The organism is Pseudomonas sp. 1928-m (assembly GCF_029269135.1).
Lineage (GTDB): Bacteria > Pseudomonadota > Gammaproteobacteria > Pseudomonadales > Pseudomonadaceae > Aquipseudomonas.
Genome location: NZ_JARIXO010000004.1, coordinates 56,746 through 112,743, shown reverse-complemented (window position 1 = coordinate 112,743; position 55,998 = coordinate 56,746). Strand labels below are relative to the sequence as shown.

Here is a 55,998-nt window from a genome sequence, read left to right as displayed (position 1 = left end):
GGTTGTACCGGTTGAGGCTGAACACGCCTGGCACGCGGGCCAGCAAAGCATCCAGCGCCAGGTTCTGCTCACCTGGCGCTGCAGCGGTATCAATCACAGTCACGGCTGCCGGGGTACTTAACCAGCGCGTGGTGCTGCGTGGCGAGGTGATCAGCAGGGGTGCCAGCTCGACAGCCGTGTCATCAGCCTCGGCCGCCTGCAATGCGTGGATACCCGGCAACAAGCACAGTCCGGCGGCGACAACTCCAAGTGCCAGGCGCACGCCGCTCAATACTCTTTGTCAGCCTGGTCCTTGCGCCGATAGGGGAATACATCGATGACCTTGCCGGCGCGGATCGCCTCCTGCAGGCTTTTCCAGTAATCGGCGTCATACAGCTCGCCATGCAGCTCGTTGAACAGCTTGCGCTGCTTCATATCGGCAAACAGGAACGGTGGGAATTCCTCGGGAAAGACATCCAGTGGCGCCACCGAATACCAGGGTTCGGAAGACATTTCATCTTCCGGATAGCGCGCCTGGGGAATACGACGGAAATTCGCCTCGGTCAGAAAGCAGATTTCGTCGTAATCGTAGAACACCACGCGGCCGTGACGGGTTACGCCGAAGTTTTTCAGCAGCATATCGCCAGGGAAGATATTCGCCGCCGCCAGTTGTTTGATCGCCAAACCGTAGTCATCCAGCGCCTCACGCACCTGGGCTTCACTGGCGCTTTCGACATACAGGTTGAGTGGGGTCATGCGCCGCTCAGTCCAGCAGTGACGCACCAGCACCGTGTCGCCATTGACCTCGACAGTGGACGGCGCCACGTCCAGCAATTCAGCCAGGCATTCGGGGTCGAACTTGCTCAGCGGGAAACGGAAATCGGCAAATTCCTGGGTATCGGCCATGCGCCCTACCCGGTCGACGGTTTTCACCAAGCGGTACTTCTCGATCACGGTATTGCGGTCGACGTTTTTCGACGGCGAGAAGCGATCCTTGATGATCTTAAACACGGTGTTGAAGCCCGGCAGGGTAAACACGCTCATGACCATGCCGCGTACACCGGGGGCCATGACAAACTTGTCATCGGTGGTCGCCAGGTGGTTGATCAGCGAGCGGTAGAACTCCGATTTTCCGTGCTTGTAGAAACCGATCGAGGTGTACAGCTCGGCAATATGCTTGCCCGGCAGGATGCGTTTGAGAAAGCCGACAAACTCCGCTGGATAACCAACCCGCACCATGAAATAGGAGCGGGTGAAGGAGAAGATAATCGACACCTCCGCCTCGTCGGTGATCAGCGCATCAATCTGGATGCCCTGGCCTTCGCGGTGCAACAGCGGGATCACCAGCGGCCATTGTTCGTCACGGGTGTAGATGCGCCCGACCAAGTACGCGCCCTTGTTGCGATACAGGCGCGAGGCAAACAGCTCGATACGCAGGTCCGGGTCCTTGCACACCCAATCCGGCAGGTTGTCACGCAGTTGCTTGAGTAGGCGCGCCAGATCGCGTTCGAGGTTTTCATAGCCGACCTCGAAGCTGAAATCCTCGAAAATCTGCCGCAGGGCCTGTTCCACATTGCCCTTGGGTTCGTACAGACGGGTTTGCGGCGCCCGCTCATTGACCCGCAACGCCGGGCGCGTGGTGTGGATAAACATGCAGCCATCGTTGATCTGATCATGGCTGAACAGCCCGCAGAAGATCGAGTTGAACCAGGTTTCCGCCAGTTCATCGTCGTAGCGCAGGTCGATCAAAGCGATATAGGCCGATTTGACCAGTGGCCACTGCGCCACATCCAGCAGCACTTCTTCGGCATAGGCCTGCCGCAGGCGCGCACTGACCGAGCTGACACACTCTTCGTAGAGGGCGATACGCGCCGCTGAAGCCTGCTGGATTTCCTGCCACTGCGCCTGCTCGAAACGCACCCGCGCACCGTTGGTAATCTGTCGGAACTGCTCGCGGTAATCGTCGAAGCCTTCGAGGATAAGCGCGGCAATCGCGCTGGCCGGCCATTGCTGTGGCATAAACAAACCCCTGCAGATGAAATGCGGACAATCCGCCGAGCTTATCCAGTGACCGCACCAAGTAAAAGCCGGCAATGCTTGGATAGGCGTTTATCTGCCACGAAATATTGCCAAGCAACGGCTTTGAAAGCGTATTTCGAATTGCCTTGGCGTACGCGCCCGGCAACACTGCTCGCCTTTCTCACCGTCGTGGAGTTCGTTGTGCGTCTTGCCGACCTGATCCGTCTGCTGTTGCTTGCTGCCATCTGGGGCGCCAGCTTTCTGTTTATGCGCATCGTCGCGCCAGTGCTGGGCAGCATGCCGACGGCGTTCTTCCGCGCCAGCCTGGGCATGCTCGGCTTGTTGGCGATTCTGCTGCTGATGCGCGTGCGCTGGGATTTTCGCGGCAAGCTCAAGCACTGTTTGATACTCGGGGTGATCAACGCCGGTCTGCCCTCGGCCATGTATTGCCTGGCGGCACTGGTGTTGCCTGCGGGCTACTCGGCGATTCTGAATGCCACCACGCCGATGATGGGCGTGCTGATCGGGATGCTGTTCTTTGCCGAAGCCCTGACCCTGAGCAAAGCTGCAGGCGTGGCCATCGGCCTGTTCGGCGTGGCAGTGCTGACCCGCACCGGCCCGGTGGAATTCGATATGCCGCTGCTCTGGGGCGCCGCCGCCTGCCTGGTGGCCACCGCCTGCTACGGTTTTGCCGGCTTTCTCACACGGCGCTGGATCGGCCAGCAAGGCGGCCTGGATAACCGCCTGACCGCTTTCGCCAGCCTGTGCGGTGCCAGCCTGTTTTTGCTGCCACTGTTCGGCGGCGCCTTGATCATTCAACCACCCGCCAGCTGGGGCGGGCTCGACGTCTGGCTGTCCTTGGCCGGGCTAGGCTTTATCTGCACCGCATTCGCCTACGTGTTGTATTTCCGCCTGCTCAGCGACATCGGCCCGATCAAGGCCAGCACCACCACCTTCCTGATCCCGCCATTCGGCGTGCTATGGGGCGCCTTGCTGCTGGACGAGCCGCTATCCTGGGCCTACCTGTACGGCGGCGTACTGATCGCCATCGCGCTATGGCTGGTGGTGCGCCCAAGTAGCCCGACCAAGGCACCGACCTGAGCAGACACAAAACTCACGCCCATAAAAAAGCCGCCCTAAGGCGGCTTTTTTATCAAATCTCCAGGCCCGATCTCGTGAGCTAGAGCGAGACAAGGCGAAGATGGCTGAGGGCGCGGAGTTTACGTGTTGTAAATGAGCAGCCCGAAGCCATCTTCAACGCAGTATCGCCGACGCGCAGCAGATCGGAACGGTACTTACTGCTGCAACTCCTGCTCGGTAAACATATCGCTAAACAGCATGCTCGACAGGTAGCGCTCACCGGAGTCCGGCAGGATCACCACGATGGTTTTGCCTTGCATGCTCGGCTCGGCGGCGATACGCAGGGCGGCTGCCATGGCCGCGCCGCAGGAGATGCCGCAGAGAATGCCTTCTTCGCGCATCAGGCGCAGGGCCACCGCCTTGGCGTCGTCGTCTGTCACCAGCTCAACCCGATCGACCATGCTCAGGTCCAAGTTGCTCGGGACAAAACCGGCACCGATGCCCTGAATCTTGTGCGGGCTGGGTTTGACTTCATCACCGGCGATAGTCTGGGTGATCACCGGCGAACCGATCGGCTCGACCGCCACCGACAGAATCGCCTTGCCCTGGGTCTTTTTGATGTAACGAGAAATACCGGTGATGGTGCCGCCCGTGCCGACGCCAGCCACCAGCACGTCAATCGCGCCGTCGGTGTCGTTCCAGATTTCCGGCCCGGTGGTTTTTTCATGGATCGCCGGGTTGGCCGGGTTGTTGAATTGCTGCGGCATAAAGTAGGTGGCCGTGTCGGAGGCGGCGATTTCCGCGGCCTTCTCGATAGCGCCCTTCATGCCTTTGGCCGGCTCGGTCAGCACCAGTTCGGCGCCCAAGGCCTTGAGCACCTTGCGCCGTTCCAGGCTCATGGATGCGGGCATGGTCAGCAGCAGCTTGTAACCGCGAGCAGCCGCCACAAAAGCCAGACCGATACCGGTATTGCCCGAGGTTGGCTCGACAATGGTCATCCCCGGCTTGAGCACGCCGCGCTCTTCGGCATCCCAGACCATGCTGGCGCCAATCCGGCATTTCACCGAATAGGCCGGGTTGCGCCCTTCGATCTTGGCCAGGATGGTCACCCCGTCCGGGCCCAGGCGGTTGATCCGAACCAGCGGGGTATTGCCGATGGCTTGTGCGTTGTCTGCGAAGATGCGGCTCATGGCGAGGTCCTTGTGCGTGCGTTGCCGAATAGGCTATCAAGCCTAAGACCCATGGGCGTGGCAGTCCAGCACAGCGCATCATTAGCTGGAACCCAACTACAGGTAACGAGTCAGTTTATCTATGAAAAGACGCTACAGCATTCCCCAATGGATACTCCTCGGCCTGCTCGCCACCTTGCTGGTGCTGCATTTCACCCTGCCGATCCTGGTGCGCGACTACCTGAATGACAAGCTTGCGGAGATGGGCAGCTATAGCGGCCACATCACCGACGTGGACCTTGCATGGTGGCGCGGCGCATACCAGATCAATGGCCTTGAGATCGTGAAAACCGGTGGCCACGTACGGTTGCCGTTCGTCGAAGTGCCCGTTATCGACCTGGCGGTCAGCTGGAACGCGCTCTGGTACAAGCGCGCCATTGTCGCCGAAGTGATATTCGAACAACCGGTACTCAACTTCGTCGACGGCGGCGCCGACAGCCAAGCCTCCCAGACCGGTGAAGGCACTGACTGGCGCGAGCAACTGAAAAAGCTGCTGCCAATTACCCTGGATGAAGCGCGGGTGCTCGATGGGCGAGTCCACTTCCACAACTTCACATCCGACCCGCCGGTCGAACTGCAGGCCAGTAATGTCAATGCCAGCGTGTACAACCTGACTACGGTGGCGGACGAGCAAGGCAAACGCGTCGCTCACTTCGAGGGTAAAGCGCAATTGCTTGGGCATGCACCGCTGGAAGCCACGGCCTCGTTTGACCCACTGGAAGACTTTGAAAATTTTGTCCTCAAGCTGCGCGCCACCGGCATCGAACTGCCCCAGGTCAACTCGTTTTCCAGCGCCTACGGCAAGTTTGACTTCAAGGCCGGTACCGGTGATCTGGTGGTTGAGGCCCGAGCCGATGATGGTGAACTCAGCGGCTACATCAAGCCCCTGCTACGCAATGTGGAAGTCTTTGATTGGGAGCAGGACGTAACCCGTGATGACAAAGGGTTCTTCCGCTCGGTGTGGGAAGCGATTGTGGGCGGCAGCGAAAAACTGCTCAAGAATCAGCGCGTCGATCAATTTGCCACCCGTGTAGAGCTAAGCGGCAACGTCCACCAGCAGAACATCAGCGCTTTTCAGGCCTTTATCGCGATTCTGCGCAATGGCTTCATTCAAGCCTTCAGCACCCGCTTTGAATCCTCTCTTGAAGAGGGCGATAGCGCCCCTTCTGCGGAGTAACCGGCCATTCATTGATTGAATAAGGCTTCTGCGTTCACAGAGGCCAACGCTGCGCGTTATAGTCGCCGTTTACAAATATTGAACCCGCGGGTATCGCCTGCGTATTTTTCGTTCGAGGATTTACCGATGAAGTTCGAAGGCACCCAGTCCTATGTCGCCACCGACGACCTCAAGCTCGCGGTAAACGCCGCCATCACCCTGGAGCGTCCGTTGCTGGTCAAGGGCGAGCCTGGCACCGGTAAGACCATGCTGGCCGAACAACTGGCCGAATCCTTCGGCGCACGCCTGATCACCTGGCATATCAAATCCACCACCAAGGCCCACCAGGGCCTCTACGAATACGATGCGGTCAGCCGCCTGCGTGACTCGCAGCTGGATTCGGACAAAGTCCACGACGTGCGCAACTACATCAAGAAAGGCAAGCTGTGGGAAGCGTTCGAGTCGGAGGATCGGGTGATCCTGCTGATCGACGAGATCGACAAGGCCGACATCGAGTTCCCCAACGACCTGCTGCAAGAACTCGACAAGATGGAATTCTACGTTTACGAGACTGACGAGACCATCAAGGCGAAAAAACGCCCGATCATCATCATTACCTCGAACAACGAAAAGGAACTGCCGGACGCCTTCCTGCGCCGCTGCTTCTTCCACTACATCGCCTTCCCGGATCGCGCGACCCTGCAGAAGATCGTCGATGTGCACTACCCCAATATCAAGAAAGATCTGGTCGCCGAAGCGCTCGATGTGTTCTTCGACGTGCGCAAGGTGCCTGGCCTGAAGAAGAAGCCGTCCACCAGCGAACTGGTCGACTGGCTCAAACTGCTGATGGCCGACAATATCGGCGAAGCCGTGCTGCGCGAGCGCGACCCAACCAAGGCCATCCCGCCGCTGGCCGGGGCGCTGGTGAAGAACGAGCAGGATGTGCAGCTGCTTGAGCGTCTGGCCTTTATGAGCCGCCGCGCTTCGCGTTAAGAGCCGGAGCGGGAGCGGATCCATGCACAGCGGCAGTTGCCTTTGCGCTGCGGTGAAATACCGCATCGATGCGCCTATCGAATCGGCGACTCATTGCCATTGTTCGATGTGCCGCAAAGCCCATGGCGCTGCATTCGCCACTTACGCCAATGTGCGGCGCAAGGACTTTCACTTCACCCAAGGCGAAGAATCACTGGGCATCTACCAGTCTTCGCCAGGTGTGACGCGGACCTTTTGCAAGCACTGTGGCTCGACCCTGCAGTGGTACAGCGAGCAGCCCTACCCCAACTGGCTTTCAGTGGCGCTGGGCACGCTGGATACGCCGGTAGGTGAAATCGCGCAGAAGCATATTTTCCCTGAGGCCAAGGCCGACTGGTACGCCATCAACGATGGTCTGCCATTGGAGCGACGCTCTTAAGCGTCGCACTCAAACGAATTCACGAGGGCGCAGCCATGCTGCTCAACCTGTTCAACGAAATGCGCGCCGCCAAAGTACCGGTGTCGGTACGGGAGCTGCTCGACCTGATCAACGCGTTGAAACACAACGTGGTGTTCGCCGATATGGACGAGTTCTATTTCCTCTCGCGCACCATCCTGGTCAAGGACGAACGGCATTTCGACAAGTTTGACCGCGCCTTCGGCGCCTACTTCAAGGGCCTGGAAAACCTTAACCAGCATATCGAGGCATTGATCCCCGATGAGTGGCTGCGCAAGGAATTCGAGCGTTCGCTGACCGATGAAGAACGCGCCAAGATCGAATCCCTCGGTGGCCTGGACAAGCTGATCGAGGAGTTCAAGAAGCGCCTCGAAGAGCAGAAGGAACGCCACGAGGGCGGCAACAAGTGGATCGGCACCGGCGGCACCAGCCCGTTCGGCTCCGGCGGCTTCAATCCGGAAGGCATCCGCGTCGGTGACGCGGGCAAGCGCCAGGGCAAGGCGGTCAAGGTCTGGGACCAGCGCGAGTACAAGAACCTCGACGATCAGGTCGAGCTGGGCACGCGCAATATCAAGGTGGCCCTGCGTCGCCTGCGCAAGTTCGCTCGCCAGGGGGCCCAGGACGAACTCGACCTCAACGGCACCATCGACCACACCGCCAAGGACGGCGGCCTGCTGAATATCCAGATGCGTCCGGAGCGGCGTAACGCGGTCAAGCTGCTGATCCTCTTCGATATCGGCGGCTCGATGGACGCCCACGTCAAGGTCTGCGAAGAGCTGTTCAGCGCCTGCAAGACCGAGTTCAAGCATATGGAGTACTTCTACTTCCATAACTGTGTGTACGAATCGGTGTGGAAGAACAACCTGCGCCGCACCTCCGAGCGCTTCTCCACCCAGGACCTGCTGCACAAGTACGGCGCTGACTACAAGGTGGTGTTCGTCGGCGACGCGGCCATGGCACCCTACGAGATCACCCAGGCCGGCGGAAGCGTCGAGCACTGGAACGAGGAGCCGGGTTACGTCTGGATCAAGCGCTTTATGGAGAAGTACAAAAAGCTTATCTGGATCAACCCCTACCCCAAGGACACCTGGGGCTACACCGCTTCGACCAATATCATGCGCGAGCTGCTGGAAGAGCAGATGTACCCGCTGACCCTACAGGGGCTGGAAGACGGCATGAAGTTTCTCTCCAAGTAAAACCAACGGGCCCAGCAGGGCCCGTTTTGTTTGGCTATGTCCCAAGACCGTGTAGCAGGCCACTTTTGTAGGGTGGGTTAGCGCCGCTGGGACTGGTATGGGTATCTCCACGCAACCCGAGCGCCGCGTAACCCACCATTGCGGTTTGTCGGCAGACCGCCATGGTGGGTTACGGCGCATTGGGCGTTGATGTTGTTTGCCTGATCCYGATTTGCGCCTAACCCACCCTACGGATTACCGCGCCGTCATGCACCGTGTCGCCCTTCGTGGCGATTCAACACATAACGGGTACATAGCCTTTTGTTTAGCCTGCCGTGCTGCTAGCGGTCAGACAGTCGACCAGTTCTGCGGCAAACCCCGACAACAGCTCACGCTTGCGCACACAGACCTTCAAGTCCCGCTGCGCCCAGGGCTCTTCCAGCTCAACCACGGCGAGCGGCGCGCCAGCGGTTACCGCGCTGCGCGGCACCATGCCGATACCAACCCCGGCGCTGACCATGCGGCACACCGCCTCGAAGCTGCGCACCTGAATCCGCACTTCCAGGTGCCGCCCCAGCGCAGCGGCCGCATTCATCGTAAAGGTGTGAATCGCCGAGCCTGAATGCAGCATGACAAAGGGGTAATCCAGTACCTGAGCAAACAGGCTGCTGGCCTGCGTTGCCAGTGGATGATCAGTTGGTGTAATCAGCACCAACCGATCGGCCCGGTATGGGATCAACTCAACCTCCGCGTCCGCAATCGTCCCCGCCACCACGCCAACTTCCACCTCGCCGCGTGCCACCGCCATCAGCACCTGCGGGCTGGTGTGCTCTTCCAGGGAAATACTGACCTGTGGATGGCGCTGTAAGAAGCTCGAAAGGCTGTCGGGCAGAAAGGTGTGGGTGGCGTGGGTATTGGCCCACAGGCTGACATGGCCACGCACGCCTTTGGCGTATGGGGTAAGGTCGGCATGCATTTGTTCGAGTTGGGCAAACACCTGCCGTGCATGGCGCAGCAACGCCTCGCCAGCACGGGTCAGGCTGACGCCGCGCGGCTCACGCAGCAATAGCGGTGTGCCAATCGACGCTTCCAGCTGGCGCATACGGTGACTGGCCGATGAGGCTGCCAAATGCACGCGCTCGGCCCCTCGGGTGAGGTTTTTCGCTTCAGCAATCGCCACAAACAGACGCAGATCAATCAGGTCATAGTGCATAGCGTTAGTTAAATCCGAACGATCAATTATGGAAAAGCCAATTCCATCGCGATTCTATACCCAGCATCATTCGGCGCAGCACAACTCTTTAGGGATTCACTCAACATGCCATGGAAAACCTGGTCAGCCGAACGATTGGGCATCGCACTGGCGGTGCTCGCCGCCTTCGGTTTCTCGTTCAAGGCGATTTTCGTCAAGCTGGCCTACGCCGCCGCGCCAGTAGACGCGATCACATTGCTGGCACTGCGCATGAGCTTTGCCCTGCCTATCGCACTGTGGGTAACGCTGTGGTTATGCCGCGCTGCGCCGCCGCTGACCCGCAAAGACTGGGGCATGCTGATCGCCCTGGGCCTGCTGGGTTACTACGGCGCCAGCATCCTCGATTTTGTTGGCCTGCAGTACATCTCGGCGGCGCTGGAGCGCTTGATCCTGTTTATCTACCCGACCATGACTGTGCTGATCGGCGTGCTGTTTATGGGCAAGCGCCTGGAGAAACGCCAGGTTGCGGCGCTGTTGCTGACCTACGCCGGTATCGGTCTGGCGTTCGCCCACGACCTGCATGTTGCGGAGGATCTGCATACCGTGCTGATCGGCGCTGCCTTCGTTTTCGGCTCTGCGCTGTGCTACGCCCTGTACAGCTCCGGGGCCGAGGTGGCGATTCACCGGCTCGGCACCATTCGCTTTGCTGCCCTGGCAATAATCGTCTCCACCTTCGCCACACAGATTCACTTCCTCGCCGCTCAGCCGCTTACCGCACTGCAGCAGCCGATGGAGGTGTATGCCTACAGCGCGGCGATGGCGATTTTCTCCACGGTGCTGCCGATATTCTGGCAATCCGCCGCCCTGCGCCTGATCGGCTCGGCGCGCACCGTACTGATTGGCACACTGGGGCCGATCCTGACGATTGTTTTCGCCTGGATGTTGTTGTCGGAGCCGGTGTCGTTTGCCCAGTTGGCGGGCGCGGGGCTGGTTCTGGCGGGAGTGCTGCTGGTGTCGCGGCGTAAACGATTGCCAATTCTGCCGATTGTTAGCGAGGCAGCCAACGTTCAAGGCCGCAAGCAGGCTTAAGAAGCGAATCAGCACAAACACCAAGGGCTCTTGCGAGCCCTGGTGTGATTCAACTTAGCGCCAGTGCCGCTGCTGCACCTTCTGGTTGCGGCCGACGCCCAGCAGCATGCCGATCAGCAACCCCAGGCTCTCCAGCAGCCAAGCCAGCAGCATGGCGCAGGCAATGCCCCAGGCGATGGCCTCGGGAGCCAGCAGCACCTGATAGCGGTAGGCGCTCAGGGTTTCCTCCAGCAGTTCATGATCTGCCGCTGTCGCCATATGCCAGACCTGGCCATACCAGGGCCCTTGCATGGCTTTGGACTCGCGTTCAAGGAATGCCGAGCGTTCGACCAGGGTACCCAGGCTCTGCGCGTCGCTGCGCATCACTGGGTCGGCACTGGCCTGGTAATGGCCGACCAATGCGACCAGATCGCCCTTGAAAAAGCGCCGAGCCGTTTCGCGAAAGCCCTTGAGGCCCAACTCAGATTCGATGCGATGGGCTTCGACGCGCTTGCTGTAGTCGTCGATAAAACCCGGCACCTGCACCCCGACCAGTAACCCCAGGGCAAACAAGGCCAACCGCAGATAGTTTCTAAACATGTCCCCTCCCCCCATTCAGTCCGTTAGGCCTTGCGCCACACATTCACCACCGCGCCACAACCGCCACTCACCCGGCTGGTAAAGCGTCCAGCTCTCGTTATCGGTCAACGGCTCGGTGGCCAAAACGCTGACCACGTCATTGGGCGTGGTTTCCGCCTGGAAATCCACCTGCATATCGGCATCTTTCAGATGCGCCGGGCCAAACGGTGCGCGCCGAGTGATATGCGCCAGCTTGCTGCTGCAGAAGCTGAACAGCCAGTCGCCATCGCTGAGCAGGCAGTTGAATACACCGTGCTGGCGATAGCCGGCACAAGCACTGACCAGGGTGGGCAGCAATTCCTCCACCGCCACAGGCTCGGGAAAGGCCTGACGCAGGCGATTGAGCAAATCACAGAAGGCGGCTTCGCTGTCGGTGTCGCCAATCGGCCGGTAGTTATCCAATTGCGGGGCGAAATCGGCCAGTTGGCCGTTGTGCGCAAAGCACCAGTTGCGCCCCCACATCTCGCGTACAAACGGATGGGTATTGGCCAGACAGACGCGGCCGACATTGGCCTGGCGGATATGGCCGATCACCACTTCGCTCTTGATCGGATAGCGCTGCACCAGCTGCGCCACCTCTGACTCGCTGCTGGCGCGAGGGTCCTGAAACAGGCGCAGACCGTGCCCTTCATAAAAACCGATGCCCCAACCGTCGCGGTGCGGGCCAGTACGCCCGCCGCGCTGCATCAGGCCGGTAAAACTGAAGAGGATATCGGTCGGCACATTGGCGCTCATGCCCAGCAATTCACACATTGCGTAACGCCTCGCGCAGCTGCTGCGCTTCAATTGCCAGACGCGCCTCGATGCGTTTGCGCGCCAACGGCAGAAAACGTGTCAGAGCGCGCCACAGCAACGGCATCACATCGCCGCTGCGTCGTGGAATCAGGTGCAGATGCAGGTGTGGCACATGCTGATTCGAAGTCGGCCCGTCGTTGATCAAGAAATTGATGCCCTGTTCGCCATAACCGGCCGCGCGCAAGGCGGCGGCCATGCGTTGCGCCAGGGGCAGCAACTGTTCACAGGCCGCGGTGGAGAGGTCTTTGAGAAAGGGCGCGTGTTCGCGGCTGACAATCAGCACATGGGCCGGGCGCAGGGGGAAGATATCCAGCAGGACGATAAAGTGCTCATCCTCATAAATACGCTCGGCAGGCAATTGCTCAGCGGCAATTGCACAGAACACACACTCCATAACCCCTCCTGAGGGTCTGTTCCTGTTTCGTTCGTGGCCGCGCCGGAGCCAGTTTTAGCGCGAGGCAAGGCACGAGACGCGAAGTTTGGTGTTCCAAATGAGCGTCGAGAAACGCAGCATCGCGCTCAAACTGGCCCGGCCCTTCGGGTTGCGCGGAAAATCTCGCCATGCGGTGTTGTAGGACTTGGCAAGGGAACACCATTACCTGCGTCCTACGCCTAGCCTGGCGAGATTTTCCGCTGCAACGCGGCTCACGAACGGCACAGGAACAGACCCTAGTGAGGGGCCATGCTGAACGGCTGTGTGCTTTGGCGCAAGGGCAGCGACGTCGGGTGACGCCGCAGCGGCTTACAAACGTGGTTCTACTCGCAGGCGGCGATCGCCACGGGCATCGTAACGGGTGTCGCCGAAATCCTGCTCATCGCGCGCCATCATCTCGCGCAGGGTTGGCTCGTCATCGGCAATAGGGGCTGGCCCTTTGCGCGCCTGCCACCAACGTTCCACGGGCCAGCGCACGGCGACAAACAGCAGGTACAGGGTGAACATGATCAAGCCATACATGCTCAGATCCGCCACCGCGCGCCAGACGTTGTTGCCCACATCCAGCAACAGGTCCATGGCGGTGATCGCCACCGCAGGGGCGAACTGGTCCTTACCGGGGTCGACGATGGTTGGGCTGAACAGCAGCACCACAACCAACACACGCAGCGGCTCGCGCACATAGCGCCACATCCAGCCGGTCAGGCGAAACCACACCAACAGGCAGCCGAGGGCCGCCACCAGATAGGCGCTCCAGGCAAGCAGGTAGTCGTTTTCAATCATAAAACGCAAATTCTCTGGCATTGAAGACCAGGCGGCGCACGCGCATAAGCGCGCAGATTTCAGCAGCCGACGGGCGAAGTGGCGCTTATGATAACGGCTTTTGCCTGCTTCGGCGTCCCCGCTGTCGGCCGTCATCTACAGGAGTTGTTTCATGTCCCACGCCCCCATCGCCCGCGTCGACAACGCTGCCGACCCGTATCGCTGGCTGGAAAACCGCGACAGCGCTGAGGTGCTTGATTACCTCAAGGCGGAAAATGCCTACCTGGAACAGCAGCTCAGTGAGCAACTGCAGCTGCGCGAAACACTGTTTCAGGAGATCAAGGGGCGCATCCACGAAACCGACCTCAGCCTGCCGTCGCCCTGGGGCCCTTATCTGTATTACCAGCGCACCACCGCTGGCGACGAATACCCGCGGCATTACCGCTGCCGCAAACCTGCCGATGGCTCGCTGACGGTCGATGAGGCCAGCGAGCAGCTGCTACTCGACCCCAACGCCCTGGCCGATGGCGGCTTTATCTCGCTCGGCGCCTTCAGCATCAGCCCTGACCACCAGCGACTGGCCTACAGCCTGGATACCAGCGGCGAGGAAACCTATCAGCTGTTCGTCAAGGAACTGGCCGACGACAGCCTGATCGAGCTGCCGTTCGAGGAGTGCGATGGCAGCATGACCTGGGCCAATGACAGCCAGACGCTGTTCTTCGGCGAACTGGATGACACCCACCGGCCGCACAAGCTGTATCGCCACCGCCTCGGCAGCGATGCGGCCGAACTGGTATTCCACGAGCCGGATGGGCGCTTCTTCCTCAGTTGCTATCGCAGCAGCTCCGAGCGCCAGCTGATTCTGCAACTGGGCAGCAAAACCACCAGCGAAGCCTGGGTACTGGATGCCGCCACCCCGCACGCTGCTTTCAGCTGCGTGGCCCCACGCGAAGAAGGTCACGAATACGACGTCGACCACGGCACGCTGAATGGCGAGTGGAGCTGGCTGATCCGCAGCAACCAGCACGGCATCAACTTCACCCTGTTCGCTGCCAGCGAAGCAGCCCCGAGCCGCAGCCACTGGCAATTGCTGCGCGAGCATGACCCAGAAGTGATGCTGGAAGGCTTTAGCCTTAATCAGCAAGCGCTGGTGCTGAGCCTACGCGAAGGCGGCCTGCCGATTATCGAAGTGCAGCCGCAGGGGCAAGCGGCCTATCGCGTGCAGCTACCTGACGCCGCCTACAGCCTGTATGTGCAGGACAGCCTAGAATTCGACAGCCCCGCCATTCGCCTGCGTTATGAAGCGCTCAATCGCCCGGCGCAAGTGCGTCAGCTGGAGCTGGCCACGGGCGCGCAAGTGGTACTCAAGCAAACCCCGGTACTTGGCCCGTTCGATGCCGACAGCTATGTCAGCCAGCGCCTGTGGGCCACTGCCGCCGACGGCAGTCAGGTGCCGATCAGCCTGGTGGCCAAACGCGAAGTACTCGGCACCTCTGCGCCGCTCTATCTGTATGGCTACGGCGCTTATGGCGAAAGCCTCGACCCCTGGTTCTCCCATGCGCGCCTGTCCTTGCTTGATCGTGGTTTCGTGTTTGCCATCGCCCATGTACGTGGCGGCGGCGAGCTGGGCGAAGCCTGGTACCGTGCCGGCAAGCTGGAACACAAGCAGAACTCGTTCAGCGACTTTATCGCCTGCGCCGAACACCTGATCACCAGTGGCTACACCAGCGCGCAGCAGCTGGTTATCAGCGGTGGCAGCGCCGGCGGGTTGCTGATGGGCGCAGTGCTCAATCAGCGTCCTGAGCTGTTCGCCGCCGCCATCGCCGAGGTGCCGTTTGTCGATGTGCTCAACACCATGCAGAACCCCGACCTGCCGCTGACCGTTACCGAGTACGACGAATGGGGCGACCCAAACCAACCCGAGGTCTTCGAGCGAATCAAAGGCTACGCGCCTTATGAGAACGTCCAGGCGCAGGCCTACCCGGCGATTCTCGTGGTGGCTGGCTACAACGACAGCCGGGTGCAGTACTGGGAGGCCGCCAAATGGGTGGCCAAGCTGCGTGCGCAGAAAACCGATAACAATCTGTTGCTGCTGAAAACCGAACTGGACGCCGGCCACGGCGGCATGAGCGGCCGCTATCAGGCGCTCAAGGATGCCGCTCTGGAATACGCATTTATCCTCAAAGTGCTGGGCCTGGTTTGAGTCCAGCTTGCCGCTCTGCCAGCCGGAGTTATATGGCTTGGCAGAGCGGCGCAGGCTCAGAGTAATTCGCGCTAAACAGCGGACGTTTAGGGCGAAAAATTACTTGACCGTTCATGCAGATTTAATCTGTCTGACGTGCAAGTTCGGCTAGGCTGAATGACACGCTGGCGCACTGCCATCTCGCCCATTCAACTGCCTGCTCACCATGGACGGTCTGTGATGAAAAACTGGAAGATCAGAACCCACCTATTCCTTCTCTCCGGCTGCCTGCTGTTTGGCCTGCTGTGTGTCGGCGGTCTTGGTTTGTATGGGCTGCAGGCCACGGTCAAGGGATTGCAAACGGTGTACCTGGACCGCGTGGTGCCGCTACGCGACCTCAAGCTGATTGCCGACTTGTACGCCGTCAATATCGTCGATGCGACGCACAAGGCGCGCAGCGGCGAGCTGGATGAGAAAACCGCGCAACAGCTGATCGAACAAGCCCAGGTGCGGATCGAGGAAACCTGGCAGGCCTATCTGGCCACCGAACTGATCCGCGAGGAAAGCCAGCTGATCGAGCAGATCAACCCGCTGATGGAACAGGCCCGGCAACCACTGAATGAGCTGCAAAGCCTGCTCAATCGTGGCGATAAAGCCGGCATCGACGCCTTTGCCAGTCAGCGGCTTTACCCGTTGATTGACCCACTCTCGGAGAAATTTGCCGAACTGATCGACGTGCAACTGCTGGAAGCCAAGCGCCAATACCAGTTGGGCGAAGCCGCCTATGCCAGCAACCTCAACCTGAGCATCAGCGTGTTGCTGATTGCCCTGCTGATTGGTCTGGCGCAGGTGTTCTATTTTATTCGCCTGATGAGCCGGCAACTGGGCGCCGAACCTGGCGAGCTGGAAGAAATCAGCGCGCACATCGCCGAAGGCCGCCTGGGCGGCAAAACCTTGGGCAACCAAGTGATGACCGGCGTGATGAAATCCGTGCAGAGCATGCGCCGTGGCCTACAGGACATGATCGGCAATATCGGCGAAGCCTCTGAACAGATCGAATGCGCCACCCTGCAGCTGGCCGCCTCCTCCGAGCAGGTACTGACCAGCGCCAATGTGCAGAGCGACACCGCCTCGGCCATGGCCGCCACCGTCGAGCAACTGGCGGTAAGCATCAACCACATTGCCGAAAACGCCCAGCAAACCTACGACATGGCGAAGAAAGCCGGCGACATGACCGATGCCGGCATTTCGGTGATGGCCCGCGCCACCACAGAAATGCACAAGATCGCCGAGCTGGTAGCCGAAAGTTCGCAGGATGTGGAAACCCTGGCCGCGCAATCACGCAATATCAGCGCAATTGTCGACGTGATTCGCGGCATTGCCGAACAAACCAACCTGCTCGCCCTCAACGCCGCCATTGAGGCCGCACGGGCCGGTGAGCAAGGTCGCGGCTTTGCCGTGGTCGCCGATGAGGTGCGTAGCCTGGCTGGTCGCACCGCCCACTCGACCACGGAAATCATCGCCCTGGTCGATGCCATTCATAGCGGCATGCACAAGGCGAAAAACAGCATGGCCGCCGGCTGTGAACGGGTCAGCATTGGCACCCAGCTGGTGGATCAGGCAGGCAGCTCGATGACAGGGATTCGCCAGGCGCTGAATGAATCACTGCAAGCGGTCAGCGTGATCTCACTGTCGCTGCAGGAGCAACGCGCCGCCAGCGAACAGGTGGCCATGAGCGTGGAACGGGTGGCGCAAATCGTCGAAGAAAACTCGGCGGCTCAGGGCGGTATCGTGCAGGCCATCCAGTCTCTGCAAGCCATGTCCGGGCGCTTGCAAGGCGTGATGCGACGCTTCAGTTTTTAAATCGTAAATCCCCTCTCAGGCCACTCGGCAGCAGGTCGCGAGTGGCGCTGGCGAGCTAGGTGGCAGACGGCTAAGGTCAATCTATGCGACTGACCTCGCGCCACGTCTATCCAGGCTGCCGTCCATGCCCGCCCACTCCCAACTGATTGATGAAATACGCGACATGCTGCTCGACTGCGGCCTGTTCGACAGCCTCACGCCCAATGAGCTGCTCAGCGCCGCCGGCTACTTCAACATCAGCAAATGTGCCCCGGAGGCAAGCATCTGCCGTGAGGGCGACCCCGGCACCTTTATGTGCATCATCCACGCGGGGGCGGTATCGGTGCGCAAGATCAACTCCAGCGGGGAAACCATCGAACTGGCCAAACTGCGCAAGGGTCGCGCCTTTGGCGAGATGGCAGTGCTCGACGGCGAACGCCGCTCAGCCAGTTGCATTGCCGTGAGCGACTGCAGCCTGCTGATGCTGGCCAAGGATTCCCTGGACAAGATGCTCGGCGAAACGCCAAAAACCGCCGCCAAGGTGATTCGCGCCATCGCTATCGCCATGTCCCGGCGTTTGCGCATGGCTGATGGGCAGTTGGTCGAGCAACAGCTCTAGGCCCCGAAAACTCACTCGTCGGATTTTGGCAGCGGCTGGGTATTGCGTTCGCGCTGTTCTTTCAGCAACGGCAGTTCCTGATCGCGACGCGGTTGGCTGGACTCCGGCAACGGTGCCTGCTTGAGCAACGGCGGATTATTGCGGGTTGGCGCTGGCAGATGCTGCGGCGCAGCCGGTGCGTAGGGTTGCGGCGTTGCAGTACCCGGGGCACCCGCTGCAGGCGCCGTGGCGGGCATTTTGGGCGGTTGCTGAGCCAGCAGCGAAGTGCTGGCAAGCGCGGTTAAAACAAACAACAGAGTAGTCAGGCGCATGCGGTTATCTCCCATACAGTTACTCACTTGGGCCTCAACCACGGCGTTAAGTGCCGCACGGGCGGYTCTCACTGACCACCGGCAAGGCTAGACTGGCGGCATGACCACCGTACGAGATTCCAGATGAGCAGCGATAAATCCCCCTCCGCCACCGGCAAGCTTGACCGCATCCTCGCTGATGCCCAGCGCTCGCGTGAAGAAGGCTACCGCGACAAGGCGCTGAAGATGTACCCGCACGTCTGCGGCCGCTGCGCCCGCGAGTTTTCCGGCAAGCGCCTGAGCGAGCTGACCGTGCACCACCGCGACCACAACCACGACAACAACCCGCAGGACGGCTCCAACTGGGAGCTGCTGTGTCTGTACTGCCATGACAACGAACACTCGCGCTACACCGACCAGCAGTACTTCAGCGAAGGCTCGCTAAGCACACCGAAGACCGCCCAAGCGACCCACAACCCCTTCGCCGACCTGGCTGCAAGACTGAAAAAGAACTGACCCTGTAGCCCGGATGAAATCCGGGAACGGTCTGTACGGCGCGAAGCTGACCCGGATTGCATCCGGGCTACGGCATTGACCAACGGCGGTATCCGGCCTGGCCTCGGCAGTGCGCCGCTTTGGCCAACCTACGTGTTGGCGATGCTGTTGAGCCTTAAATCGCCAGCAAGCTGGCGCCTAGAAAAATCAGGCCGCAGCCATACAGGTATACTCGCGTCTTTTTTGTCGCCCGCCCCTTAGGTGCGGCTTCAAAAACCCCTTCGAAAATTCTGTGCGAGTGCCACCGTGGCCAATAAGAGATACGCCTGCATCGGCCTGTTCAACCCTAAATCCCCGGAAAACGTCGGCTCGGTGATGCGTGCAGCCGGCTGCTATAGCGCCGCCTCGGTGTTCTACAGCGGCAAGCGCTATGCCCGTGCCCGCGACTTTATTACCGACACCCAGCGCATCTATATGGATATTCCGCTGATCGGCGTGGAAGACCTGCAGCAAATTATCCCCATAGGCTGCACCCCCGTGGCCGTGGAGCTGGTCGAAGGCGCACGGCCACTGCCGCAATACACCCACCCTGACCGCGCCATCTATATCTTCGGGCCCGAAGACGGCTCGCTGAGCAAGGAAGTCCTCGACTGGTGTGAGGACGTGATCTACATCCCCACCCAGGGCTGTATGAACCTCGCCGCTACCGTCAATGTGGTGCTCTACGACCGCATGGCCAAAGGCATCAACACCAAGTCCGGGCCTGGCCTCAAGTAGGCCGCCACCCAGTTGTTACAACCCTGACTTGAGCCGGCTAAAGGCGCGGGTCAAGGCGCGATTGAACGCCTTGGCGTTGTCGTTCTTGGTGTACAGCTGCGCACGCACGGCAGCCCCTGGGTAGGTGCCAGGGTCAGCGAGAATCGTCGGATCAACCGTGGTATTGGCCGCTGGCACCGCGTTGGCGTAGTAAATGGTGTTGGTGATGGCACCGATCACCTCGGGCGTCATCAGATGATCCATCAGTGCCAATCCGGCCTCGGGGTGAGGCGCGTCCTTGGGGATCACCATCGCATCGAACCAGATCAGCGTACCTTCACGCGGGATGCTGTAGTGCAGGCTGTAGGGTTTGCCCGCCTGCTCAGCCTGGCCGGCGGCAATCGATACATTGCCGTTCCACGACATCGCCAGACAGGTATCGCCGTTGGCCAGGTCGGTGATATTGCGGTCGTTGTCGAAGTAGCGGATCGACGGCCGCACCTTGGCCAGATGCGCCTCGGCCAGCTTCAGGTCATCCAGACTCTGCTGGTTAATATCCAGACCCAGGTAACGGAACGCCGCCGCAAACACCTCATTGGGGTCATTGAGAAAGCTCACCCCGCAGTCGGCAAACTTCGCCACCACCTGTGGATCGAGCAGCATGGCCCAGCTGTCGGTCGCCGCATCGGCCATGCGTTTGCTGATGGCCTGCTGCTGATAACCAAACCCCGTAGTGCCCCAAACATACAGGCCGGCGTAACGGTTGCCCGGATCGAACGCGGCCATATGCCCGGTGAACTCGCTATCCAGCCCGGCGAAGTGCGGCAGCGCGGCCTTGTTTAGCGGCTGCAGCGCGCCACTCTGGATCGCCCGCTGTAGATGCTGACCAGCCGTCAGCACCAGGTCATAACCGCTGCGCCCAGTCAGCAGCTTGGTTTCCACGGTTTCCAGCGAGTCGAAGTGGTCGACCACCACCTTGATCCCGGTCTTCTGTTCAAAACTGCTCAGGGTGTCAGGTGCCAGGTACTCGCCCCAGATAAACAGATTGACCTGCTTCGGCGCCTCGGCCGCCAGCGCTTGAACGCTAGCTGCCAGGCCCAACGCCAACAGACTGGTATGCAGTTTCATCGAAGCCTCCTAGACGCGCTTGGGCGCGGCGTATTGCGGCATGGTGATGCAGGCGACGTTGCCGCCACCGAGGAGGATTTCCCGGGAATTTTCGATACCGATAATCCGGTGCTTGGGGAACAGCTCGGCCAGGGTGGCCTGGGCCACGCGGTCGTAGGGGTCGTTGAACAGCGGCACGACGATGGCCGAGTTGCCGGCGTAATAGTTGATATAGGAGGCGCAGATCTGCGTGCCAGCCTGACGGGTATGGGTGGATTCATCCTGATCCAGGCCTTCGGCTTCTTCGGCCGTCCACTCCAGCACGCGCGGCTGCGGCAGCTTGTGTACTTCCAGCGCGCGACCCTGGGCGTCGCGGGTACTGCGCAGGATGTCGTAGGCCTCCTGGTAGATTTCCCACTGTGGATCATTGCGATCATCGGTCCATTGCTGCACCACCACACCGGGGCGCACGAAGCAGGCCAGGTCGTCGATATGTCCATCGGTTTCATCGAACTTGCAGCCGCGCGGCAGCCAGATCACCTGCTCGGCGCCGAGGTAATCGCTGAGCCGGCGAGTCATCTCCTCCTTGCCCAGGTGGGCGTTGCGATTACGGTTAAGTAGGCACTGCTCGGTGGTCAGCAGAGTGCGCTGGCCATCGGTCTGGATGCCACCCATCTCAGCAATAAAGGGCGCGCGGTAGCGGTCGTAACCTTCGATTTCGAGGATCTTCTGCGCAATCTGGTCGTCCTTATCCCAGGGGTAGTACAGGCCGCCATCGAGACCGCCGTAGGCGTTGAACTCAAAGTCCACGCCGCGCACTTCACCACTCTCGTCATTAACCAGAAAGGCCGGGCCGCTGTCGCGAAACCAGGTGTCGTTGCAGGTCATTTCCACCACCCGCACATGGACCGGTAGCTGGCGACGGGCGTTGGCGTACTGGCTGGCCGAGGCGCATACGGTGACCGGCTCGCTGCTGGCAATTGCCGTAACGATATCCACCCAGACCTTCTGCGCCGGTTTGGCACCGTTGCGCCACACGTCGGTGCGCTCCGGCCAGCCGAGCCAGCAGCCGGCCTTGGGTTCGAATTCGCCGGGCAGACGGAAGCCATCGGCTTTAGGGAGGGAAGTCAGGGAACGCGCCATCGGATGCACCTTATGCCTGTGGGGAAGATGGCCACACAGTACGCGGCGCCCCAGCCGAGGTTCCAACGACGATAATTACGGAATAGCTGAATTCAATTCATCATTCAGCCAGGTGATCACTCAGCCAATCTAAGAAGTCTGCCACCGCCGGCTTCTCCAGGCGGATGCGTTCACAGACCAACGCATACTGCCCGAGCGCCGCCACACTGGCGTTGAATGGGCGCACCAGGCGGCCGCTGGCCAGGTCCTCAGCGGCGGTAAGGTTGTCGCCCATGGCCACGCCCTGCCCTTGCGCCGCCGCTTCCAGCGCCAGGCCGGCATGGCCGAGATACAGATGACGCGCGGGCTGGATATCACCGGCATGGGTGGTTAGCCAGGCGGTCCAGGTTTTGCCGTCCTGATCATCATGCAGCAGGCCGTGGCGGGCCAAGTCACGCGGGTGTTTAAGGCCGCCCTGGTTGAACAGGCTGGGGCTGCACACCGGAAAGAACTGCAGAGTCGGCAGCGGCCGCACGAAGTAGGCGCTGGCATCCTCGGGGCCGGTGCCGTAGGTGATAGCCAAGTCGATATCCGGGCTCGGCAGGCAGGCTTCCAGCGGCTGTTCGTGCAGATGCAGGGTGATCTGCGGGTAGCGGTCGCTGAAGTCGGCCAGGCGGCTGACCAGCCACTTCTGCGCCAGTTCGGGGGTTACCGCGATACGCAGCACCACCTGCGAGCCGGGGTCACGCAGCTCGTCGCAGGCCTCGCCAATCAGCTCAAACGCCTGCTGCAAACGCTGCAGCAGGCGCCGCGCGGCAGGCGTCGGTACGACTTGGCGCCCTTCGCGGGCAAACAGCGGCGTGCCGAGCTGTTCTTCCAGCTGGCGGATCTGGTGACTGACCGCGCTGTCGGTGACGCACAGCTCGGCAGCCGCCCGCCCAAAGTGGGCGTGGCGAGCGGCGCACTCGAAGGTGCGCAAGGCAGTGAGAGACGGTAGGCGGCGCATGTGAGTTCCAGCCTTGGGCTAGCGCAACAGCTTGTTGTCCAGGGTCTTCGAGGCGCGGCCCATGACGTTTTCGCTGATCTCGATAAAGTCTTTGGTGCTGGCCTTCTCCAGGCGCATCAGGCCGCGAGTCACGTCATCCAGCGAACGCGGCTGGGTGGTGCCTTTGGTGGCCTGGCGGATTTCCCGATCCAATTCCTGCAGCAGCAACACCGCGCGGGCGGTGACCGGGCCACTGGAATTATCGGTGCGCAGGCTGTTCACCGGCTTACTCCAGCGGATCAACTGCTCACGGATTTTCTGATAACGCTCCTCGCTGAGCCCGCCGGCGCGGCGCATCAGCTCGATGGCGTAGTACTCGGCCAGACCTTCGGTGATCCAGTCGCTGCGATCACGGGCGCGGATTCGGCTGAACACATGCACCAGTTCGTGCACCAGGGAGCTGGTGCCGTTCTCACTGACCAGCGGGCGGTCCGTGTGCATGTAGTAGGAATTGGCCGCCGACAGGCCGCCGCGCCACATCGGGTCGCCGGCACCGACGATCAGCAGCTTGGCCGGATCGCGCGGAAACACTTCCTGAGCATGCGGCCAGACAAAGGTCAGCAGGGTCATCACGTCCATGCGCCGCATACCCTCRCCAACCGGAGCCGAAATCGTCACGTCGGTTTCGCCCAGCTTGGCGCGGCGGGTGCCGATCTTGCCCGCCACCATCCAGCCGGTCGGGCGGTCGAACTTGCGCTGCGGGTTGTCGATGCGGAATTTGTTCTTGCCGATCCGCGGCCAGCCGGTTTCAACACTCTTCCAGCCCTTTGGCAGGTCAAACTGCAGACGCGAGACCAGCTCGGTTTTGTCGGCCTGACGCAGCTTGACCGCCGGCACCAGGTCATCGCCGCGCAGCAGAGCCCAGTCCTTGGTGATCCGCGCATCAAAGCGTCCGGGGCTGCGCTCGTTGTTGATACGCACTCGGTAGCTCAGGGTCGATTTGCCCTTGCCAGGCTGCCAGGTGCCCAGTTCGGGGCTGTTCTGCGTCCACTGGCCGTCGGCCTTGAAGTCGCTATAAACGCCCTGCTCACCCAGATTGAAGGCCAGGCTGATCACCGGCGCGCCGTCTTCCAGGGTCAGGCTGACCTCAGCTTGCTCGGTTTCCGGCAGAAAGCGCACCTGGTAATCGAGATCGATCTTCTTCGCCCACAGCGGCGTACTCAAGCTCAGCAGCACAACGGACAGCAGCAAACGGCGCATCAACATGGCAAAGCTCCACAGTGCAAATCAGTGACTCAGGCGAGTTTAGGCCGGCATTTGTCGGCGAGGTTCAGCCGGCGCGGAAGATCATATGGTCTTCCCACTCATCCTCGGCCACGCTGTTCTCGCTAAGCATGCGCCCAGCCTGGGAAATCCGCTGTTTATGCACCTGTTCCGGGTCGCCGCACACCAGGTGGTGCCAGAGCAGCAGGTCCTTGCCCTCGCTGACCAGGCGATAGGCGCAGGTCGGTGGTAGCCACTGGAATTGGTCGGCCTGGGCCGGGGTCAGCTGGATGCAATCGGCAACGAATTTGCGCCGGTTGCTGTAGTCGGTGCAGCGGCAGGTCTGCAGGTCCAGCAGTTTGCAGGCGATGCGCGTGTAATACACGCTGCCATCGTCCTCATCTTCAAGCTTTTGCAGGCAGCACAGACCGCAGCCATCGCACAGCGATTCCCACTCGTCCTGATCCAGCTGTTCGAGGGTTTTGCGTTTCCAGAAGGGTTCGACTTTGGCGGCCATGGCGAGGGTACGGTGAGGGGCGAAAAGGCCGGCAGTCTAGCGGTTGGGGCAGTAACGGCCAAGGGCGGCGAGCCGAATGGTTAATTAATAACCACGAACAAAGTCCACCTGCCCGCGCAATTCATGACCGGCCTGCCAGCGCGCCAGGTTATCGACAAACAGCTGCACCAGCAGATGTGGATCAGTCGGCGCCGAGCTGTGCCCGGTGAGCAGCAGGCGCGGCGCGTCCCAGAATGGGTGGCAGGCGGGCAACGGTTCTTCACGGCAGACATCAATCACCGCGCCCGCCAGTTGCCCCTGTTGCAGCGCACTGACCAGCGCCTGATCGACCACCGCCACACCACGCCCGGCATTGATAAACAGCGCGCTGGGCTTACAGGCGGCAAACAGCGCGGCATCATAAATATCGCGGGTGGCCGGGGTATCCGGCAGCAGGTTGATCAGGTAATCAACCTCGCCCACCAGGCGCGGCAGTTCGTCGAGCCCCGCCACCTGACGGAACGGTGGCAGGCTGCGCGGACTGCTGGCGATGCCCAGTAGCTCGATGCCAAACGGTGCAAGAAACTGCGCCACGCCCAGGCCGATATCACCGGTGCCGACGATCAGCGCCTTGCGCCCGGCCAGGCTGCGCGACAGACGATTGTCCCAGCGCTGCTCAACCTGAGAGGCCAGTGCAGCAAAAAGTTGGCGCTCGTGGGCCAGCAGATGGCACAGCACATACTCGGCCATCACCTGGCCGAAGATGCCCACGGCACGGGTTAACGCGTAATCCGTTGGCAAATCCTTGGCGAGCAGCGGCGTAATGCCCGCCCAGGTCGATTGCAGCCACTGCGGCCTGCTGCCCTGACGCAGCAAAGGCGCGAGCAGATCCGGCTGGCCCAGCCAGAGCGGGCAGCTCGCGGCGTATTCGACCAACTCGGCCGGCCGCTCGCTGCCAAACAGATCAAGCTCAGGTGCCTGCTGGCGCAGTAACTCGGCATACCGCGCGTGTTCGGCTTCGGCAATCAACACACGCAGTGGGGCATTTACAGTGGCGGGCATGACGCTTACATCGGGTCGTTACGGCGCAACAACTCATCGGGCAGATGCTCGATGTATTCATCTTCCGGCGGCGGCATCTGCAGGTGGTAGCCCTGCTCGTCGAGGTTGGCCAGCACCTTGTGGATGTCTTCGCGGGCCAGCACGCGCTCGGGTGTCAGCACCATCTCGAAGGCCAGGGCCGGCGGGCCGAAAGCCAACAGCAGGTTTTCCGGCACGCGCTTGAGGCCATCGCTGCGCAGCACGTAGAGGTACATCTCGTTCTTGCGCGGGCTTTTGTAGATTGAGCAGATACGTTTCACGCGGACTCTCCGGTTGCAGCCAGGCAATCAAGCAGCGCCTGGCCCATCAATTCACGCCGCCAGCCGCGCAGCGACTCCGGCAGCTGGTAAGGCCCATTCGGGTAGCCAGTTTTCAGCAGGGCTTCGAGGGTTTTCTTGCGCAGCATCAGCTCCGGGGCGATGTTCAGCCGCTCACCTTCGCGCTGGCCAATGGCGCGCAGCTTTTTAAGCAGTGACGCTGCTTCCAGCGGCAAGGGCTCTGACAGGGCTTCAGGCCACTCTTCAGCCGGGGTGGCAGCCGCCTGCTTGATCAGTTGCAACAGAAACTCGCCGTCCTGGCGCACGGTCTTCGGGTGCATGTCCTCGATTCGCGCCAGGGCAACTAGGTTATCCGGCTGGGTGCGCGCCAATGGCCACAGCGAATGCTCACGGATAATCCGGTTACGCGGCTGGTTGCGTTTGCGCGCCTGCTCTTCACGCCAGCTGCACAGCGCTTTCAACACCGCCAGCTGTTGCCGGTTGAGTTTCCAGGCCAGCTTGGCTTCGCGGTAGGCCAGCTCGGGATCGACTTCGCGGCAGAGGTTGCTGACCAGCTCGGCGCCGTCTTCCAGCACCCAGGCGTATTTCTCGGCCGACAGTTGCGCCTTGAGCTGCGCATACACCTCGGCGAGGTGCAGCACGTCTTCGGCCGCATAGCTGACCTGAGTGGCCGATAACGGCCGCTGCAGCCAGTCGGAGCGGGTCTCGCCCTTGGGCAGTTCGATATTCAGCACCGCCTGCACCAGGCGCGAATAGCCCATGGAGAAACCGAGATTGAGGTAGCCGGCGGCCAGTTGGGTGTCGAACAGCGGCGTGGGCAGGCTGCCGGTCAGGCGCAGAAAGACTTCCAAATCCTCGCTGCAGGCATGCAGCACCTTGACCACGGCCGAGTCCTGCAGCAGCTCGGTAAAGGGCGCCCAGTCGCTGATCAGCAGCGGATCGATCAGATACGCCCGCTCGCCCTCGCTGACCTGCAGCAGCCCGGCAATCGGGTAAAAGGTGTCGACCCGCATAAACTCGGTATCCACCGCGACAAAGGCCAGCGTGCGCCAGATTGCACAATGCTGCGCCAAGCTGGCGTTATCACCAATCCACTGAATATCAATCGCCACGCGGCTCTCCCATCAAGAATGCCGCGCAGTATATATGCCCAGGCACTGTGCCGGGCATTTGCTGCCTTGGGCATCACAGATGCGAATGAACCCTGTAATCTGGCCGGCGCTTGCATCTGCTTACATTCATCACAGGGAATAAAAACAATGAAGAAACTGCTTGGCCTGCTTGTGGCCTTGATTGCTGCGGCGGCGATCTACCTCGCCGTCACGCCCAGCCCAATTGATCCACTGGCCTGGGAAGCCCCGACCATCCCGCCGATGACCGGCGTACTGGAACCCAACGACACCTTGATGAAGGCCGAACTGCTCGGCCGCGGCCAGGTGCATGGCCCGGAAGACACCGCCGTAGATGCCCAGGGTCAGGTGTACGCCGGCCTGCATGACGGCAAGATCGTGCGCATCAAGGCCGATGGCAGCGTGGAAACCTTCGCTGACACCCAAGGCCGCCCGCTGGGCATGGACTTTGACGCCGCCGGCAACCTGATCGTCGCCGACGCCTACAAGGGCTTGCTGAGCATCGACGCCCAGGGCCAGATCAAGGTACTGACCACCGAGGCAGAAGGCGTAGCCTTCAAGTTCACCGACGATCTGGATATCGCCCGCGACGGCACCATCTACTTCAGCGATGCCAGCCAGCGTTTCGAACAGCCCGACTATCTGCTCGACCTGCTCGAAGCCCGCCCCCATGGCCGCCTGCTCAGCTACAACCCGGCCAGCGGCGAAACCAAGGTGCTGCTCAAGAACCTGTACTTCGCCAATGGCGTGGCGCTGTCGACCAATGAAGACTTTGTGCTGGTCAACGAAACCTACCGCTACCGCATCACCCGTTACTGGCTGAGCGGCGACAAGGCCGGCACCCACGATATCTTTATCGACAACCTGCCGGGCCTGCCGGACAACCTGCAGGGCGATCGCAACGGCACCTTCTGGGTGGCCCTGCCGACCCCGCGCAAAGCCGACGCCGACATGCTGCACCGCTCACCCTGGGCAAAATCGCAGCTGGCCAAACTGCCACGCGCCTTCTGGCCCAAGGCCGTGCCTTACGGCTTTGCCATCGCCCTCAATGAACAAGGCGAAATCACCCAGAGCCTGCACGACACCAGCGGCACCCACCTGCGCATGATCACCTCGGTCAAACCGGTGGGCGATTATCTGTACTTTGGCAGCCTGGATAATGATCGGATCGGTAAGCTGAAAATCCGCTAAGAACCTGCCTCGGATCTGCTGCGCGTCGGCCAAACTGCGTTGAAAACGGCTTTGGAATGCTCATGTACAAAAGTACACTCCGCTTCCTCAGCCGTTTTCGCCTTGTTTTGCTCTAGCTCGCGAGATCCGAAACAGGCTCTAAGCCGCCCATACAAAAAAGCCCGCGCAACTGCTTAGCTGCGCGGGCTTTTTAATGTTCGGGATTTACCTATTTGATCTTTTCGGCGATCCAGATGGTGTGCCGGGTGCCCTTGTTGCCATGGGCATAGACCTGCACTTCCTCCACCTTGAAGCCGGCCTTGCGCACCTTGTCGCTGAATACCCGGTCGGCGCTGGCCGACCACACCGCCAGCACGCCTTTGTTACGCAATGCCTGGTAGCAGCGCTGCAGGCCCTGGGCGGAATACAGCCAGCTATTGCGCTTCTGGGTCAGGCCTTCGGGGCCGTTGTCGACATCCAGCATGATCGCGTCATAACGCTGATCGGCGCTCTTCAGGCAATTGGCGACATCGTCCTGAATTACCCGGGTACGCGGATCGAGGATCGGGTAACCGGCCTTGGCGCCCAACGGGCCGCGGCTCCATTCCACCACCCCAGGCACTAGCTCGGCCACTTCCACTTCAGCGGTCTTGCCCAGGTTCTGCAACGCAGCCGCCAGGGTAAAGCCCATGCCCAGGCCGCCGATCAGCACCCGCGAGTCCGGCCGCCCGGCGACCTTCTTGCAGGGAATCGCCGCCAGCGCATCCTCAGAGCCATGCATGCGCGTGTTCATCAGCTGACCGCCATCGCCGCCGGCAATCTTGATCACAAAATCCTCACCGTACTCGAACAGGCACAGCGCGCCCGAGCCATCGGGAATCGGGGCGGTATCGAGCAATACAAAACGCTTCATGGCGTACGGCAACCTGGGTCAGCTAAAACGGGGATGCAGCATGCCCATAAACCGGCAAAGATGCAGCGCCCAGCGGGCAGAAATCTTCCAGAACTAGGCTGCGACAGCTCAATAGCAGGGTTTATGATGCCGGCTGCCCCTTTGCCCACAGGATGACTGGCATGCCCCTCGCCCAACTGATCAGCGCCGCCCAGCTACAGCGCCGCCTTGATGAGCCCGACCTGCTGATTCTCGATTGCCGCTTCGCCCTGGATGATCCTGCCTACGGCCAGCGCAGCTACGCCGAAGGGCATATCCCCGGCGCGCAGTTTGCTGATCTAGAGCGCGACCTCTCAGGGCCGATCCATAAAGGCATCACCGGCCGTCATCCCCTGCCGGAGCCTGCACAACTGCTGCAGCGCCTGCGCGAATGGGGCCTGAACAATCACAGCGAAGTGATGCTGTACGACGACGGCCCCGGCGCCTTTGCCAGCCGCGCCTGGTGGCTGCTGGCCTGGCTGGGCAAACGTGAGGGCGTGTACCTGCTCGATGGCGGCCTCAAAGCCTGGCGCGAAGCCGGCGGCGCATTGACTCAGGACCTGCCCACGCCTACTCCCGGCACCTTCAGTGGCAACGCCGATGCCAGCCTGCTGGTCAGTGCCGCGCAGCTGCAACAGCGCCTCGGTGATAGCCAACTGACCCTGCTGGATGCCCGCGGCCTGCCGCGGTTCAGGGGTGAGGTAGAGCCTATCGACCCGGTCGCTGGGCATATCCCTGGGGCGCAGTGCGCGGCGTTTACGGACAACCTCGACAGCGACGGCCACTTCTTCAGCCCAGAGCAACTGCGCCAGCGCTTTGCTACACATCTCGGCGAGCGCCCGGCCAGCGAGCTGGTCGCCTACTGCGGCTCAGGCGTAACCGCCTGCCACAACCTGTTCGCCCTGTGCCTGGCCGGCTACCCGTTGGCGCCGCTGTATGCCGGTTCCTGGAGCGAATGGATCACTGACTCCACCCGCCCTGTGGCCACGGGGGACTGATTTCAGCGTGAGCAGGCTGGCCATGCAGATATTGCCCGCCAGCCTTGGTTAAGCACCAACTGGAATATAGGCAATAACCGAAAGCCGAAAACAATTTAAAAACAGCCCTTTACAGTAGAAAGGTCGCACTACACTTCAACATGAGCGGCTAACCCCGCTTCCGGTGGGGCCTTTATTAGAACAAACAGAAGCTGCCAGCGCCCCGGCCCCATCGGTCACCTTTCGCCGAGGGCTATATGGGAATTGCCGCCTGCGAGTTAAGCCAGTACGTCATCCGCCCTACCCTGCTCTACCTGGGCCGCCACTCCACCGCCGCCGAAGCCTTGTTGCTCGGAGCCGCTGCCAGCCAATCCGGGCTCGGCTCAGCTCTCGATGACAAACATGGCCACGGCCTCTACCGCATCGCTGCACTGCGCCACCAGCAGCTCTGGGATCAGCACCTGGCGCTGGACCCGGACCTCGCCAGCCAAGTACGCGGCCTCGCCAGCCAGCATGCCTTCCTCGCCGCGCCGCACCTGGAACTGACCGTCAACCTGCGCTACGCCACGGCGATTGCCTGGATGCTGATCGAAGCCGAACACCGCGAACTGCCGGCCGCCGATGATCTGCTGGGCATGGCGCAGGTCTGGCGCCGGGTATTCAAACCCCACGGCCGTACCAAAGACTTTATTGCCGCCTGGCAACGCTGCATCGGCAGCCTCAGCCAAGTGGCCTGAACCCCAGGATAACGGCCAGCATTGTCCGACAAGATCCAAGCAACTAGCAGAAAATAGCGTCACGTTAAAGGCATAAAACCGCTCTATCTCGGGAACTTCGCGGGCTTGGCAGGGGTCAGGAAAAGTTGTTAGTTTCCGCCCCCCGTTAAAACCTAGGAGTCCTCCGTGACTAGAAGAGTCGTCAAGACCTGCCTGTCCCTTGCCCTTGCCTCTGCCGCCAGCCATGGCTTTGCCAGTGGTTTTGCCATCAACGAACAAAGCATCAGCAGCATGGGCACCGCCTTCGCCGGCCGCTCCTCCTCTGCCGATGACGCCAGCACCGTATTCGGCAACCCGGCCGGTATGGCGCGCATCAAGCGTGAACAAGTCAGCGGCGGCATTGCCCTGATCCACGCGAAAACTAATATCGACAACGCCAGCGGCTCTGCCAACGGCAGCAATGACGGCGACATGGTGCCGTTTATCGGCGCGCCCATGGGCTATTACGTCAAACCGCTGGATGACAACTGGAGCTTCGGCCTGGGCCTGTACGTACCGTTCGGCCTGGTGACTGATTACGAGCGCAACTTCCAGGGCCGCTACCACGGCGACCGCAGTGAAGTGCGGGTGATTACCCTGCAGCCAACCCTGAGCTATCGCTTCAACGAACAACTGTCGATCGGCTTCGGCCCAACCATCAACCGCATCGACGGCGAGCTGACTTCGGCCATCGAAAACCCATTCGCCGGAGGTGACGGTAAAGTCGAAATCAAGGGCGATGACACCGCACTGGGCTACAACGTCGGCGTGCTGTTTGAAATCACCCCACAAACGCGTTTTGGCCTGACCTACCACTCCAAGGTGGATTACCGCCTGAAGGGTGACACCACAGTGTCTGGCCCAGGTGTCATTGCAACTTCGGCCGGCACCTACGATGCGTCACTGGAGCTGACCACCCCGGAATCGGTGGATTTCTCGGTCACCCACGAGTTGGATGCCGACTGGACCCTCTACGCCGGCAGCACCTGGACGCGCTGGAGCCGTCTGGAAGAAATCCGCGCAAACAACAAAGGCGTCGGTGGCTTGCTGGCGGGCAAGCTCAGCAGCATCAGTGAACCGCAGAACTGGCACGACACCTGGGCTCACGCCGTCGGCGCTGCCTACAAGCTGAACCCGCAGTGGACCCTGCGCGCCGGCCTGGCCGTGGACCAGTCGCCGACCAATAACGCCGACCGCTCGCCACGCATCCCCACCGGCGACCGCACCATCCTCAGCCTGGGCACAGCCTGGAGCCCGAATGATGATGTGACCATCGACCTGGCCTATTCCTACCTGATGGAAGACGACGCTCACATCGAGCGGAACGACTACCGCGCCACCTACAAAAACACCGCACACGGCCTGGGCGCACAAGTGACGTACCGCTTCTAATTCAACCAGCGGTTTGGGTTAAACTCGCGCGGCGCCCACAAAAATAATAACGCCGCCTGAGACAGCCCTTATGACTGCACTCTGCACTGCCCTGCCCGAACAGCTCAGCCTGTTACTGGTGGATGACCACCGGATCTTTCTCGACGGCCTCAGCCTGGCCCTAGCCCCGCTCTGCGCCGACCTGCAGATTCGCACCGCCGAATCCGCTGCCGCCGCCGAAGCCTGCCTGCAACACGCCAGCTTCGACCTGATTCTGCTCGACCTGCGCCTGCCTGATATGCCGGGCCTGGAGTTGCTGCAACGCTGGCAACAACAAGGCCGCATGACCCCAGTGGCGATCCTTAGCGCCAGCGATTCCAATCTGGACGCCCAAGCCGCGCTGGCCGCCGGCGCGCTGGGCTTTATCCCGAAAAGTGCCAATAGCGATGAACTGCGCCAGGCAGTAACCCGCGTACTGCTGGGTGAAACCCTGCCCGCACCGCAGACGGGCGAGAAACCACAGCTCACCCCCCGGCAGATGGAAATCCTCCAGCTGCTGGCCGAAGGCTTGCCAAACAAGTCCATCAGCCGTCAGCTGGGCGTCTCCGAGGACACGGTGAAAACCCATCTGAAATCACTGTTTCAGGAGTTTTCCGTACATACCCGTACGGCTTGCGTTAGTGCGGCGCGGCAGCGGGGCTGGCTCTGACCTCTGCCGGCAACAACACCGCCAGGGCCTGGCGCAAACGGGCTGGCAGCAGCGGTTTGCCGAGCAAGGTGACATGGGCACGGGTGCAGCGTTCTTGCAGGTCGGCACTGACGTCGGCGGTAATCAGCAAGGCCGGCAGCATGCGCCCGGCCTCTTCGCGCAAACGCTCGATAACGCGCAAGCCGTCCTCGGTGGCGGCCAGGCGATAGTCGCTGATCAGCACCTGCGGCTGCGCCTCGGGCAAACACTGCAAGGCCTCGGCTGGATCGGCGCAGGCCCAGATTTCACAACCCCAGCGCTGCAATAACCCGGACAGTGCCTCGCGCCCTGCGGCGTCGTCTTCCAGCAACAACACCCGTCCGCTCAATGCTGCGGCAACGGCTGCTGGTGCTTGCCACTCGCCGGCTTCAGCCTGCGGCAGTTGCAGGATAAAGCGCGCGCCCGCGCCTGGGCTCGAATCCAGCTGCAGCGGATGCCCCAGCAACTGCGCCAGTTGCTGAACGATGGCCAGACCTAGGCCCAAACCGCGCTCGGCATTGCGCCCAGGGTTATCCAGCTGACGGAACTCTTCGAAGACCTGACTCTGCTCTTCATCGCTCAAACCCTGACCGTCATCACCGACCTCCAGCTGCACCACGCCCTGCTCCATACGGGCATGCAGCCAGACATGCCGCGCCTGGGCATGGCGCAAGGCGTTGCTGAGCAGGTTGCGCAGCACGCGCTCGAGCAGCAGCGGATCACTGCGTACCCAAAGCTCCGCGCATTGCAGCTGCAGCTCGACACCTTGGGTGTCGGCCTCGGCGCGGCTTTCACCACTCAGGCGCGCCAGCAAGGGGCGCAAAGCAAACACTTGCGGCTTGGCCTGCACCCCACCAGGCAGGGTCAGACGGGTGTAGTCGAACAGCGACTGCAACAGCCGGCTGAGCTGCTCCACGGCAATCGCCAAGCGGCTGCTGATGCGGTGCACGCCGGGGTCCTGGTTCTGCTCCAGCAGGTGCTGGGCATACAGGCCCATGGCGTTGAGTGGTTGGCGCAGATCATGGCTGGCGGCGGCCAGCAGGCGCAGCTTGCGTGCATCGTCGGCTTCGGCGCGCTGCCGCGCCAGATCGAGTAAACGCAGGTTGAGCCAGGCGCCGCGTTGGCCGTGCTCCTGCAGATAGGCACCGACACTGCCAATCAGGTTGGCGCAGAACAGAAATAGGCCCTGATAACCCAGCGCCACGCTACCGCCGCTAAGCCACAGACCAAGCAGCAGAAACAGTCCACACACGCCCCAGGAAGCCAGGCTGACGGAGCGGAACGATACCCCCAGCAGCACGTAACCAAACAGCAGTACCAGAAACAGCCCGTCATAGGGCATGGCTACGCCCAAGCTCCAGCACAGATGAATGATCACCGCCACGGAAATACCGTTGAGGGCATAGGCCGCTACATAGACCAACAAGGCGCGGCGCGGCGGGCTATGGGGGCGGCGACAGTAGAAGAAAGACAGCAACGCACCGACTATGCCCAGCAGCCGCACTGGCAAGGTGGCAAGACTGGTATGGAGAGGCAGCAGCAACAGATCGAGGGCGGCGTAGACCAGTTGAAAGATCACCGCCGTGCTGATGATCAGCAGCAGGCGGCGGCGAATACGCTGCACCCGGTGCTCGACAAACTCGTCCTCCAGCACCTTGGTAAAACGCAGCCTGCTATAGCCTCGGCGCTGCTGGGTCAGCAGCAAGGCTTCCTGACGCTCCAGGCTCATGGTTTACAACTCAGGTGACGGGCTGTCCTGCTGTTTAGCGGCAATGGCGTCATAGGTTTCCACCCGGTGCTGATCTTCGGCGCTGAATAGACGCTGGCGCAAACGCTGCTGCTCCTGCTGCTGATCCGCAGCACTGAGGCCATTGCCCTGCAAGGCGGCAAGTTCCTGCTGGTAGGTGGCATAGCGTTGTTGCCAGGCGCGCTCGTTACGCTGCTCGCTGAGCAGACGTTCGACCGTGGGCGGATCATAGGTCAAGGCCAGCAGCTGGCGCACCTGCTCTTCGCTGGCGCCCTCCTGCCAGAGCTTGTCTGTCTGAACCTGCAACGCCTGCGCCTGGGCCTGACGCTCTTCACTGGCGCGCATGGCTTCGGGGAGCTGAGCACGCAAACGCTCCTGCGCCTGAGCCTTGGCGTGTTCACTGAGATCAGTACGGGCCATCAGCGCCAGATTATCCAGGGTGTAGCGGCCGTAGGCTTCCTCGGCGCCGAACAGGGCTTCTGCTGCTGCGCTGGAAAAATGCGCCCGGCGCAACTCTGCAAGCTGCTCGAAGGCCCGCTGCAGGGCAACCAACTGGCCATCCGGGGTGCTTTGCTGCGCTGTGCTCAAGGGTTGCTGCAGCAGCGCCAGGCTGGCGCGTTTGTAATCCATATAGTCGCCCAGCAGGCCAATAAACTGGCCCAGAGCGGGTTCCGGCAAACGTCCGCGCGCGTCAGCCAGCATCACCTCGACCACGGTTTCCAGCCCAGCCTGATCGGCGGCGCTGAGGAAATAATCCAGGTAATCACGCAGCGCCAGGTTCAGTTGCAGATTGCCGGCACTGTCCGCTTTCAATTCACCATCCACTTCGGTGCCCTGCAAACCTGGCAGGCTTGCAGGTGCTCTAGCAGTTGAGGTACCTGGTTTGGCGGTTGCCAGCAGAGGGCTGGGAGCAACGGACAGAGGCGCCGTAGCGGCAGCAGAAACAGCAGGCGCGACGGGTAACGCAGCGGCTGGCCACTGCCAGTAAAGCGTAAGGCCGGCAACGCAGCCGGCCAGTACCAGGAGAGGAACAGTTGAGCGCAACGACAGGGCCATATGACCTCCAGAATGCGGGCTGCATGGCGCAGCCCGCCGGGTGACGGTCAGACGCCTTTGCTTTTCAGGCGGTTGGCATGTTGGCGATACAGTGAAACCGGCTCGGTCCAGCCACGCACGCCGAACAGATGGTTGATCGCATCCACGTGGTTCATGTTGTAGTCATCACCGATCACCTGCCCCAGGTAAGTGGAGCAAACGCCGACCAGGCCATCGTTCTTCTCGCTACCAAAGGCCAGCCCAGTGATGGCGAGAAACGGATCGACCGCATCAAAGACGTTGGTGTAGGAGGTGTTGCCGGTCCAGGAGTAGTAACGGATGTTGTGCCCACGCACGTTGTGCACTTCAGTGGACTTGGCGCAGTAGCTGCTGCTGTTCACGCCCCACGGATGGCGACCATTCAATGCAGTGGTGCCGGCAGTGGTCAGGGTTTTCAGCGCGGCCAGGCCGTTTTGCGGGTTGCTGCTGCCAGACAACAGGTTGATCACCGCGCCTATGGCGTTGGCCAGACCATTGGCCCCGCCTTCGATGGCGCTGTTCGGCGGGATCACACCGCGCAGCACATCGGCAACTTTCGAGCCTTTGTTCACCCCATTGACCGAGGTTACCGAGGCCACCAGATCGGGACGCAACGAGGCGGCAACGCGCGAAGTTGGCGACCCCTGACTGTGGCCGATCAGATTGACTTTGCCGCCATTGGCACCGGCCCACGGCACAATCTGCTGCGCCAGGGCGGCGCCGCGCTGTTCACTGTCATTGAGTGCCGACACACTGGCCACATAGACCTTGGCGCCATCGCGCTCGAGGTTCCAGGGGATGGTGTGGAAATAGTTGATCAGGCCGCCGATGGTGTCGAAGCCGGTCACCCCGTGCACCAGCACGATCGGGTATTTGGTCTTGGTGTAGTTGGCCTGGGCCTCAACCGCGCCGACCAGGGCGCATACAGCTAGAGCAGAAGTAATAACGCGACGCATGGGTGCCTCCTTATTTTTCTTGTTGGCACGCCGGGAAACTGCGTCCGGCGTACTCACAACTCTAAGGAGGTGCTTGGAGCTGGGCTATCGCCCAGATGGGTGATGCCTCAATGCTGCGAGGCGATGGCCTGTGCAACGGCGGCCAGCAATGCCGGGTCATCCGGGGTGGTGCTACTGGGGAAGCTGGCGATCACCTTGCCCTGGGCATCGATCACATACTTGGAGAAATTCCAGCGCGGCGCCTGGCTTTGCGCGGCCAGTTCCTTGAACAGCGGCAGCGCATCGCTGCCGGTAACACGCTGGGTTTCGCTCATGGGGAAGGTCACGCCGTAATTGACGTAGCAGACCTTGGCGATTTCTTCGCTGTTGTCGGCTTCCTGACGGAAGTCATCGGAAGGCACACCGAGAATCTGCAGGCCCTGCTCCTTATAGCGCTGGTAGAGCGCTTCCAGGCCTTTGAACTGCGGAGTAAAGCCGCAGAAGCTGGCGGTATTGACCACCACCAGCGGCTTGCCGGCAAACTGTGCGCACAGATCGATGCGCTCCTCGCTGCGCAGCTTCTGCACCTCCCCCTGCAGCAACGCCGGGCATTCGGCAGCCTGCGTCGGCCCAACCCAGGCACTGAGCAGAGCGACAACCAGCAGGGAAAAACGCCACATACACATCACCTTGAGTAACTGGAACGACAGAGTAACAGCCTTAACATACACCCAAACCCAGCTGCAGAAAGGCCAGGCCACTTTGCAGCCAGCCCCACCAGGCCAGGCCCAGGGCCAACATGCCGCCCATCACCAGCGCGGTGTTCCAGCCATAGTCGGTATTCATGCATTCGCCTCCTGTTGTTGCAAACGGGCCACGGGCAGCTCGCGTACTGGCCAGTTCAGCGCGGCGGCCAGCAGGCTGAGCAGCACGGCAATCTGCCAGACCAGATCATAACTGCCGGTATGGTCATACAGATAGCCGCCCATCCAGCCGCCGAGAAAAGCCCCCAACTGGTGGAACAGAAAGACGATGCCACCGAGCATCGACAGATTGCGCACACCGAACAGGGTCGCCACCGTGCCGTTGGTCAGCGGCACCGTCGACAGCCACAACAGGCCCATGGCCACGCCAAAGGCATAGGCGCTCCACACCGTCAGTGGTGTCAGGATAAACGCCACAATCACCACCGCCCGCGCCAGGTACAGCGCGCTGAGCAGGCGCGGTTTGGACATCCGCCCACCCAGCCAGCCGGCGATATAGGTGCCAAAGATATTGAACAGACCCACCAGCGCCAGCACCGTAGTGCCGACCAGCGCCGGCAGATGCTGGTCGACCAGATAGGCTGGCAGATGCACGCCGATAAATACCACCTGAAAACCGCAGACGAAAAAGCCCAATGCCAACAGCCAGAAACCGGAATGGCTACAGGCCTCGCGCAAGGCTTCACCCAGGGTCTGCTCCTGACCGGTGAGCGGCAGCGGCGTGTCCTTGAGCATGGCCGCCAACGGTATGATCAGCGCCACCAGCAGGCCCAGGGCCATCAACGCCACCGACCAGCCGAGCCAGCTAAGCAGACCCAGGGTGCCGGGGAGCATGGCGAACTGGCCAAAGGAGCCGGCGGCGGCGGCGATGCCCATGGCCATGCTGCGTTTTTCCATCGGCACGGCGCGGCCCACTGCACCGAGAATCACCGAGAACGAGGTGCCGGACAAACCAATACCGATCAGCAGCCCGGCGCTCAGCGACAGGCTCAAGGGCGAATCAGCCAGGCCCATGCAGCCGAGGCCAATGGCATACAGCACGCCGCCGACAATCACCGTGCGTTTGGCGCCAAAACGATCAGCCAGGGCGCCGGTAAACGGCTGGGTCAGGCCCCAGATCAGGTTCTGCAAGGCAATGGCGAAGGCAAAGACCTCACGGCCCCAGCCAAACTCGGCGCTCATCGGTGGCAGGAACAGACCAAAACCATGGCGAATACCCAGCGACAGCGCCAGGACCAGCGATGCGCCCAGCATTAACCAGCCACTGGTGCGCCATAACGAAGTCATAGGTTGTCCTTTACGGGTAGCGACCCGCTTATCAAGAAATCGGCAATATGGCGCAGGTATATACCGCTACCCGCTCAAGTGACAGCTACAGCTGTTCGGCAATCCAGTGCTACAGATTGCACCTTGAGCTAGCCATGCTGGCAAGCCGACCATCGGCTAACAGGCCGCTGAGAACACCATCTACGTGGGCAAGTCTGCGTTGAGAACGGCCGGCTAATCGAACAGCAGCGGCGCGGCACTGGCGCGCTGGGCGAAGAACGCCAGCAACTGCTTGTGGTAGTGGCTGTACACCTCGGGCGGCAGCCAACGCTGGTAGATCGCCAGGGTGCTAGCGGGCGCAGCAGAAAGCTCACGAATGGCCTGGTCGAGACGCCCGGCCATGCGCGCGCCCCATGGCGTGCGTGAGCAGTAGATACCCACCGTCACCAGTTCGGCGTTTTCCCGCAACGGCACGCTGACCAGCGCATCACTGAGGCTGAAATGACGCATCACCTCGGTGTAGATCACCGGGTAATCGAAGACATAATCCAGACGGTGATGGCTGACCATCAGCAGCAGGTTTTCCCCACCCTGGCTGCCACCCAGCTCGGGGAGATGCCCTGCGGCGTGCGCCTGCAGCAGGCGTTCACGAATCGACGCGGGATAGACCCGACTCTTGGCCAGAGCGCCACGCAGATAGGGATTGCCGAACAGCCAGTCGAGGCTGACCTGGCCGTCTTCGATCAGCAGTTGATCGCGGGTTTGCCGGCGGACCAGCACATGGATCGGCGTGGTCGCCACATAGGGTACGAAGTAACCTTGCTGATCACGCTCGGGGCTCTGCAGCTGGCCGCTGCTGCACATTTCGCTCTGCTCGCCCATGCGCTGTTCGACGCGCGCCATGGGCAATACTTCGTAGCGCATCTGCAGCTCGGGCAGGCGTGCAGCCAACAGTTGCATGGCCTCGAACAGTACACCATCAACCACCTGACCCTCGCGCACATTGAAGACACCCGGGATCGGCACAACGCCCCACACCAGCTCCTCGGCCTGCAATACGTCAGCACAGGGCAAGGCCCCGAGCAATGCCGCCAACAGCGTCGAGTAAAACGACCTGCGCACCATATACATCCCTGCTACGTCTTGCTGTCCTTACACGCTAGCAGGCCAAGGCCACCAGCACCGCGCACTCGGCTATTTCCAGCAGAGCTCCGGCGGTATCACCGGTGGTGCCATCCAAACGTTTGAGCATCAAGCTGCGCAGCCAGATAAACACGCCACCGGCTACCAACAAGGCCAGCAGCGCCGGCCAGCCAAACAGCAACATGGCCAGGGCATTGGCGGCCAGCACCCAAGGCAATTGCCGGCGCGGCAGATGCTCGGCCAACGCCTGACCGAGGCCGCCAGCGCGCACATAAGCTGTGGTCAGAAACAGCAGCGGCAGCAGGCAGCGCGCCAGCCAGGGCACCAGCACCAGCAGCAACCCTGAGCCGCTTTCCAACAAGGCCACCAGCGCGGCAAACTTGAGCAATAGCAGCAGTACCAGCACCACCACCGCAATCGGCCCGCTGCGCGGGTCTTTCATAATGGCCAGGGTGCGCTGTTTATCGCCAAAGCCGCCAACCCAGGCATCGGCACTGTCGGCCAGGCCATCCAGATGCAGGCCGCCACTGATGCCCACCCACAGCGTCAACAGCAGTGCCGCCTGCAACAGCACCGCGCTATCGCCCAGCAGTTGCTGCGCCGCGAGCAGCAACACACCGATCAACAGCCCCACCAGCGGGTAGAACAACAGTGAGCGGCCGACCTGCTCAGGCGTCGGCATGCCGGCCAGGGTCACCGGCAAGCGGGTAAGAAATTGCAGGGCAATCCACCAGGGGATCATGCGCGTTCCCACAACTGCCCCTGTTCATCCAGGCACAGTTGATAGCGCTCTGCATGGCCGACCGGTACCTGCAGCAGATCATTGCGCGGCAAGCCACGCGCACGCGCCAGCAGCAGGCGGATCACCCCGCCGTGGGTAACCAGCAGCAAGCGTTCGCCGGCATGGCGTGCCTGCAAGCGCTGCAAGGCGCCCAATATCCGCGCCTCGAAGGCCAGCAGCGGCTCGCCTTCGGGCGGGGTAAAGCCATAGGGATCGCTCCAGAAACGGCCCAGATCGTCTGCGCTGGTCTGCATCAGTTCGGCAGTGCTGCGCCCTTCCCATGCGCCGAAATGCAGCTCTTGCAGATCCGGTTCCAGACTAAGTGGCACACCATGCTGCGTTGCCAACTCTTCGGCAAAGCGCGCACAGCGCTGCAAGGGCGAGCTGATCAACCGATCCCAGCGGCTGCCGTCAGCCACCGCCGCGCGCAGCTGCGCCCAGCCGGTTTCGGTCAGGGCATCGTCGAGGCTACCGCGCAGGCCGCCGCCCAGTTCAGTTTCACCGTGGCGTAGTAATTCCAGATAAACCGTCATGCAGGGCGCTCGGCCACCTCCGCTTCGGCAAAGGTGGCCATCTCGTTATGCAGGCTGCAGGCCAGTTGCAGCAGCGGTACAGCCAAGGCGGCACCACTGCCCTCACCCAGGCGCAAGCCCAGATCGAGCAGCGGCTCGGCTTGCAGCGCCTTGAGCACCCGCTGATGGCCAGGCTCGGCGCCAGTGTGGGCAAACAGCAGCCATTCACGGCAAGCCGGATTCAGCTGCACCGCCAGCAAGGCGGCAACGCTGCAGATATAGCCATCCACCAAGGCGGTAATGCCCTGCTGCGCGCAGGCCAGATAGGCACCGCTCAGCGCAGCAATCTCGAAGCCGCCGAGGCGCTGCAAGATGTCGATGGGTTCGCTGATCGCCGGGCGATGCAGCTCCAGCGCGATCTCAATCACCTCGGCTTTATGCGTCACGCCCGCGCGGTCCAGACCGGTGCCCGGGCCGACCAGATCCAACGCCGGACATTCCAGCAGCAGGCAGGCCATGGCCGTGGCCGCTGTGGTATTGCCGATGCCCATCTCGCCGCCGATAAACAGCTGGCTGCCGGCTTCGCGGGCGCGCTGCACGCTGGCCTGGCCGGCATCCAAAGCCATGAGTAACTGCGCGGCAGTCATCGCCGGGCCTTGGGCAAAGTTCGCCGTGCCCGCGCCGATATGCAGATGACGCACGCCGCGCAGCGGTTCCAGCGGCAACGCGGTGCCCAGGTCGATAACCTCAAGCGTTGCGCCCAGCTGCTTGGCCAATACGCTGATCGCCGCGCCGCCGCCGACGAAGTTGCGCAGCATCTGCCCGGTAACTGCCTGGGGGAATGCCGATACACCCTCGGCGACCACGCCGTGGTCGCCGGCAAAAATACTGATCCACAGTTGCTCGACCTGCGGCCGCTGGCTGCCCTGCATGGCCGCCAAGTCGATGGCCAACTGCTCTAGCTGACCGAGCGAGCCGGCCGGTTTGGTCAGCTGCTGCTGGCGCGCCTGGGCCTTGCTGCGTGCCGGTATATCCAGCGCCTGACAGCCCTGTTGCCACCATTGCTCACTCATAGCGCTTTCCCCTTGAGAACCATCGGCAAACCCGCCACGGTAAACACCACACGCTCGCAACGCTCAGCCAGGGCCTGATGCAGCCAGCCCGCCTCGTCAACATAACGGCGGGTCAGCTCGCCCAGCGGCACCACGCCCAGACCGGTTTCATTGCTGACCAGCAGAATCCGCCCCGGCAAGTCGCTCACACAATCCAGCAGCGCATCGCGCTCGGCGCTCAGGCGCGCCGGGTTATCCAGCATTAACAGATTGGTCAGCCACAGGGTCAGACAATCGACCAGCAGGCACTTATCCGCAGCGGCCTGCTCACGCAGCACTCGAGCCAAAGCCAAGGGTTCTTCCACCAGCCCCCACTGCGCCGGACGACGTTCGCGGTGATGTTGAATACGCGCATTCATCTCGCCATCCAGCGGCTGGCTGGTGGCGATATAAGTGACCGCCAGGCCGCACTCGGCCGCCAGTCGCTCGGCCAGACGGCTTTTACCGGAGCGGGCACCGCCAAGAATCAGTTCATGCATAGTTCACCTTTGTTCGAATTCAGTACCACGGACCGTGGGAGGGGCTTTAGCCGCGACACTTCTAGGCCAGCCAATCGCGGCTAAAGCGGATCGCCGCCCGGCCCCTCCCACAAAAGCCCCGCATACAAGCGCGTGCTTTGTAGCCCGGATGCAATCCGGGAGCGATCTTATGCCCGCCACCGCTGTCCCGGATTTCATCCGGGCTACAGGTTACAAAGCTCACGTAACTTCTTCGTATCCAGATGCGCCTCGACCAGATCGGCCAAGCGCTCAATATCACGCTCGCGCAGGGCGTGGTAATCCACTGCCTGCACCTCGCGCAGGCCAGCCCAGCGCAGCAGTGCGCTACAGGCTTCGCTGCTTTCAAACAAACCATGCAGATAGGTGCCGAGCACCTGGCCATCGGCACTCAGCGCTCCGTCGCTACGGCCATCATCCAGTTGCACCGCCGCCGCATCCAGGGCTACGCCACTGCTGACCCCGGCATGAATCTCGTAACCGCTGACCGGGGCATTTTCCAGGCACAGCTGGCCACGCACATTGCGCAGCTGTTTCTCCGACTCCAGCACGGTGCGGAAATCCAGCAGCCCCAGCCCTGGGCTGGAACCCGCCGCGCCTTCCAGGCCATAGGGGTCGTCGATCTGCGTGCCGAGCATCTGCAAACCGCCGCAGATACCCAGCAGCTTGCCGCCATAGCGCAGGTGCTTATCGATAGCCGCCGGCCAGCCCTGCTCACGCAGAAAGGCCAGATCGCTGCGTACGCTTTTCGAGCCGGGCAGGATAATCAGGTCGGCTGCAGGAATCGCCTGGCCAGGGCCGACAAAGGTCAGCTCGACCTGCGGGTGCAGGCGCAGCGGATCGAAATCGGTGTGGTTGCTGATGCGGGGCAACACCGGTACCACCACCTTGATCCGCTCGGCGACCTTGGCGCTCTGGCGAATATCGATGGCGTCCTCGGCTTCCAGGTGGAAATCCATCAGGTAGGGCAATACACCCAGCACCGGCTTGCCGGTGCGTTGCTCCAGCCAATCCAGCCCCGGTTGCAGCAGGGCGATATCGCCGCGAAAACGGTTGATCACAAAACCCTGCACCCGCGCCTGCTCGCTCTCGGAGAGCAACGCCAGGGTGCCGACCAGATGGGCAAACACGCCGCCCTTGTCGATATCGGCAATCAGGATTACCGGGCAATCCACCGCCTCGGCAAAGCCCATATTGGCGATATCGCCGGCGCGCAGGTTGATCTCCGCAGGCGACCCCGCACCCTCCACCATCACCACCGGATAAGCGGCGCTGAGGCGCTGGTGCGATTGCAGCACCGCCTGCATCGCCACCTTCTTGTAGTCGTGATAGGCCACGGCATCCATGCTACTCAGGGCGCGGCCATGGATGATCACCTGGGCGCCGGTATCGCTATTGGGCTTGAGCAGCACCGGGTTCATATCGGTGTGCGGCGCCAGTCCGGCGGCCTGGGCCTGCACGGCCTGGGCGCGGCCAATTTCACCGCCGTCAGCAGTGACTGCGCTGTTGAGCGCCATATTCTGCGGTTTAAACGGCACCACGCTCACACCCTGGCGAGTGAGCCAGCGGCACAGCGCGGTTACCAGGGTGCTCTTGCCGGCATCCGAGGTGGTGCCCTGCACCATCAGTGTGGTCATGGCAACTCTCCAGCGAAGACCACCAACGCTTGCTGCAAACGCTGCCAGCCGGCTTCATCCGGCGGCAGACCAAAACGCAGGCTCAGCGGCTGTTCAAACAGGCGAGTAAGAATCCCCTGCAGGGCGAGAAACTCATGCAGCAAGGCGGCCTGCGGTGTGCAACAGAACTGGAACAGCGCACAACCGCCTGTAGGACTGAGCCCATGCGCAGTCAGCAGCGCCGCCAGACGTTCGCCATCGGCCAGCAACCGCTCACGTTGCACCTGCTGGCCGGCCATATCCTGCAATAACGCCGTGGCCACCACCCGGCTCGGCCCACTGATGGCCCAAGGGCCAAGCAACTCGGCCAGTTGCGTCAGCAGCTGCGGCTGCGCCAGGACAAAGCCCAGGCGAATGCCCGCCAAGCCGAAAAACTTGCCAAACGAGCGCAGCACGATCAGCCCCGGCAGCTCGCTGAACGCCGCCAGGCTGAAGGCCGGCGTGCAGTCGATAAAGGCCTCGTCCACCACCAGCCAGCCGCCCCGTTCGGCCAAACGCCGATGCCACTCCAGCAAACGCGCAGGTTCGACGCGGCGCCCGGTGGGGTTGTTCGGATTGACCAGCAGCAAGACATCAATGCGCTCCAGCGCCCGCTCAATCGCTCCTTCGCTGAGTTCCAGAAGACGGTGCCCTTCACGCTGCCAGGCCGCCGCATGCTCGGCATAAGCCGGCGAAACGATACCCACCGTGACGTTGCGCAGTAGACGCGGCAGCGCCTGGATCGCGGCTTGCGAACCGGCTACCGGCAGCAAGTTGCTCACGCCGTAGTAATCGCGGGCGGCGATTTCCAGGCCGTCCTGCTGCTCGGGCAGGCGTGCCCAAGTACTCGCGGGGATCGCTGGCAGCGGCCAACCGTAAGGTGCGATGCCGGTGGACAAATCCAGCCAATCCGCCAAAGCAATGCCATAACGCAGCGAGGCCGCGCGCAAGCGACCGCCGTGCTCAAGCATAAGAAGGTTCAAGCATAAAAAGCCCCCCACAACAGCAGCAGCGCCAGCCACAGCAACACACCGCCGTTGACCAGATTGAGTGCCCGTTCGATATCGCGCGCCTTGGGTTGCGGCCCCGCGCCCAGTTCAGGGCGTATATGCAGCTCGCCRTGATATTCCGCCGCGCCGCCCAGGCTGACGCCCAGCGCCCCAGCGCCTGCCGCCATCACCGGGCCGGCATTGGGGCTGTCCCACAGCGGCGCCTGGGTACGCCAGCAACGCAGCGCCAGCATGGTTTTACCGAGCAGCGCATAGGTCAAGGCGACCAGCCGTGCAGGCAGATAATTGAGTGCATCGTCGATCTTCGCCGCGGCCCAGCCGAAGCGTTCAAAGCGCTCATTGCGATAGCCCCACATGGCGTCCAGAGTATTACTCAGGCGGTAAAGCACCACGCCCGGCGCACCGGCAATCACAAACCAGAACAATGCAGCAAACACTGCATCGCTGCCGTTTTCCAGCACCGACTCGCTGCCAGCGCGGGCCACACCCGTGGCGTCCAGCTGCGCGGTATTGCGGCTGACCATATAGCCAACCCGCTCGCGCGCCAGGCGCAAATCACCCAGGCGCAGCGCCTGGGCCACCGGCATGGCATGCTCGCCCAGGCTTTTCAGGCCAAGCGCGGCGTACAGCGCAAGAATTTCCACCGCCCAACCCAGCCCGCTGATCTGGCTCAACAGCCAGGCCAGCAGGGTCAGCGGCAATACCGCCAGGCACCAGGCGCTGACGCCATGGCTGCGCCAACCGCCGCCCGCCGGATTGAAGCGCTGCTCGATACGCTCGGCCATACGACCAAAGGCCACTAGCGGATGCCAGCACTTGGACTCGCCAAAAATCGCATCCAGGGCGACCCCGGCGCAGGTGCTGAGAACCAGGCTCATGGCGTGCCCCACTGGTTCTCAAACAGCAACTCACTGAGCGGTCGTGGCTCGGCCCAGCCTTGCTGCACCAGCATCGGCGCCTCATAGAATTCTGTCACCGGCCCCAGGCACAGCACCGCCAACGGTTTGCTGCCGGCCGGCATGCCGAGCAAATCCGCCAGGGCCTGGGGCTCGAACAGCGAAACCCAGCCCATACCCAAACCCTCGGCGCGGGCAGCCAGCCAGAGGTTCTGAATCGCGCAGGCCAGGGACGCCAGGTCCATTTCCGGCAAGGTGCGCCGGCCAAACACATGGGCCTCGCGGCCCTCCATCAGAGCCACCACCAGCAGCTCGGCGCAGTCGCGGATGCCCTCGACCTTGAGCTGCATAAACTCATCGCTGCGCTCGCCCAATGCTTCGGCGGTGCGCAGGCGCTCCTCCTCCACCAGGCCGTGAATCGCCTCACGCAGGGCCGGGCGGGTGATGCGAATAAACCGCCAAGGCTGCATCAGCCCGACGCTGGGGGCCTGATGCGCGGCTTCGAGCAATCGCGCAAGCAGCTCCGGTACCACTTCACCACCGCTGAAATGGCGCATATCGCGGCGCTCAGCGATGGCGCGATACACCGCCGCACGCTCCTCAAGGCTGAAGGCCTGCTCGCTCATGCCGGCGCTCCGGGCAGAAACAGCGCGGCAGCTGCAGCCGGATCGGACGGCAGATAGAAGTGGATATAGGAGGCGGTCATTCGGCCCTGGCGATAGACCGCCTCACTGGTGCGCTTGTAGTTCGGGCATTCGCCACGGGTCAGCGGTTGCAGTGCGCTGCTTAGCGCCGAGTAGTGGAAACTGTGGCCGCGCAGCAACCCTTCCGGCAGCTCAGCCTGTTGCAAGGCCATGGCGGTCATGCGCGGTTGCAAGCTCGCCTCGCCACTTAACAAACCGAGCATCTGCCCGCTGGCGCCCTGTTTGTCGGTCAGTTTGTCGAGTAGATAGAGCATGCCGCCGCACTCGGCATGAATCGGCTTGCCGGCTGCATGGTGCGCGCGAATCGACGCGGCCATGGGCTGGTTGGCCTCAAGCGTGGGCAGATGCAACTCTGGGTAGCCGCCGGGCAGATACAGGCTGTCGATATCGGGCAGTTGCTGATCGCTGAGCGGGGAAAAGAACGTCAATTCAGCGCCCAGCTCGCGCAGCAGATCGAGGTTGGCCTGATAGAGAAAGGCAAAGGCGCTGTCGCGCGCCACGCCAATCCGCACGCCATTAAGCAACCGCGCGGGCCTTGCCTGCTCAGGTGCGGCAAAGCTGACCGGCGGCGGTAGGCTGGTATCGGCACTGGCGGCCAAGGCATCAGCGGCGGCGTCCAGGCGCGCATCCAGGTCGACCAGCTCACCCGCCTGCACCAGACCCAGATGGCGACTCGGCAAACCGACTTCGGCGCTGCGCGGCAAGGCGCCGTACCAGCGGATCGAGGCCGGCAGCGCGTCGCGCAATATCTCGCCGTGCCGCGTGCTGCCAACCCGGTTGCCGAGCACCCCGGAGAACGGCAGATCAGGCTGAAAGGTCGCCAGACCATGGGCCATAGCACCGAAGGTCTGCGCCATGGCCGAGCCGTCGATCACCGCCAGCACTGGCACACCAAAGTGCCGCGCCAGGTCGGCCGCAGACGGCGTGCCATCGAACAAGCCCATCACCCCTTCGATCAGAATCAGATCAGCTTCACCTGCGGCTTCCCAGAGCAGCTTGCGGCTCTCCACGGCGCCGACCATCCACAGGTCGAGTTGATACACCGGCGCGCCGCTGGCGCGGGCGAGGATCATCGGGTCGAGAAAGTCCGGGCCACACTTGAACACCCGCACGCGCTTGCCCTGACGCGCATGCAAACGCGCCAAGGCGGCGGTCACCGTAGTCTTGCCTTGGCCGGAAGCCGGTGCGGCGATCAATAACGCCGGGCATGAACGAGCGCTGGTCAAAACTCGACCCCCTTCTGCGCCTTAACCCCGGCCTTGAACGCGTGCTTGATCAGGCTCATCTCGGTGACGGTATCCGCCGCCTCGATCATCCCCGGCAGCGCGCCGCGACCGGTTACCACCACATGCTGCAGCAACGGCCGCGCTTCGATGTCGGCGAGCACCGCGTCGAGTTCCAGATAGCCGTATTTCAGGGCGATATTCAGCTCGTCGAGCACCACCAGGCCGATGGCCGGGTCATTCAGCAGCTGCGCCGCCACCGCCCAGGCTTCGCGGGCCTTATCGATATCGCGCTGGCGATCCTGCGTCTCCCAGGTAAAGCCCTCGCCCATTACGTGGTAGCTGACTTCATCGGGAAAGCGGCGGAAGAAGGTTTCTTCGCCGGTGCTGGCCGCCCCCTTGATAAATTGCACCACGCCGACCTTGAGGCCGTGACCCAGGGCGCGGGCGACCATGCCAAAAGCGCTGCTGCTCTTGCCCTTGCCATTGCCGCTGTGCACCAGCAGCAGGCCGTACTCGTCCTGGGCCTGGGCAATCTTTTCATCGATCAGGGCTTTCTTGCGGGCCATGCGCGCCTTGTGCCGGGCGTCACGTTCAATCGATTCAGTCATCGCGCTGCTCCACCGCCACAGGGCGATCTGGCTGGAAAAAGCACGCGGGGATAGGGACAGCGCGGGCCTGCGCATAGGGCAAACCACACGCCAGCCATCGCCCTCCGCGATGCCGTGGACTGCAACAGGCCGGTCTCCGGGCTTGTGAGCGAACCTTGCGGTTCTATACCGCGCCTTCCCATGCTTGAGCACAGTGGCAATAGCGGCGTTTGACTCACTTACCGTTGCGGGGGCAGCGTCGGAATAGTTGGCGTAAATGCACAACGCACCGACTTCCCAGTTTCACCCCGCGCACGCACAGCGTCGGGGGCACCTGTTACAAGGCGCGAAGGGTAGAGAGTTGGTGCCGGAGCGTCAAACCGAGATGCAGTGAAAAGTCTTTAATAGTACCTAAGCGAGCTGACTGCCCTGTTGCACTCACACACTCAGCCCCCTTTGCTACGCAAGTAATTTGCATTCTCCGACCGCTCATGGGTTACCGCATAATCCAGCGCACTCCAACCGAGGGAGTCTAAATCCCGTAGACGTGCGCCAGCCTCAATCAACAGTGCCATAACGGCCAAATCTGCATGCTGGGCAGCATGCATCAACGGAGTGCGGAGGCCATGCTTTATGTCATATACACAAGGCTCACGCTCTATCTCCTCAATACTTTTATACGAGCGATTGGGATCAGCACCACGCTCAAGCAACAAGCTGACTACTTCAGGCTGAGCATTCTCGATGGCATAGAACAGAGCAGTTTTACCAAAGCCATTGGCATAATTAATCGACGCTCCTTTATCCAACAAATAGATCAACGCGTCACGATTACTCAGGGCAAAGAACAGTGCTGACTCGTCGCCACGATCAAGACTATCGAGACGCTCGGCTAGCATCTGAATAATCGCTAATGGCGCATTACGAGAAAGAGCCAGCTTCAACGCTTGATCAATATCCTCGGCGGCCGGTTCCTCATCCAATGCAGCAGCTACTTGCTCAGCTTCAAGTATTGGCGCATTAGCTGCAGTAGCCAGAGCCGACAATTGCTTAGGGCGAGTGCTAAATGAGCTGGAGCCAGGAAATGCCCCCGCAGCGCGCATGTAGACCAACCCCATGACTTTATTTGCCAACGACCTGGCTTTTGCCTGATCTAGCCCCATAGCACGATAGTGATGCTCAAGTAGCGGTTCGGTTTGCTTACGACTCTGGATAAACGCCTGGCGTAATCTATAACTCGAAGGGCTCTCGACAGCCCACGCTGCAAAATAAGAATCTTGTACTTGTGGGTCTGTCAGCCACAGATTGGCATCAAGAAACAGCCGTGGCGCAATGCCGGCCTTCAACAGACCAAAGTGGTAGTAACGCCACTGCGCATAAATGATCGTTCCGGTACACACACCAGGCTGCGGCTGACCTCGAATTTTCTCAGCTAATTGCAGGATATCTGCCATAAAAGGCAATGCCGCTAACCCTGCACCACAGGTGTAATCGACCTCAACAGGCGAGCCATGCCCTGAGCCCAAATCAATCGACTCAACAAAAACCAGCTCAGGAAATTTTTGCATTTCCGCGCAAGAAATCACGCCATCATCTAGCGGCCCCAAATGCTGTTGCTGTGCATAAAGCGGCGCAGTGCTGAACGACATGGTTATGAGCAGCCCACATACAACACCCATCCTTGAAAAACACTGCATGTACGCTCCTAAAATAAGCCCTCGATTTACACAGGAAGCATAAAGCCTGCCTCCAAAGAGAAAGCATTTAATGCCTGGGCATAAAGCCTGCGGGCTTGCTGGCCAGCCACTCGACAAAGGTACGCAGGCGTTCATCACTGAGCAGGCTGTCGCGGTTGTTGTAGGTCAGCGCCAGCTCCTTTTCGCTGAACAAGCGGTGGATCTGGTTGTGGCAGGCGCGGCAGACCCAGAGCGTGGCGCTGATGCGCTCGCTTTTGCCGAAGCGTTTCTGCACATAGACCTTGTTGTGCAGCGCCTTGGGGATCAGGTGATGGCGCGTCAGAGCAGCCGAGCGGGCGCAAAGTTCGCAGGCATCAGGTTGATCGGGCAGACGAATCGGTTCGGGCATACAGGCTCAGCGTTTACGGCACAGGCTCAGGCCGTCACCTAAAGGCAGTAGGGACAGGTCGATACGCGGATCATCCCGCAGCGCCAGGTTGAGCGCCTGAATCGCCCGGGTGTCGGCGCTTTCGGGGTGTTCCTCAAGCACACGCCCGCTCCACAGGGTGTTATCGAACAGGATCAGTCCACCCTGGCGCACCAGGCGCAGGGCATGTTCCAGATAGGCTGGGTAATTGGCCTTGTCGGCATCGATAAACAGCAGATCGATACTGCCAGCCAGGTCCTCAGCCTCCAGCGCCGCCAAGGTCTGTAGCGCAGGGGCCAGACGCTGTTCGATACGCGAGCTGAATCCGGCTTCACGCCAGTAACGCTCGGCCGTAGCGTTGTACTCGCCAGGGATATCGCAGCAGATCAGTCGACCATCCTCGGGCATGGCCTGGGCCATGCAGATGGCGCTGTAGCCGGTAAAGGTGCCGACTTCGACAATCCGCCGCGCGCCAGTCAGCTGCACCAGCAAGGCCATAAACTGCCCCTGCTCAGGGGCAATCTGCCAACGCGCCGTACTCAGCTGCGCGGTTTCCTCACGCAGACGTTTGAGCAGCGGTGTTTCACGTAGGGAAACATCCAGCAGATATTGATACAGGGCGGAATCGAGATTGAGCGTTCGATTGGTCATGCCTACTCCCTCTGCCGACCAAAGCTGTCAGGGGTTGCGCGCCAGTTCCGGAGTAAATACGCGCTTGGCATTCAGATAAGTGCGTTGCCAATACGTATTGCTCAGGCTATCCAGGCGTACAGTGCCGCCGCTGGAAGGCGCATGTACGAAACGGCCATCGCCGACATAGATACCGGCGTGACTGACCTGACTGCCGCCATTGGTGGCAAAGAACACCAGATCGCCACTTTGCAGGCGGTCGCGACCGATAGCCGGGACGCGCATGCTGATCAGTTCACGGGTCGAGCGCGGCAGACTGATACCCGCCGCATCGCGGTAGACATAGCCAATCAGACCACTGCAATCAAAGCCGCCATCCGGGGTATTACCGCCGTAGCGATAGGGCGTGCCGACCAAGCCCAGAGCGCGAAATAGCACATCATCGGCATTGCCGTTAAAGCTGCCGATTGGCGCATGCACAACAGGTTGCGGGGTTGGCGTGGGGGTATGGCTGGCACAGGCGCTGAGCAGCGCGGCAAGCACAATCAAGCTGAGACGGGCGATAGCGGTCATGGACGAGCGATCCTGAGCCGGGATGCGCCCTACTCTGCCGGCTTGCACATCGTAGTGCAAGCTTTAGCTTTGCTTGGCAGGTTATTGAAAACTATCGAGATGCGCCTGGATTATCGATTAATCGCAGCGACCGAACTGATTCAGCCGCCACTCACAGGGTCAAGGGTGGCGTACAACCGACTCGCTTGGAGCCAGCGCCAGGGCGCGTTTGGCCTCGATAAAGGTACGCGACCAGTAGCGATCATCCAGGCTATCGACCCGCACGCCACCGCTGCGGCTGCTGCTGGAGTGGATAAACTGGTTATCGCCCATGTAGATGCCGGCATGGCTGACGCGGTTACGGCCATTGGTGCTGAAGAACAGCAGATCGCCCGGTTCCAAGTCATCACGCGACACCAGCGGTGCGTCGATATTGATCATGTCGCGGGACGAGCGCGGCAGTTTCATGCCCAGCTCTTCCTTGAACAGATAACCGATAAAGCCGCTGCAATCGAAGCCGGATTTCACCGTGCTGCCACCGTAACGATAACGGGTACCCACCAGCGACAGGCCGTGAGACAGAATGCTGTCAGCCAGTTCCGGCAGTTTGTAGGATTTGTCTTCAGTGAAGTCGCCCAGAGCCGCTTCTTTGGCTTGTTCGTCAAACTCGGCAAGGTCTGTCGAGGAGAACACTGCAGGCTGGGTTGCCAGCTGCGGCTGTGGGGCATGGTTGGCGCAGGCGGCCAGAACCAGGGAGAGTGCGATAGGCACGAGGGGTGCGAGGCGTTTGAGCATGGGCACGACCGTGTCGGYGAATTTCACAAGAGCGCGACTATGCCCTCTATGGCATGCATTTGCAAATTCTATGGCTCTAAATGTGACTCAGTAGTTCTGGCAAAACATCTAACGCCCGCCCTTGTAGATGCACATCCACCCGAGCGCTCAAGTCGGTGCGCTGCGGGTTGATATCCACCGTAAAGCCGCCCGCCTGACGGGTCCGCAGCAGTGGTTCGACGATATACGGGAAGCTCGCGCTGGTGCCGATGCTGATCACCACCTCAAAGCCTTTGCGCACCTCGTCATACAGCGTACCGATGGCCTGCTCAGGCAACATTTCCTCGAACAGCACCACTGGCGGGCGCAGCACCCCGGCGCATTGCCGGCATTTGGGTGGTAGCGGTCGCTCGAGATGTTCTGCCAGCTCGGCGTCGACAGCCCCGCAGGACTGACAATACAGCGGCGCCAGCTCACCATGAATCTCGATCACCCGCTCCATCGGGCTGCCAGCGGCGCAGTGGTAGCCGTCGATATTCTGGGTCAGCAGCCAGCATTCAGGCTTCTTGCGTTGCAGCTCGGCGATGGCGAAATGTCCGGCATTGGCCTTGGCACCCAGGCAAGCCTTGCCCAGCTCCGCCAGGTATTTCCAGCACAAAGCGGGGTCACGCTGCAGCATCGGGCCGGACAACGCTTCCTCAATCGGCAAGCCTTCGGCGGTGTGGCCGTTGTACAGGCCACCGAGGCCGCGATAGGTGGGCAAACCTGAGTCGGCAGACAGGCCGGCACCGGTGATCAGCAGGATGCGTTCAGCCTGTTTGATTGCTTGGGCAACACGGGCAATGACCTTGTCCATCTCGATCCCTCATGCGTAGGGTGGACGACGCTCTTTTCGTCCACCGCAACAGCGCCATGGTGGATGGAAAAGCCTCATCCACCCTACACCGACCGGCTCAGTGGTTGACCGTATGCGCCAGCATCACCGACAGCTGACACAGCGGCCGCCCGCTCTGCTCGTGCCATTGGTTGAACGCGGCTTGCACGGCTGCCAGCTCTTTCAGGCTGGTGGGCGCCTTGTCGATGATCTTCTGCGCCTTGAGTGCAGCGACCATGTCATCGCTGGGCACAAAGGTGTCCTTGCCGACCATGCGCAGAAAACGCGGCGCAGACAGCCCGCCAAGCTGACTGCCGTGCTTGGCCAGGTACTTCCACAGCCCGACCACATCGCTCACAGGCCAGTCGGCGATCAGCGCGCCAAAGCTGCCCTTGTCCTTCTGCACATCGAGGATGAACTGGGCGTTGCGTGGCACGCTCTTGAGCTTGCCGAGGTGACGGATGATGCGCGCATCCTGCATCAGGTTTTCCAGACGCTCGGCGCCCATCAGCACGACTTTCTCCGGATCAAAGCCGAAGAACACCTGCTCGAATGCCGGCCACTTGGCATCCACCAGGCTGTGTTTGAGGCCGGCACGAAACACCCGCAAGCTGAGTGTCGACAGATAGCGGTCATCACTGATCGCCCGCAGCTCCTCGGCGCTGCGCGGCTGCGGCAGGATCGACTCCAGCTCGGCGACCGAGCCAAAGCGGTTCAGGCAGTATTCGTTAAGCCATTTGTAATCGCGCATCGGGCAATCCTTGAGCCGGGAAACCGCAGGATCAGAGGTTCATCACGTCGAGAAAGCGCGGCGTGGCGCTGTCATCGATTTTCAGGCTCTTGAAGTCGAACAGGTTGCGGTCAGCCAGCTGCGACGGCACTACGTTCTGCAGGGCGCGGAACATGATCTCGGTGCGCCCCGGCGACTTGCGCTCCCAGTCCTGCAGCATCTCCTTGACCACCTGGCGCTGCAGGTTTTCCTGGGAGCCACAGAGGTTGCACGGGATGATCGGGAATTCCTTGAGCTGGCTGTAAGCCTCGATATCCGCCTCGTTGCAGTAAGCCAGCGGACGAATCACCACGTTACGGCCGTCGTCGGCACGCAGCTTGGGCGGCATAGCCTTGAGGGTGCCGCCGTAGAACATATTGAGGAAGAAGGTTTCCAGAATATCGTCGCGATGGTGACCCAGGGCCATCTTGGTCGCGCCGATCTCGTCGGCAAAGGTGTACAGGGTGCCGCGGCGCAGGCGTGAACACAGCGAACAGGTGGTCTTGCCTTCCGGAATCTTCTCCTTGACCACCGAATAGGTGTCCTTCTCGACGATGTGATACGGCACACCGATGGACTCCAGATAGGCCGGCAGCACGTGCTCGGGGAAGCCGGGCTGCTTCTGGTCCATGTTTACCGCAACAATCTCGAACTTGATCGGCGCGACCTTCTGCAGGTGGAGCAGCACGTCGAGCATGGTGTAGCTGTCCTTGCCGCCGGACAGGCAGACCATGACCTTATCGCCATCCTCGATCATGTTGAAGTCGGCAACGGCTTCGCCGGCCTGGCGACGCAGGCGTTTTTGCAGTTTGTTCTGATTGACCGAGAGGGTGCCCATGGTGCGCTGGAGTCCGGAAGTCGTTGAGGATGCGGCATTTTACGCAGAAAGCGTGACGCGCCCTACCCCAATCAAAGTGAAATGCTAGGCTGCGCCGATGAACGACGATTTCGACCTGCCTGAACAACTGCACCAGCTGCTGCGCGCAGCCCCTGACGGCCTTGGCGAATACCAGCTGATCCAGCTGCTGAAAGCCCGCCAATGTGCGCATATCCCCAATCTGCCGTTGACGGACAAGCTGGCGCTGTTTCGCACGCACTTTCTGCTGTTCAACGCCCTCTACCGCCTGCGTGAACAGCTGTGGGCGGCGCAGAGCGGGCATCTGCAGATCAGTGCACTGCATATCCAGTTGCTGCCCTACCAGCCCGGCAGCAGCGAGCTGAGCGAGCACGACCCGCTGCGCGACTATTACCTCGACCTTAGCCAGCTCAACGACACCGACGAGCAGGATGTGGCCAAACTGCTACTGAGTTTCTGGACGCGCATGCACGGCAGCGAAGAAAAACAGGCGGCGCTGGAACTGTTCGAGCTTGAAGGCCGTGAGCAGACGCTCAATCTCGCCACTATCAAGCACCGCTACCGCCAACTGGTGAGCCTGCACCACCCTGATCGCGGCGGTAACACGGCGCGCCTGCAGTCGATCAACAAGGCCATGGAAATCCTCGAACGCTATTACGGACGTGCTTGAGAGTCCGATTTGCTCTAAAGCCGCGCCTTTGTCCTCATTAATGGCTGCCTATACTGCGACATACGGTCGCATAGGTTCGGCCTTGTACCTGATGACGCTGCACACGCGAATCAGGCGCTGCGCTGGGGGGCGACCGCTATAACAAGAGGAGGTCTGGCATGATCCATCACGTTTGGGGGCTATTCACCCATCCCGACCAGGAATGGCAGGAAATCCGTGGCGAAGAAGAAACCATCAGCCACATGTATCTCACCCACGTACTGATTCTCGCGGCAATTCCCGCAGTCTCAGCCTATATCGGCACCACC

Annotated in this window: 61 protein-coding genes and 1 riboswitch (2 of these 62 cut by a window edge); of the genes, 18 read left to right on the top strand and 43 right to left on the bottom strand. The window is 61.4% G+C overall.

The window, feature by feature from the left end:
- Positions 1–262 carry the start of a TonB-dependent receptor gene (locus P3C18_RS14410; protein WP_275962543.1) on the bottom strand. The gene continues 1,772 nt to the left of window position 1, outside the view, so only the first 262 of its 2,034 coding nucleotides appear in the window; the start codon lies at positions 260–262; the stop codon falls past the left edge of the window.
- A 5-nt stretch (positions 263–267) separates the two neighbouring features.
- Positions 268–1,998, bottom strand: coding sequence for a bifunctional isocitrate dehydrogenase kinase/phosphatase (aceK, locus tag P3C18_RS14405; RefSeq protein WP_275962542.1), 1,731 nt, complete (start codon positions 1,996–1,998; stop codon positions 268–270).
- 201 nt (positions 1,999–2,199) lie between these two features.
- Between aceK and P3C18_RS14400 the strand changes: the two genes are divergently transcribed.
- The gene (locus P3C18_RS14400; protein WP_275962541.1) at positions 2,200–3,099 is read left to right on the top strand and encodes a DMT family transporter; all 900 of its coding nucleotides are present in this window, start codon (positions 2,200–2,202) and stop codon (positions 3,097–3,099) included.
- A 194-nt stretch (positions 3,100–3,293) separates the two neighbouring features.
- Here P3C18_RS14400 and cysK read toward each other — a convergent pair whose 3' ends face one another.
- On the bottom strand, positions 3,294–4,268 hold the full coding sequence (gene cysK / locus P3C18_RS14395) for a cysteine synthase A (protein WP_275962540.1): 975 nt from the start codon (positions 4,266–4,268) through the stop codon (positions 3,294–3,296).
- A 121-nt stretch (positions 4,269–4,389) separates the two neighbouring features.
- On the opposite strand from cysK, the gene P3C18_RS14390 reads away from it, so the two are divergent.
- From P3C18_RS14390 to P3C18_RS14375, 4 genes are all read left to right on the top strand, one after another.
- A complete protein-coding gene (locus P3C18_RS14390) occupies positions 4,390–5,484 on the top strand; it encodes a DUF748 domain-containing protein (RefSeq protein ID WP_275962538.1) in 1,095 nt (364 codons plus the stop codon).
- Between the two features lie 126 nt (positions 5,485–5,610).
- Positions 5,611–6,456, top strand: a complete 846-nt coding sequence (locus P3C18_RS14385; RefSeq protein WP_274086556.1) for a MoxR family ATPase — start codon at positions 5,611–5,613, stop codon at positions 6,454–6,456.
- Between the two features lie 22 nt (positions 6,457–6,478).
- Positions 6,479–6,874 carry a GFA family protein gene (locus P3C18_RS14380; RefSeq protein WP_275962537.1) on the top strand — a complete coding sequence of 132 codons (396 nt, stop codon included), beginning with the start codon at positions 6,479–6,481 and terminating at the stop codon, positions 6,872–6,874.
- A 35-nt stretch (positions 6,875–6,909) separates the two neighbouring features.
- Positions 6,910–8,088: a VWA domain-containing protein gene (locus P3C18_RS14375; protein WP_275962536.1), complete on the top strand. Its 1,179-nt coding sequence runs from the start codon at positions 6,910–6,912 to the stop codon at positions 8,086–8,088.
- Between the two features lie 304 nt (positions 8,089–8,392).
- Here the strand turns inward: P3C18_RS14375 and P3C18_RS14370 are convergent, their stop codons facing one another.
- A complete protein-coding gene (locus P3C18_RS14370; RefSeq protein ID WP_275962535.1) occupies positions 8,393–9,280 on the bottom strand; it encodes a LysR substrate-binding domain-containing protein in 888 nt (295 codons plus the stop codon).
- A 105-nt stretch (positions 9,281–9,385) separates the two neighbouring features.
- Here P3C18_RS14370 and P3C18_RS14365 point away from each other — a divergent pair, with 105 nt between their 5' ends.
- Positions 9,386–10,348, top strand: a complete 963-nt coding sequence (locus P3C18_RS14365; RefSeq protein WP_275962534.1) for a DMT family transporter — start codon at positions 9,386–9,388, stop codon at positions 10,346–10,348.
- Positions 10,349–10,402: 54 nt separating this feature from the next.
- Here P3C18_RS14365 and P3C18_RS14360 read toward each other — a convergent pair whose 3' ends face one another.
- The 4 genes from P3C18_RS14360 to P3C18_RS14345 all read right to left on the bottom strand — a co-directional run bounded on the left by P3C18_RS14360 (position 10,403) and on the right by P3C18_RS14345 (position 12,977).
- A complete protein-coding gene (locus P3C18_RS14360; RefSeq protein ID WP_275962533.1) occupies positions 10,403–10,927 on the bottom strand; it encodes a DUF2937 family protein in 525 nt (174 codons plus the stop codon).
- A 15-nt stretch (positions 10,928–10,942) separates the two neighbouring features.
- Positions 10,943–11,719: a class II glutamine amidotransferase gene (locus tag P3C18_RS14355; protein WP_275962532.1), complete on the bottom strand. Its 777-nt coding sequence runs from the start codon at positions 11,717–11,719 to the stop codon at positions 10,943–10,945.
- The gene (locus tag P3C18_RS14350; protein ID WP_275962531.1) at positions 11,712–12,155 is read right to left on the bottom strand and encodes an HIT family protein; all 444 of its coding nucleotides are present in this window, start codon (positions 12,153–12,155) and stop codon (positions 11,712–11,714) included. Before P3C18_RS14350 ends, P3C18_RS14355 begins: the two co-directional genes overlap by 8 nt.
- Before the next feature lie 348 nt (positions 12,156–12,503).
- On the bottom strand, positions 12,504–12,977 hold the full coding sequence (locus P3C18_RS14345; protein ID WP_275962530.1) for an MFS transporter: 474 nt from the start codon (positions 12,975–12,977) through the stop codon (positions 12,504–12,506).
- Between the two features lie 151 nt (positions 12,978–13,128).
- Between P3C18_RS14345 and P3C18_RS14340 the strand changes: the two genes are divergently transcribed.
- From P3C18_RS14340 to P3C18_RS14330, 3 genes are all read left to right on the top strand, one after another.
- A complete protein-coding gene (locus P3C18_RS14340) occupies positions 13,129–15,159 on the top strand; it encodes a S9 family peptidase (protein WP_275962529.1) in 2,031 nt (676 codons plus the stop codon).
- 219 nt (positions 15,160–15,378) lie between these two features.
- The gene (locus P3C18_RS14335; RefSeq protein WP_275962528.1) at positions 15,379–17,001 is read left to right on the top strand and encodes a methyl-accepting chemotaxis protein; all 1,623 of its coding nucleotides are present in this window, start codon (positions 15,379–15,381) and stop codon (positions 16,999–17,001) included.
- Between the two features lie 124 nt (positions 17,002–17,125).
- A complete protein-coding gene (locus P3C18_RS14330) occupies positions 17,126–17,599 on the top strand; it encodes a cyclic nucleotide-binding domain-containing protein (RefSeq protein WP_275962527.1) in 474 nt (157 codons plus the stop codon).
- Between the two features lie 11 nt (positions 17,600–17,610).
- Here the strand turns inward: P3C18_RS14330 and P3C18_RS14325 are convergent, their stop codons facing one another.
- Entirely contained in the window at positions 17,611–17,910 is a 300-nt protein-coding gene (locus tag P3C18_RS14325) for a hypothetical protein (RefSeq protein ID WP_275962526.1), read from the bottom strand.
- A 123-nt stretch (positions 17,911–18,033) separates the two neighbouring features.
- Here P3C18_RS14325 and P3C18_RS14320 point away from each other — a divergent pair, with 123 nt between their 5' ends.
- Together P3C18_RS14320 and P3C18_RS14315 are read left to right on the top strand one after the other, a co-directional pair.
- Positions 18,034–18,405, top strand: coding sequence for a YajD family HNH nuclease (locus tag P3C18_RS14320; protein WP_275962525.1), 372 nt, complete (start codon positions 18,034–18,036; stop codon positions 18,403–18,405).
- 285 nt (positions 18,406–18,690) lie between these two features.
- Positions 18,691–19,161: an RNA methyltransferase gene (locus P3C18_RS14315; protein ID WP_090253162.1), complete on the top strand. Its 471-nt coding sequence runs from the start codon at positions 18,691–18,693 to the stop codon at positions 19,159–19,161.
- Positions 19,162–19,176: 15 nt separating this feature from the next.
- Here the strand turns inward: P3C18_RS14315 and P3C18_RS14310 are convergent, their stop codons facing one another.
- The 8 genes from P3C18_RS14310 to rnd form a co-directional block, all read right to left on the bottom strand.
- A complete protein-coding gene (locus tag P3C18_RS14310) occupies positions 19,177–20,268 on the bottom strand; it encodes an extracellular solute-binding protein (RefSeq protein ID WP_275962524.1) in 1,092 nt (363 codons plus the stop codon).
- A gap of 9 nt (positions 20,269–20,277) precedes the next feature.
- Positions 20,278–21,390 carry an agmatine deiminase gene (aguA, locus tag P3C18_RS14305; RefSeq protein ID WP_275962523.1) on the bottom strand — a complete coding sequence of 371 codons (1,113 nt, stop codon included), beginning with the start codon at positions 21,388–21,390 and terminating at the stop codon, positions 20,278–20,280.
- 100 nt (positions 21,391–21,490) lie between these two features.
- Positions 21,491–22,375 (bottom strand): LysR substrate-binding domain-containing protein, encoded by an 885-nt coding sequence (locus tag P3C18_RS14300; RefSeq protein WP_275962522.1) that lies wholly within the window; start codon positions 22,373–22,375, stop codon positions 21,491–21,493.
- Between the two features lie 18 nt (positions 22,376–22,393).
- Positions 22,394–23,620: a hypothetical protein gene (locus P3C18_RS14295; RefSeq protein WP_275962521.1), complete on the bottom strand. Its 1,227-nt coding sequence runs from the start codon at positions 23,618–23,620 to the stop codon at positions 22,394–22,396.
- Between the two features lie 64 nt (positions 23,621–23,684).
- Positions 23,685–24,134: a YcgN family cysteine cluster protein gene (locus P3C18_RS14290; protein ID WP_160087331.1), complete on the bottom strand. Its 450-nt coding sequence runs from the start codon at positions 24,132–24,134 to the stop codon at positions 23,685–23,687.
- 84 nt (positions 24,135–24,218) lie between these two features.
- Positions 24,219–25,151 carry a D-2-hydroxyacid dehydrogenase gene (locus tag P3C18_RS14285; protein ID WP_275962720.1) on the bottom strand — a complete coding sequence of 311 codons (933 nt, stop codon included), beginning with the start codon at positions 25,149–25,151 and terminating at the stop codon, positions 24,219–24,221.
- Between the two features lie 29 nt (positions 25,152–25,180).
- On the bottom strand, positions 25,181–25,474 hold the full coding sequence (locus tag P3C18_RS14280; protein ID WP_090253148.1) for a YcgL domain-containing protein: 294 nt from the start codon (positions 25,472–25,474) through the stop codon (positions 25,181–25,183).
- Positions 25,471–26,604, bottom strand: coding sequence for a ribonuclease D (gene rnd, locus P3C18_RS14275; protein WP_275962520.1), 1,134 nt, complete (start codon positions 26,602–26,604; stop codon positions 25,471–25,473). Before rnd ends, P3C18_RS14280 begins: the two co-directional genes overlap by 4 nt.
- Positions 26,605–26,751: 147 nt before the next feature.
- On the opposite strand from rnd, the gene P3C18_RS14270 reads away from it, so the two are divergent.
- A complete protein-coding gene (locus P3C18_RS14270) occupies positions 26,752–27,813 on the top strand; it encodes an SMP-30/gluconolactonase/LRE family protein (protein WP_275962519.1) in 1,062 nt (353 codons plus the stop codon).
- A gap of 208 nt (positions 27,814–28,021) precedes the next feature.
- Here P3C18_RS14270 and P3C18_RS14265 read toward each other — a convergent pair whose 3' ends face one another.
- On the bottom strand, positions 28,022–28,705 hold the full coding sequence (locus tag P3C18_RS14265; protein ID WP_275962518.1) for an MnmC family methyltransferase: 684 nt from the start codon (positions 28,703–28,705) through the stop codon (positions 28,022–28,024).
- 161 nt (positions 28,706–28,866) lie between these two features.
- Between P3C18_RS14265 and P3C18_RS14260 the strand changes: the two genes are divergently transcribed.
- The 4 genes from P3C18_RS14260 (at position 28,867) to P3C18_RS14245 (ending at position 32,535) form a co-directional block, all read left to right on the top strand.
- On the top strand, positions 28,867–29,721 hold the full coding sequence (locus P3C18_RS14260) for a sulfurtransferase (protein ID WP_275962517.1): 855 nt from the start codon (positions 28,867–28,869) through the stop codon (positions 29,719–29,721).
- A 236-nt stretch (positions 29,722–29,957) separates the two neighbouring features.
- Positions 29,958–30,437, top strand: a complete 480-nt coding sequence (locus tag P3C18_RS14255) for a hypothetical protein (protein ID WP_275962516.1) — start codon at positions 29,958–29,960, stop codon at positions 30,435–30,437.
- A gap of 165 nt (positions 30,438–30,602) precedes the next feature.
- Positions 30,603–31,847 (top strand): outer membrane protein transport protein, encoded by a 1,245-nt coding sequence (locus P3C18_RS14250; protein WP_275962515.1) that lies wholly within the window; start codon positions 30,603–30,605, stop codon positions 31,845–31,847.
- Positions 31,848–31,917: 70 nt separating this feature from the next.
- Positions 31,918–32,535, top strand: coding sequence for a response regulator transcription factor (locus P3C18_RS14245; RefSeq protein ID WP_275962514.1), 618 nt, complete (start codon positions 31,918–31,920; stop codon positions 32,533–32,535).
- Here the strand turns inward: P3C18_RS14245 and P3C18_RS14240 are convergent.
- The 25 genes from P3C18_RS14240 to ttcA all read right to left on the bottom strand — a co-directional run bounded on the left by P3C18_RS14240 (position 32,504) and on the right by ttcA (position 55,002).
- Entirely contained in the window at positions 32,504–34,282 is a 1,779-nt protein-coding gene (locus P3C18_RS14240) for a hybrid sensor histidine kinase/response regulator (RefSeq protein WP_275962513.1), read from the bottom strand. The genes P3C18_RS14245 and P3C18_RS14240 overlap by 32 nt on opposite strands.
- A gap of 3 nt (positions 34,283–34,285) precedes the next feature.
- Positions 34,286–35,113, bottom strand: a complete 828-nt coding sequence (locus P3C18_RS14235; RefSeq protein WP_275962512.1) for a lipase secretion chaperone — start codon at positions 35,111–35,113, stop codon at positions 34,286–34,288.
- Positions 35,114–35,403: 290 nt separating this feature from the next.
- A complete protein-coding gene (locus tag P3C18_RS14230; protein ID WP_275962511.1) occupies positions 35,404–36,330 on the bottom strand; it encodes a triacylglycerol lipase in 927 nt (308 codons plus the stop codon).
- Positions 36,331–36,437: 107 nt separating this feature from the next.
- Positions 36,438–36,989, bottom strand: coding sequence for a redoxin domain-containing protein (locus P3C18_RS14225; protein ID WP_275962510.1), 552 nt, complete (start codon positions 36,987–36,989; stop codon positions 36,438–36,440).
- Between the two features lie 40 nt (positions 36,990–37,029).
- A complete protein-coding gene (locus P3C18_RS14220) occupies positions 37,030–37,155 on the bottom strand; it encodes a hypothetical protein (protein WP_256665152.1) in 126 nt (41 codons plus the stop codon).
- A complete protein-coding gene (locus P3C18_RS14215) occupies positions 37,152–38,360 on the bottom strand; it encodes an MFS transporter (RefSeq protein ID WP_275962508.1) in 1,209 nt (402 codons plus the stop codon). Before P3C18_RS14215 ends, P3C18_RS14220 begins: the two co-directional genes overlap by 4 nt.
- A 213-nt stretch (positions 38,361–38,573) precedes the next feature.
- A complete protein-coding gene (locus P3C18_RS14210; protein ID WP_275962507.1) occupies positions 38,574–39,461 on the bottom strand; it encodes a hypothetical protein in 888 nt (295 codons plus the stop codon).
- 37 nt (positions 39,462–39,498) lie between these two features.
- Positions 39,499–40,224, bottom strand: a complete 726-nt coding sequence (locus P3C18_RS14205) for an adenosylcobinamide-GDP ribazoletransferase (RefSeq protein ID WP_275962506.1) — start codon at positions 40,222–40,224, stop codon at positions 39,499–39,501.
- Positions 40,221–40,796: an alpha-ribazole phosphatase family protein gene (gene cobC / locus P3C18_RS14200; RefSeq protein ID WP_275962505.1), complete on the bottom strand. Its 576-nt coding sequence runs from the start codon at positions 40,794–40,796 to the stop codon at positions 40,221–40,223. The genes P3C18_RS14205 and cobC overlap by 4 nt, the downstream gene beginning before the upstream one ends.
- A complete protein-coding gene (gene cobT, locus P3C18_RS14195) occupies positions 40,793–41,848 on the bottom strand; it encodes a nicotinate-nucleotide--dimethylbenzimidazole phosphoribosyltransferase (RefSeq protein ID WP_275962504.1) in 1,056 nt (351 codons plus the stop codon). The genes cobC and cobT overlap by 4 nt, the downstream gene beginning before the upstream one ends.
- Positions 41,845–42,366, bottom strand: a complete 522-nt coding sequence (cobU, locus tag P3C18_RS14190) for a bifunctional adenosylcobinamide kinase/adenosylcobinamide-phosphate guanylyltransferase (protein WP_275962503.1) — start codon at positions 42,364–42,366, stop codon at positions 41,845–41,847. Before cobU ends, cobT begins: the two co-directional genes overlap by 4 nt.
- 203 nt (positions 42,367–42,569) lie before the next feature.
- Positions 42,570–44,021 (bottom strand): cobyric acid synthase, encoded by a 1,452-nt coding sequence (locus P3C18_RS14185; RefSeq protein WP_275962502.1) that lies wholly within the window; start codon positions 44,019–44,021, stop codon positions 42,570–42,572.
- Entirely contained in the window at positions 44,018–45,010 is a 993-nt protein-coding gene (gene cobD, locus P3C18_RS14180; protein ID WP_275962501.1) for a threonine-phosphate decarboxylase CobD, read from the bottom strand. Before cobD ends, P3C18_RS14185 begins: the two co-directional genes overlap by 4 nt.
- A gap of 8 nt (positions 45,011–45,018) precedes the next feature.
- The gene (gene cbiB, locus P3C18_RS14175) at positions 45,019–45,927 is read right to left on the bottom strand and encodes an adenosylcobinamide-phosphate synthase CbiB (protein ID WP_275962500.1); all 909 of its coding nucleotides are present in this window, start codon (positions 45,925–45,927) and stop codon (positions 45,019–45,021) included.
- Positions 45,924–46,571, bottom strand: a complete 648-nt coding sequence (gene bluB / locus P3C18_RS14170; protein ID WP_275962499.1) for a 5,6-dimethylbenzimidazole synthase — start codon at positions 46,569–46,571, stop codon at positions 45,924–45,926. The genes cbiB and bluB overlap by 4 nt, the downstream gene beginning before the upstream one ends.
- On the bottom strand, positions 46,568–47,875 hold the full coding sequence (locus P3C18_RS14165; RefSeq protein ID WP_275962498.1) for a cobyrinate a,c-diamide synthase: 1,308 nt from the start codon (positions 47,873–47,875) through the stop codon (positions 46,568–46,570). The genes bluB and P3C18_RS14165 overlap by 4 nt, the downstream gene beginning before the upstream one ends.
- Positions 47,872–48,483, bottom strand: a complete 612-nt coding sequence (cobO, locus tag P3C18_RS14160; RefSeq protein ID WP_275962497.1) for a cob(I)yrinic acid a,c-diamide adenosyltransferase — start codon at positions 48,481–48,483, stop codon at positions 47,872–47,874. The genes P3C18_RS14165 and cobO overlap by 4 nt, the downstream gene beginning before the upstream one ends.
- A 109-nt stretch (positions 48,484–48,592) precedes the next feature.
- Positions 48,593–48,815, bottom strand: a riboswitch (cobalamin riboswitch).
- Between the two features lie 93 nt (positions 48,816–48,908).
- Entirely contained in the window at positions 48,909–50,159 is a 1,251-nt protein-coding gene (locus tag P3C18_RS14155; RefSeq protein ID WP_275962496.1) for an ankyrin repeat domain-containing protein, read from the bottom strand.
- 67 nt (positions 50,160–50,226) lie between these two features.
- On the bottom strand, positions 50,227–50,547 hold the full coding sequence (locus tag P3C18_RS14150; RefSeq protein WP_275962495.1) for a hypothetical protein: 321 nt from the start codon (positions 50,545–50,547) through the stop codon (positions 50,227–50,229).
- Positions 50,548–50,553: 6 nt separating this feature from the next.
- Complete coding sequence (locus tag P3C18_RS14145; protein ID WP_275962494.1) at positions 50,554–51,216, bottom strand: class I SAM-dependent methyltransferase; 663 nt, start codon at positions 51,214–51,216, stop codon at positions 50,554–50,556.
- A gap of 27 nt (positions 51,217–51,243) precedes the next feature.
- A complete protein-coding gene (locus P3C18_RS14140; protein WP_275962493.1) occupies positions 51,244–51,768 on the bottom strand; it encodes a C40 family peptidase in 525 nt (174 codons plus the stop codon).
- Positions 51,769–51,927: 159 nt separating this feature from the next.
- Positions 51,928–52,542, bottom strand: a complete 615-nt coding sequence (locus P3C18_RS14135) for a C40 family peptidase (RefSeq protein WP_275962492.1) — start codon at positions 52,540–52,542, stop codon at positions 51,928–51,930.
- 76 nt (positions 52,543–52,618) lie between these two features.
- A complete protein-coding gene (locus tag P3C18_RS14130) occupies positions 52,619–53,377 on the bottom strand; it encodes an NAD-dependent deacylase (protein WP_275962491.1) in 759 nt (252 codons plus the stop codon).
- A gap of 97 nt (positions 53,378–53,474) precedes the next feature.
- Entirely contained in the window at positions 53,475–54,146 is a 672-nt protein-coding gene (locus tag P3C18_RS14125) for a DNA-3-methyladenine glycosylase I (protein WP_275962490.1), read from the bottom strand.
- A gap of 31 nt (positions 54,147–54,177) precedes the next feature.
- The gene (gene ttcA, locus P3C18_RS14120; protein WP_090253070.1) at positions 54,178–55,002 is read right to left on the bottom strand and encodes a tRNA 2-thiocytidine(32) synthetase TtcA; all 825 of its coding nucleotides are present in this window, start codon (positions 55,000–55,002) and stop codon (positions 54,178–54,180) included.
- 97 nt (positions 55,003–55,099) lie between these two features.
- On the opposite strand from ttcA, the gene P3C18_RS14115 reads away from it, so the two are divergent.
- Entirely contained in the window at positions 55,100–55,690 is a 591-nt protein-coding gene (locus P3C18_RS14115) for a DNA-J related domain-containing protein (protein WP_275962489.1), read from the top strand.
- A gap of 158 nt (positions 55,691–55,848) precedes the next feature.
- Positions 55,849–55,998, top strand: the beginning of a protein-coding gene (locus tag P3C18_RS14110) for a Yip1 family protein (protein ID WP_275962488.1). It continues 450 nt past the right edge of the window; only the first 150 of its 600 coding nucleotides appear in the window; it begins with the start codon at positions 55,849–55,851; its stop codon lies off the right edge, out of view.

Excerpts from the sequence above, each read along its gene's own strand:
- aceK (WP_275962542.1), bottom strand. The coding sequence starts at position 1,998 with ATGCCACAGCAATGGCCGGCCAGCGCGATTGCCGCGCTTATCCTCGAA.
- cysK (WP_275962540.1), bottom strand. The coding sequence starts at position 4,268 with ATGAGCCGCATCTTCGCAGACAACGCACAAGCCATCGGCAATACCCCG.
- P3C18_RS14390 (WP_275962538.1), top strand. The coding sequence starts at position 4,390 with ATGAAAAGACGCTACAGCATTCCCCAATGGATACTCCTCGGCCTGCTC.
- P3C18_RS14385 (WP_274086556.1), top strand. The coding sequence starts at position 5,611 with ATGAAGTTCGAAGGCACCCAGTCCTATGTCGCCACCGACGACCTCAAG.
- P3C18_RS14380 (WP_275962537.1), top strand. The coding sequence starts at position 6,479 with ATGCACAGCGGCAGTTGCCTTTGCGCTGCGGTGAAATACCGCATCGAT.
- P3C18_RS14375 (WP_275962536.1), top strand. The coding sequence starts at position 6,910 with ATGCTGCTCAACCTGTTCAACGAAATGCGCGCCGCCAAAGTACCGGTG.
- P3C18_RS14370 (WP_275962535.1), bottom strand. The coding sequence starts at position 9,280 with ATGCACTATGACCTGATTGATCTGCGTCTGTTTGTGGCGATTGCTGAA.
- P3C18_RS14365 (WP_275962534.1), top strand. The coding sequence starts at position 9,386 with ATGCCATGGAAAACCTGGTCAGCCGAACGATTGGGCATCGCACTGGCG.
- P3C18_RS14360 (WP_275962533.1), bottom strand. The coding sequence starts at position 10,927 with ATGTTTAGAAACTATCTGCGGTTGGCCTTGTTTGCCCTGGGGTTACTG.
- P3C18_RS14355 (WP_275962532.1), bottom strand. The coding sequence starts at position 11,719 with ATGTGTGAATTGCTGGGCATGAGCGCCAATGTGCCGACCGATATCCTC.
- P3C18_RS14350 (WP_275962531.1), bottom strand. The coding sequence starts at position 12,155 with ATGGAGTGTGTGTTCTGTGCAATTGCCGCTGAGCAATTGCCTGCCGAG.
- P3C18_RS14345 (WP_275962530.1), bottom strand. The coding sequence starts at position 12,977 with ATGATTGAAAACGACTACCTGCTTGCCTGGAGCGCCTATCTGGTGGCG.
- P3C18_RS14340 (WP_275962529.1), top strand. The coding sequence starts at position 13,129 with ATGTCCCACGCCCCCATCGCCCGCGTCGACAACGCTGCCGACCCGTAT.
- P3C18_RS14335 (WP_275962528.1), top strand. The coding sequence starts at position 15,379 with ATGAAAAACTGGAAGATCAGAACCCACCTATTCCTTCTCTCCGGCTGC.
- P3C18_RS14330 (WP_275962527.1), top strand. The coding sequence starts at position 17,126 with ATGCCCGCCCACTCCCAACTGATTGATGAAATACGCGACATGCTGCTC.
- P3C18_RS14325 (WP_275962526.1), bottom strand. The coding sequence starts at position 17,910 with ATGCGCCTGACTACTCTGTTGTTTGTTTTAACCGCGCTTGCCAGCACT.
- P3C18_RS14320 (WP_275962525.1), top strand. The coding sequence starts at position 18,034 with ATGAGCAGCGATAAATCCCCCTCCGCCACCGGCAAGCTTGACCGCATC.
- P3C18_RS14310 (WP_275962524.1), bottom strand. The coding sequence starts at position 20,268 with ATGAAACTGCATACCAGTCTGTTGGCGTTGGGCCTGGCAGCTAGCGTT.
- aguA (WP_275962523.1), bottom strand. The coding sequence starts at position 21,390 with ATGGCGCGTTCCCTGACTTCCCTCCCTAAAGCCGATGGCTTCCGTCTG.
- P3C18_RS14300 (WP_275962522.1), bottom strand. The coding sequence starts at position 22,375 with ATGCGCCGCCTACCGTCTCTCACTGCCTTGCGCACCTTCGAGTGCGCC.
- P3C18_RS14290 (WP_160087331.1), bottom strand. The coding sequence starts at position 24,134 with ATGGCCGCCAAAGTCGAACCCTTCTGGAAACGCAAAACCCTCGAACAG.
- P3C18_RS14270 (WP_275962519.1), top strand. The coding sequence starts at position 26,752 with ATGAAGAAACTGCTTGGCCTGCTTGTGGCCTTGATTGCTGCGGCGGCG.
- P3C18_RS14265 (WP_275962518.1), bottom strand. The coding sequence starts at position 28,705 with ATGAAGCGTTTTGTATTGCTCGATACCGCCCCGATTCCCGATGGCTCG.
- P3C18_RS14260 (WP_275962517.1), top strand. The coding sequence starts at position 28,867 with ATGCCCCTCGCCCAACTGATCAGCGCCGCCCAGCTACAGCGCCGCCTT.
- P3C18_RS14255 (WP_275962516.1), top strand. The coding sequence starts at position 29,958 with ATGGGAATTGCCGCCTGCGAGTTAAGCCAGTACGTCATCCGCCCTACC.
- P3C18_RS14245 (WP_275962514.1), top strand. The coding sequence starts at position 31,918 with ATGACTGCACTCTGCACTGCCCTGCCCGAACAGCTCAGCCTGTTACTG.
- P3C18_RS14240 (WP_275962513.1), bottom strand. The coding sequence starts at position 34,282 with ATGAGCCTGGAGCGTCAGGAAGCCTTGCTGCTGACCCAGCAGCGCCGA.
- P3C18_RS14230 (WP_275962511.1), bottom strand. The coding sequence starts at position 36,330 with ATGCGTCGCGTTATTACTTCTGCTCTAGCTGTATGCGCCCTGGTCGGC.
- P3C18_RS14225 (WP_275962510.1), bottom strand. The coding sequence starts at position 36,989 with ATGTGGCGTTTTTCCCTGCTGGTTGTCGCTCTGCTCAGTGCCTGGGTT.
- P3C18_RS14220 (WP_256665152.1), bottom strand. The coding sequence starts at position 37,155 with ATGAATACCGACTATGGCTGGAACACCGCGCTGGTGATGGGCGGCATG.
- P3C18_RS14215 (WP_275962508.1), bottom strand. The coding sequence starts at position 38,360 with ATGACTTCGTTATGGCGCACCAGTGGCTGGTTAATGCTGGGCGCATCG.
- P3C18_RS14205 (WP_275962506.1), bottom strand. The coding sequence starts at position 40,224 with ATGATCCCCTGGTGGATTGCCCTGCAATTTCTTACCCGCTTGCCGGTG.
- cobC (WP_275962505.1), bottom strand. The coding sequence starts at position 40,796 with ATGACGGTTTATCTGGAATTACTACGCCACGGTGAAACTGAACTGGGC.
- cobT (WP_275962504.1), bottom strand. The coding sequence starts at position 41,848 with ATGAGTGAGCAATGGTGGCAACAGGGCTGTCAGGCGCTGGATATACCG.
- cobU (WP_275962503.1), bottom strand. The coding sequence starts at position 42,366 with ATGCATGAACTGATTCTTGGCGGTGCCCGCTCCGGTAAAAGCCGTCTG.
- P3C18_RS14185 (WP_275962502.1), bottom strand. The coding sequence starts at position 44,021 with ATGACCACACTGATGGTGCAGGGCACCACCTCGGATGCCGGCAAGAGC.
- cobD (WP_275962501.1), bottom strand. The coding sequence starts at position 45,010 with ATGCTTGAGCACGGCGGTCGCTTGCGCGCGGCCTCGCTGCGTTATGGC.
- bluB (WP_275962499.1), bottom strand. The coding sequence starts at position 46,571 with ATGAGCGAGCAGGCCTTCAGCCTTGAGGAGCGTGCGGCGGTGTATCGC.
- cobO (WP_275962497.1), bottom strand. The coding sequence starts at position 48,483 with ATGACTGAATCGATTGAACGTGACGCCCGGCACAAGGCGCGCATGGCC.
- P3C18_RS14155 (WP_275962496.1), bottom strand. The coding sequence starts at position 50,159 with ATGCAGTGTTTTTCAAGGATGGGTGTTGTATGTGGGCTGCTCATAACC.
- P3C18_RS14150 (WP_275962495.1), bottom strand. The coding sequence starts at position 50,547 with ATGCCCGAACCGATTCGTCTGCCCGATCAACCTGATGCCTGCGAACTT.
- P3C18_RS14145 (WP_275962494.1), bottom strand. The coding sequence starts at position 51,216 with ATGACCAATCGAACGCTCAATCTCGATTCCGCCCTGTATCAATATCTG.
- P3C18_RS14140 (WP_275962493.1), bottom strand. The coding sequence starts at position 51,768 with ATGACCGCTATCGCCCGTCTCAGCTTGATTGTGCTTGCCGCGCTGCTC.
- P3C18_RS14135 (WP_275962492.1), bottom strand. The coding sequence starts at position 52,542 with ATGCTCAAACGCCTCGCACCCCTCGTGCCTATCGCACTCTCCCTGGTT.
- P3C18_RS14130 (WP_275962491.1), bottom strand. The coding sequence starts at position 53,377 with ATGGACAAGGTCATTGCCCGTGTTGCCCAAGCAATCAAACAGGCTGAA.
- P3C18_RS14125 (WP_275962490.1), bottom strand. The coding sequence starts at position 54,146 with ATGCGCGATTACAAATGGCTTAACGAATACTGCCTGAACCGCTTTGGC.
- ttcA (WP_090253070.1), bottom strand. The coding sequence starts at position 55,002 with ATGGGCACCCTCTCGGTCAATCAGAACAAACTGCAAAAACGCCTGCGT.
- P3C18_RS14115 (WP_275962489.1), top strand. The coding sequence starts at position 55,100 with ATGAACGACGATTTCGACCTGCCTGAACAACTGCACCAGCTGCTGCGC.